The 57671-nt window shown below is 35.4% G+C and carries 57 protein-coding genes, 1 other RNA gene and 1 pseudogene (2 of these 59 cut by a window edge); 56 read left to right on the forward strand and 3 right to left on the reverse strand.

Features of this window, described 5'->3' with window-relative positions:
- The 28 genes from SBH76_RS01535 to SBH76_RS01670 form a co-directional block, all read left to right on the forward strand.
- On the forward strand, positions 1–2457 hold the 3' portion of the coding sequence (locus SBH76_RS01535; protein WP_317976541.1) for a phosphoribosylformylglycinamidine synthase. 1278 nt of this gene lie to the left of the window's left edge; 2457 of the gene's 3735 nt are visible here — the last part of the coding sequence; its start codon lies beyond the left edge, outside the window; its stop codon occupies positions 2455–2457.
- Between the two features lie 27 nt (positions 2458–2484).
- Complete coding sequence (locus SBH76_RS01540) at positions 2485–3804, forward strand: aspartate kinase (RefSeq protein WP_317976542.1); 1320 nt, start codon at positions 2485–2487, stop codon at positions 3802–3804.
- A gap of 1 nt (position 3805) precedes the next feature.
- Positions 3806–5047, forward strand: a complete 1242-nt coding sequence (locus SBH76_RS01545; RefSeq protein ID WP_317976543.1) for a BaiN/RdsA family NAD(P)/FAD-dependent oxidoreductase — start codon at positions 3806–3808, stop codon at positions 5045–5047.
- A complete protein-coding gene (gene cmk, locus SBH76_RS01550; protein WP_007592867.1) occupies positions 5028–5693 on the forward strand; it encodes a (d)CMP kinase in 666 nt (221 codons plus the stop codon). The genes SBH76_RS01545 and cmk overlap by 20 nt, the downstream gene beginning before the upstream one ends.
- Complete coding sequence (ispH, locus tag SBH76_RS01555; RefSeq protein ID WP_317976544.1) at positions 5690–6538, forward strand: 4-hydroxy-3-methylbut-2-enyl diphosphate reductase; 849 nt, start codon at positions 5690–5692, stop codon at positions 6536–6538. The genes cmk and ispH overlap by 4 nt, the downstream gene beginning before the upstream one ends.
- Positions 6519–7625, forward strand: coding sequence for a 30S ribosomal protein S1 (gene rpsA, locus SBH76_RS01560; protein WP_007592865.1), 1107 nt, complete (start codon positions 6519–6521; stop codon positions 7623–7625). The genes ispH and rpsA overlap by 20 nt, the downstream gene beginning before the upstream one ends.
- Before the next feature lie 74 nt (positions 7626–7699).
- Complete coding sequence (locus SBH76_RS01565) at positions 7700–8545, forward strand: CPBP family intramembrane glutamic endopeptidase (RefSeq protein ID WP_317976545.1); 846 nt, start codon at positions 7700–7702, stop codon at positions 8543–8545.
- Positions 8546–8550: 5 nt separating this feature from the next.
- On the forward strand, positions 8551–9552 hold the full coding sequence (gene cbiG / locus SBH76_RS01570; protein ID WP_317976546.1) for a cobalt-precorrin 5A hydrolase: 1002 nt from the start codon (positions 8551–8553) through the stop codon (positions 9550–9552).
- A 1-nt stretch (position 9553) separates the two neighbouring features.
- Entirely contained in the window at positions 9554–9802 is a 249-nt protein-coding gene (locus tag SBH76_RS01575) for a hypothetical protein (RefSeq protein ID WP_317976547.1), read from the forward strand.
- Positions 9803–9945: 143 nt separating this feature from the next.
- On the forward strand, positions 9946–10938 hold the full coding sequence (gene plsX / locus SBH76_RS01580; RefSeq protein WP_007592860.1) for a phosphate acyltransferase PlsX: 993 nt from the start codon (positions 9946–9948) through the stop codon (positions 10936–10938).
- Between the two features lie 13 nt (positions 10939–10951).
- Entirely contained in the window at positions 10952–11185 is a 234-nt protein-coding gene (acpP, locus tag SBH76_RS01585; RefSeq protein WP_007592858.1) for an acyl carrier protein, read from the forward strand.
- A gap of 318 nt (positions 11186–11503) precedes the next feature.
- On the forward strand, positions 11504–12202 hold the full coding sequence (rnc, locus tag SBH76_RS01590) for a ribonuclease III (RefSeq protein WP_007592856.1): 699 nt from the start codon (positions 11504–11506) through the stop codon (positions 12200–12202).
- A complete protein-coding gene (gene smc, locus SBH76_RS01595; RefSeq protein WP_317976548.1) occupies positions 12193–15750 on the forward strand; it encodes a chromosome segregation protein SMC in 3558 nt (1185 codons plus the stop codon). The genes rnc and smc overlap by 10 nt, the downstream gene beginning before the upstream one ends.
- A gap of 9 nt (positions 15751–15759) precedes the next feature.
- Positions 15760–16689 carry a signal recognition particle-docking protein FtsY gene (ftsY, locus tag SBH76_RS01600; protein ID WP_128672955.1) on the forward strand — a complete coding sequence of 310 codons (930 nt, stop codon included), beginning with the start codon at positions 15760–15762 and terminating at the stop codon, positions 16687–16689.
- Positions 16690–16733: 44 nt separating this feature from the next.
- Entirely contained in the window at positions 16734–17963 is a 1230-nt protein-coding gene (ilvA, locus tag SBH76_RS01605; RefSeq protein WP_317976646.1) for a threonine ammonia-lyase, read from the forward strand.
- Entirely contained in the window at positions 17956–19281 is a 1326-nt protein-coding gene (locus tag SBH76_RS01610; RefSeq protein ID WP_290648051.1) for a chloride channel protein, read from the forward strand. The genes ilvA and SBH76_RS01610 overlap by 8 nt, the downstream gene beginning before the upstream one ends.
- A gap of 10 nt (positions 19282–19291) precedes the next feature.
- Positions 19292–20173, forward strand: coding sequence for a 4-hydroxy-tetrahydrodipicolinate synthase (gene dapA / locus SBH76_RS01615; protein ID WP_317976549.1), 882 nt, complete (start codon positions 19292–19294; stop codon positions 20171–20173).
- Positions 20173–20925: a 4-hydroxy-tetrahydrodipicolinate reductase gene (gene dapB / locus SBH76_RS01620; RefSeq protein WP_317976550.1), complete on the forward strand. Its 753-nt coding sequence runs from the start codon at positions 20173–20175 to the stop codon at positions 20923–20925. The genes dapA and dapB overlap by 1 nt, the downstream gene beginning before the upstream one ends.
- Before the next feature lie 2 nt (positions 20926–20927).
- Positions 20928–22184, forward strand: a complete 1257-nt coding sequence (locus SBH76_RS01625) for a tRNA(Met) cytidine acetate ligase (protein ID WP_317976551.1) — start codon at positions 20928–20930, stop codon at positions 22182–22184.
- Positions 22185–22225: 41 nt separating this feature from the next.
- An RNA gene (gene rnpB, locus SBH76_RS01630) (RNase P RNA component class A) lies at positions 22226–22544 on the forward strand.
- Positions 22545–22730: 186 nt separating this feature from the next.
- On the forward strand, positions 22731–23222 hold the full coding sequence (locus SBH76_RS01635) for a Panacea domain-containing protein (protein ID WP_317976552.1): 492 nt from the start codon (positions 22731–22733) through the stop codon (positions 23220–23222).
- Positions 23219–23587 (forward strand): hypothetical protein, encoded by a 369-nt coding sequence (locus tag SBH76_RS01640; RefSeq protein WP_317976553.1) that lies wholly within the window; start codon positions 23219–23221, stop codon positions 23585–23587. The genes SBH76_RS01635 and SBH76_RS01640 overlap by 4 nt, the downstream gene beginning before the upstream one ends.
- 125 nt (positions 23588–23712) lie before the next feature.
- Positions 23713–24657 (forward strand): 4Fe-4S binding protein, encoded by a 945-nt coding sequence (locus SBH76_RS01645; RefSeq protein ID WP_315085593.1) that lies wholly within the window; start codon positions 23713–23715, stop codon positions 24655–24657.
- On the forward strand, positions 24647–25735 hold the full coding sequence (locus SBH76_RS01650) for a sensor histidine kinase (protein ID WP_317976554.1): 1089 nt from the start codon (positions 24647–24649) through the stop codon (positions 25733–25735). The genes SBH76_RS01645 and SBH76_RS01650 overlap by 11 nt, the downstream gene beginning before the upstream one ends.
- Positions 25732–25893 (forward strand): CD1871A family CXXC motif-containing protein, encoded by a 162-nt coding sequence (locus SBH76_RS01655; protein WP_009664104.1) that lies wholly within the window; start codon positions 25732–25734, stop codon positions 25891–25893. The genes SBH76_RS01650 and SBH76_RS01655 overlap by 4 nt, the downstream gene beginning before the upstream one ends.
- Before the next feature lie 41 nt (positions 25894–25934).
- Positions 25935–26189: a hypothetical protein gene (locus SBH76_RS01660; RefSeq protein ID WP_317976555.1), complete on the forward strand. Its 255-nt coding sequence runs from the start codon at positions 25935–25937 to the stop codon at positions 26187–26189.
- A gap of 68 nt (positions 26190–26257) precedes the next feature.
- Positions 26258–26596, forward strand: coding sequence for a hypothetical protein (locus SBH76_RS01665; protein WP_317976556.1), 339 nt, complete (start codon positions 26258–26260; stop codon positions 26594–26596).
- Between the two features lie 74 nt (positions 26597–26670).
- A complete protein-coding gene (locus SBH76_RS01670) occupies positions 26671–27264 on the forward strand; it encodes a TlpA family protein disulfide reductase (RefSeq protein WP_317976557.1) in 594 nt (197 codons plus the stop codon).
- A 43-nt stretch (positions 27265–27307) separates the two neighbouring features.
- Here the strand turns inward: SBH76_RS01670 and SBH76_RS01675 are convergent, their stop codons facing one another.
- Positions 27308–27970 (reverse strand): response regulator transcription factor, encoded by a 663-nt coding sequence (locus SBH76_RS01675; RefSeq protein WP_317976558.1) that lies wholly within the window; start codon positions 27968–27970, stop codon positions 27308–27310.
- A 316-nt stretch (positions 27971–28286) separates the two neighbouring features.
- Between SBH76_RS01675 and SBH76_RS01680 the strand changes: the two genes are divergently transcribed.
- The 22 genes and pseudogenes from SBH76_RS01680 to SBH76_RS01785 all read left to right on the forward strand — a co-directional run bounded on the left by SBH76_RS01680 (position 28287) and on the right by SBH76_RS01785 (position 49095).
- Complete coding sequence (locus tag SBH76_RS01680) at positions 28287–28997, forward strand: CpsB/CapC family capsule biosynthesis tyrosine phosphatase (RefSeq protein ID WP_317976559.1); 711 nt, start codon at positions 28287–28289, stop codon at positions 28995–28997.
- Positions 28998–29023: 26 nt separating this feature from the next.
- Positions 29024–29704: a YveK family protein gene (locus SBH76_RS01685; protein ID WP_331609283.1), complete on the forward strand. Its 681-nt coding sequence runs from the start codon at positions 29024–29026 to the stop codon at positions 29702–29704.
- A 16-nt stretch (positions 29705–29720) separates the two neighbouring features.
- Complete coding sequence (locus SBH76_RS01690; protein WP_317976560.1) at positions 29721–30401, forward strand: CpsD/CapB family tyrosine-protein kinase; 681 nt, start codon at positions 29721–29723, stop codon at positions 30399–30401.
- Positions 30398–31396: an LCP family protein gene (locus SBH76_RS01695; protein WP_317976561.1), complete on the forward strand. Its 999-nt coding sequence runs from the start codon at positions 30398–30400 to the stop codon at positions 31394–31396. The genes SBH76_RS01690 and SBH76_RS01695 overlap by 4 nt, the downstream gene beginning before the upstream one ends.
- 27 nt (positions 31397–31423) lie before the next feature.
- Positions 31424–32143, forward strand: a complete 720-nt coding sequence (locus SBH76_RS01700; RefSeq protein WP_317976562.1) for a preprotein translocase — start codon at positions 31424–31426, stop codon at positions 32141–32143.
- Positions 32144–32173: 30 nt separating this feature from the next.
- On the forward strand, positions 32174–34225 hold the full coding sequence (locus SBH76_RS01705) for a polysaccharide biosynthesis protein (protein ID WP_317976563.1): 2052 nt from the start codon (positions 32174–32176) through the stop codon (positions 34223–34225).
- A 74-nt stretch (positions 34226–34299) separates the two neighbouring features.
- The gene (locus SBH76_RS01710; RefSeq protein WP_317976564.1) at positions 34300–35502 is read left to right on the forward strand and encodes a DegT/DnrJ/EryC1/StrS family aminotransferase; all 1203 of its coding nucleotides are present in this window, start codon (positions 34300–34302) and stop codon (positions 35500–35502) included.
- Between the two features lie 19 nt (positions 35503–35521).
- Positions 35522–36226, forward strand: a complete 705-nt coding sequence (locus SBH76_RS01715; protein ID WP_317976565.1) for a sugar transferase — start codon at positions 35522–35524, stop codon at positions 36224–36226.
- Complete coding sequence (locus SBH76_RS01720) at positions 36216–37001, forward strand: glycosyltransferase family 2 protein (protein ID WP_317976566.1); 786 nt, start codon at positions 36216–36218, stop codon at positions 36999–37001. The genes SBH76_RS01715 and SBH76_RS01720 overlap by 11 nt, the downstream gene beginning before the upstream one ends.
- Positions 37002–37008: 7 nt before the next feature.
- Positions 37009–38046, forward strand: a complete 1038-nt coding sequence (locus tag SBH76_RS01725) for a glycosyltransferase (RefSeq protein ID WP_317976567.1) — start codon at positions 37009–37011, stop codon at positions 38044–38046.
- 25 nt (positions 38047–38071) lie between these two features.
- Complete coding sequence (locus SBH76_RS01730; RefSeq protein ID WP_317976568.1) at positions 38072–39160, forward strand: glycosyltransferase; 1089 nt, start codon at positions 38072–38074, stop codon at positions 39158–39160.
- A 16-nt stretch (positions 39161–39176) separates the two neighbouring features.
- Positions 39177–40400 carry an O-antigen ligase family protein gene (locus SBH76_RS01735; protein WP_317976569.1) on the forward strand — a complete coding sequence of 408 codons (1224 nt, stop codon included), beginning with the start codon at positions 39177–39179 and terminating at the stop codon, positions 40398–40400.
- Entirely contained in the window at positions 40378–41307 is a 930-nt protein-coding gene (locus SBH76_RS01740; protein WP_317976570.1) for an ATP-grasp fold amidoligase family protein, read from the forward strand. Before SBH76_RS01735 ends, SBH76_RS01740 begins: the two co-directional genes overlap by 23 nt.
- A gap of 44 nt (positions 41308–41351) precedes the next feature.
- Positions 41352–42881, forward strand: a complete 1530-nt coding sequence (locus SBH76_RS01745; protein WP_317976571.1) for a lipopolysaccharide biosynthesis protein — start codon at positions 41352–41354, stop codon at positions 42879–42881.
- Positions 42882–42883: 2 nt separating this feature from the next.
- Positions 42884–43402 (forward strand): serine O-acetyltransferase, encoded by a 519-nt coding sequence (locus SBH76_RS01750; protein WP_317976572.1) that lies wholly within the window; start codon positions 42884–42886, stop codon positions 43400–43402.
- Between the two features lie 4 nt (positions 43403–43406).
- The gene (locus SBH76_RS01755; protein WP_317976573.1) at positions 43407–44498 is read left to right on the forward strand and encodes an NAD-dependent epimerase/dehydratase family protein; all 1092 of its coding nucleotides are present in this window, start codon (positions 43407–43409) and stop codon (positions 44496–44498) included.
- A gap of 15 nt (positions 44499–44513) precedes the next feature.
- Complete coding sequence (locus tag SBH76_RS01760) at positions 44514–45752, forward strand: nucleotide sugar dehydrogenase (protein WP_290651170.1); 1239 nt, start codon at positions 44514–44516, stop codon at positions 45750–45752.
- 212 nt (positions 45753–45964) lie between these two features.
- Positions 45965–46402 (forward strand): annotated as a pseudogene (locus SBH76_RS01765) (hypothetical protein); the annotation flags it as partial.
- A 7-nt stretch (positions 46403–46409) separates the two neighbouring features.
- Positions 46410–46544, forward strand: a complete 135-nt coding sequence (locus SBH76_RS01770) for a hypothetical protein (protein ID WP_317976574.1) — start codon at positions 46410–46412, stop codon at positions 46542–46544.
- A gap of 322 nt (positions 46545–46866) precedes the next feature.
- The gene (locus tag SBH76_RS01775) at positions 46867–48015 is read left to right on the forward strand and encodes a Fic family protein (protein WP_317976575.1); all 1149 of its coding nucleotides are present in this window, start codon (positions 46867–46869) and stop codon (positions 48013–48015) included.
- A 96-nt stretch (positions 48016–48111) separates the two neighbouring features.
- The gene (locus tag SBH76_RS01780; protein ID WP_009664143.1) at positions 48112–48282 is read left to right on the forward strand and encodes a transposon-encoded TnpW family protein; all 171 of its coding nucleotides are present in this window, start codon (positions 48112–48114) and stop codon (positions 48280–48282) included.
- A 558-nt stretch (positions 48283–48840) separates the two neighbouring features.
- A complete protein-coding gene (locus tag SBH76_RS01785) occupies positions 48841–49095 on the forward strand; it encodes a type II toxin-antitoxin system RelB/DinJ family antitoxin (RefSeq protein ID WP_317976576.1) in 255 nt (84 codons plus the stop codon).
- 46 nt (positions 49096–49141) lie between these two features.
- Here the strand turns inward: SBH76_RS01785 and SBH76_RS01790 are convergent, their stop codons facing one another.
- Positions 49142–49810, reverse strand: a complete 669-nt coding sequence (locus SBH76_RS01790; RefSeq protein WP_009664089.1) for a phosphatase PAP2 family protein — start codon at positions 49808–49810, stop codon at positions 49142–49144.
- Positions 49811–50010: 200 nt separating this feature from the next.
- Here SBH76_RS01790 and SBH76_RS01795 point away from each other — a divergent pair, with 200 nt between their 5' ends.
- Positions 50011–50619 carry a DUF6088 family protein gene (locus SBH76_RS01795; protein ID WP_314098393.1) on the forward strand — a complete coding sequence of 203 codons (609 nt, stop codon included), beginning with the start codon at positions 50011–50013 and terminating at the stop codon, positions 50617–50619.
- Positions 50612–51610 (forward strand): nucleotidyl transferase AbiEii/AbiGii toxin family protein, encoded by a 999-nt coding sequence (locus tag SBH76_RS01800; protein ID WP_317976577.1) that lies wholly within the window; start codon positions 50612–50614, stop codon positions 51608–51610. The genes SBH76_RS01795 and SBH76_RS01800 overlap by 8 nt, the downstream gene beginning before the upstream one ends.
- A 22-nt stretch (positions 51611–51632) precedes the next feature.
- Here SBH76_RS01800 and SBH76_RS01805 read toward each other — a convergent pair whose 3' ends face one another.
- The gene (locus SBH76_RS01805; protein ID WP_317976578.1) at positions 51633–53078 is read right to left on the reverse strand and encodes a D-alanyl-D-alanine carboxypeptidase family protein; all 1446 of its coding nucleotides are present in this window, start codon (positions 53076–53078) and stop codon (positions 51633–51635) included.
- A 205-nt stretch (positions 53079–53283) separates the two neighbouring features.
- On the opposite strand from SBH76_RS01805, the gene SBH76_RS01810 reads away from it, so the two are divergent.
- The 4 genes from SBH76_RS01810 to SBH76_RS01825 form a co-directional block, all read left to right on the forward strand.
- Entirely contained in the window at positions 53284–54654 is a 1371-nt protein-coding gene (locus SBH76_RS01810) for an NAD(P)/FAD-dependent oxidoreductase (protein WP_317976579.1), read from the forward strand.
- Between the two features lie 190 nt (positions 54655–54844).
- Positions 54845–55324: a C-GCAxxG-C-C family protein gene (locus SBH76_RS01815; protein ID WP_315035444.1), complete on the forward strand. Its 480-nt coding sequence runs from the start codon at positions 54845–54847 to the stop codon at positions 55322–55324.
- A 12-nt stretch (positions 55325–55336) separates the two neighbouring features.
- Entirely contained in the window at positions 55337–56296 is a 960-nt protein-coding gene (locus SBH76_RS01820) for a TDT family transporter (protein WP_317976581.1), read from the forward strand.
- 165 nt (positions 56297–56461) lie between these two features.
- On the forward strand, positions 56462–57671 hold the 5' portion of the coding sequence (locus SBH76_RS01825; RefSeq protein WP_034212077.1) for a glutamine synthetase III family protein. 905 nt of this gene lie beyond the right edge of the window; only the first 1210 of its 2115 coding nucleotides appear in the window; the start codon lies at positions 56462–56464; its stop codon lies beyond the right edge, outside the window.

Consider the following 57671-nt stretch of genomic DNA (forward strand, 5'->3'; position numbering starts at 1 on the left):
ATGGGAGCCGCAAAGAGAGCAAATGTTATCAGAAAAACTTCAGACCCCGGTGATATTATAGTACTTCTGGGAGGCAGAACAGGAAGAGACGGCATAGGAGGTGCTACAGGTTCAAGCAAAGTTCACAAGACCGATTCCATAATTACTGCAGGTGCGGAGGTACAAAAGGGTAATGCACCTACCGAGAGAAAGATACAAAGGCTTTTTAAAAGACCTGAGGTGACAATACTTATAAAGAAATGTAACGACTTCGGTGCAGGTGGAGTGTCTGTGGCAATAGGAGAACTTGCAGACGGACTTATTATCGATCTTGATAAAGTGCCTAAAAAATATGCGGGACTTGACGGCACGGAGCTTGCAATCTCGGAATCACAGGAGAGAATGGCTGTGGTACTCTCACCTGAATCGGTAGAAGAATTTTGCAAATATGCAGAGGAAGAAAATCTTGAGACAAGTATTGTAGCAAAGGTTTTGGAAGAAAAAAGACTTCAAATGACATGGAGAGGCAAAACTATAGTCGATTTATCAAGGGCATTTCTTGATACAAACGGTGCCACCTCCACAACAGATGTTTATGTAAAAGCGCCAAATGAAGCAGAAAATCCTTTTGAATACAACAAAACAGAAAAAAACATAGAAAAAAGATGGCTGAAAACTGTTTCCGACTTGAATGTGGCTTCACAAAAGGGACTTGTGGAGATGTTTGACTCAAGTATAGGAGGAAAAAGTGTACTCATGCCATACGGCGGAAAATATCAGCTTTCAGAGACTCAAAGTATGGTAGCCAAGCTGCCGCTTTTGGATGAAGAAAGTGATGCGGTTACCATTATGAGCTATGGATTTGATCCGTATCTGTCAAGCTGGAGTCCATACCATGGGGCAATGTATGCTATAGTCAGCTCTTTAAGTAAAATTGTAGCCGCGGGCGGAGATTATAAAAAGGTACATTTTACTTTCCAAGAATACTTTAGAAGAATGACTGAGAGCTCGACCTGGGGAGAGCCGCTCTCGGCACTTCTTGGAGCTTATGAAGCACAGATGAGGCTTGGACTTGCATCCATAGGCGGTAAAGATTCGATGTCGGGTTCATTTAATGATATAAATGTACCTCCTACCTTGGTTTCTTTTGCAGTGGCGGTAGGTGATAATAAAAATATTATATCTACAGAGCTGAAAAAAGCCGGGAATAAGCTCTACTTCGTAAAATTAAAGAGAGATGAATATGATCTTCCCGATTTTGAATATTTAAAGAGAATATACAGTGATATTCAAACAGAGATAACAAATAAAAAAATAGTAAGTGCATTTGTTTTGGAGAGAAACGGAATAGCGGAGGCTGTTTCAAAGATGTGCTTTGGAAATATGTTAGGTGTAAGCCTTAAAGCGGATGAGGAGACTTTATTTGCTCCGGAGTTTGGAGGCTTTTTGCTGGAATCCGAGTCGGAACTTGATTTTGAAGGAGCAATTTATCTTGGAGAGGTAATTAAAGAGCCGAAGGTCATAGTAAATGCGGAAGAGATTTCACTTGATAAGATATTAAAAAACTGGAAAAAACCGCTTGAGAGTGTATTCCCGTCAGTGGAAGAGCCTTTAAATAAAGAGGTACTTGAAGATAAAATATATAGGGCTGAAAGCATTTATATTGCAAAAGAAAAAAATGCAAGTCCTAAAGTATTTATTCCTGTTATGCCGGGAACCAACTGCGAGTATGATTCAATAAGAGCATTTAGAAGAGCCGGTGCAAGTGCGGAGGCATTTGTATTTAGAAACAGTTCACCTTTGGCTATAAAGGAATCTGTAGAGCAATATAAAAATGAAATAAGAAATTCACAGATAATAATGTTCCCGGGAGGTTTTTCTGCGGGTGATGAGCCTGACGGTTCTGCAAAGTTTTTTGCTACAGTGTTCAGAAATGAAATTTTGAAAAAAGAGATAGAAGATTTGCTGGGCAGAGACGGTCTGATACTTGGAATATGCAACGGATTCCAGACACTTATAAAGCTTGGACTTTTGCCTGACGGAAAGATAAAAGAACAGGAAGAGCTTTCAGCAACTTTGGCTACAAATACTATCGGCAGACATATTTCCAAAATGGCATATCTTAAGACGGTAAGTAATAAATCACCATGGCTTATGAATGCAAAACTTGGAGATGTGTATGCAAATCCGGTTTCACATGGAGAGGGAAGATTTGTAGCCCCGAAAGAAAAAATTGATGAGTTGTTTAAAAACGGTCAGGTAGCTACAAGATATGTGGATTTAAACGGAAATCCTACCATGTGCGGTGAGTACAATCCGAACGGTTCTTATGCGGCCATAGAGGGAATTACAAGCCCTGACGGAAGGATTTTCGGTAAGATGGCACACTCCGAAAGAAGAGAAAAAGGTGTTGCTATAAATGTTTTTGAAAAACAGGACTTGCAAATCTTTGAATCTGGTGTAAAATATTTCAGATAAATCAGATAAAAAGGTTTGGAGAAGATAATGATAAAAGTAGTAAAATTTGGAGGCAGCTCACTGGCCAGTGCACATCAATTTAAAAAAGTGGGAGATATCATAAAGGCTGATAAATCAAGAAGATTTGTTGTTCCGTCCGCACCGGGAAAAAGAAATTCCAAGGATGAGAAGGTAACAGACCTTTTATATGAGACATATGATGCGGCCGTAGAAGGCGGTTCATATAAGAAAAAGTTTGAAAAGATCAAAGCAAGATACGAGGAAATTATAGACGGACTTTCACTTGATTTAAATCTTGATCATGAGTTCGCAAAAATAGAAGAACAGTTTTTAAATAAAGCCGGAAGAGAGTACGCCGCTTCAAGAGGTGAGTATTTAAACGGTATTATAATGGCAAAATATCTTGGGGTTGAGTTTATAGATCCTGCAGAGATGATTTTCTTCTTTGAAGACGGTACATTTGATGCCGAGGCTACAAACAAGGAAGTTTCAGAGAGACTTGAGAAAGTTCAAAGAGCGGTAATTCCTGGATTTTACGGTAGCGATCATTCGGGAAAAATCAGAACATTTTCAAGAGGCGGTTCAGATATAACAGGTTCTATAATTGCAAGAGGTATAAAGGCCGATTTGTATGAAAACTGGACAGATGTATCAGGCTTTTTGGTGGCAGATCCAAGAATTATATCAAATCCTGAGACAATAGAGTCGATAACATATAAGGAGCTTAGAGAGCTTGCATATATGGGTGCTTCAGTACTTCATGAGGATGCAATCTTCCCTGTAAGAAAAGAGGGTATTCCTATTAATATCAGAAATACCAACAAGCCGGAAGATAAGGGTACAATGATAGTAGAGAGTACTTGCAAGAGTTCAAAGTTTACTATCACAGGTATTGCAGGTAAGAAGGGATTTTGTGCAATAAATGTCGATAAGGCAATGATGAACTCTGAGGTAGGTTTCTGCGCAAGAGTATTGGATGTTTTTGCACAGAACAATATCTCTATAGAGCATATGCCTTCAGGTATTGACACTATGACCGTACTTGTACATCAGTCCGAGTTTGAAGAGCATGAGCAGCAGATAGTTTCAGGTATACACAGAGCCGTAGGCCCTGATACTGTAGAGATGGAGTCGGGACTTGCACTTATAGCTGTGGTTGGCAGAGGAATGAAGGCAAACAGAGGTACTGCAGGAAGAATATTTGCGGCACTTGCACATGCCAGAGTCAATGTAAAGATGATAGATCAGGGTTCATCAGAGCTTAATATCATTGTAGGCGTTAAGGAAAATGACTTTGAAACAACTATAAAGGCTATATATGATATGTTTGTAAAATCGGTATCTTAAAATGGCAAAGGTAATAATAATAGGCGGAGGTGCGGCAGGAATGATAGCAGCATACTCCGCTGCTTTAACATCAAAGCAGGTAATACTGCTGGAGAAAAATGAAAAACTCGGTAAAAAGATATTTATTACAGGCAAGGGCAGATGTAATCTTACAAATGCCTCAGACATGAATACGGTGATGGAAAATGTTGTAAGTAATAAAAGATTTTTATTCAGTGCATTTAAAAACTTCACAAATGAAGATATTATGAATCTTGTGGAGAACAACGGTACAAAGCTTAAGATTGAAAGAGGAAACAGAGTATTTCCGGTAAGCGACCATTCCTCGGATATAATAAAGTCACTTGAAAATGCAATAAGAGATCTGCATGTGGATATAAGACTTAACACCAAGGTGGATGAGCTTATAATAGAAAATGACAGATGTATAGGTGTGGTAATCGGAAAAAATAAAATTATGGCGGATGCCGTAATAGTTGCTACAGGCGGAATGTCATATCAGGCTACAGGTTCCGACGGTGACGGCTACAGATTTGCCAAAGAGGCAGGCTTAAGTGTAAGTAAGCTCTATCCTTCTTTAGTACCTTTTAACATAGAGGGCGAGAGAATAAAGGCATTACAGGGGCTTTCTTTAAAGAATATCCATGCTTATATCTACAATGACAAAAAGCTTGTATATGATGAATTCGGTGAAATGCTTTTCACACATTTCGGAGTGAGCGGACCTGTAATAATATCCGCATCTGCAGTTATCGGAAACAAAAATATAAAAGGCTACAGACTAAGCATTGATTTAAAGCCGGCTCTGGATGATGAAAAGCTTGATGAAAGAATTCTACGAGATTTTGCGGAGCAAAAAAATAAAAGTTTGAAAAACTCTTTAAATAAGCTCTTTCCTGCAAAGCTGATAGATGAGGTTATATATCAAAGTAAGCTCGATCCCGATAAAAAGGTGAACCTACTTACAAAAGAGGAAAGACACAGTCTTGTTCATGCTACAAAAAATCTTGAATATGTGATAAGCTCTACAAGAGGCTTTAATGAAGCTATAATAACAAAGGGTGGAGTTGAAGTTTCACAAATAAATCCGAAGACTATGGAATCAAAGAAAATAAAGGGTTTGTTCTTTGCAGGTGAGGTGCTTGATTTGGATGCATTCACAGGCGGTTATAATCTACAGATAGCATGGTCAACAGGATATGCGGCAGGAGAAGGAGCGGGAAATGAACAGTATAGCGATTGACGGACCTGCGGGAGCGGGTAAATCGAGTATAGCAAAGGCTTTAAGTAAAAGACTCGGATATATTTATATAGACACAGGTGCAATGTACAGAGCTGTGGCACTTTTCTTTTTGGAGAATAATGTGGCGGACGGTACGGACAGCAGAATCGAATCTTTGTTGGACAAGCTTGAGATAAGCATAAAGTACGAAGACGGTGCACAGAAAGTTATCCTAAACGGAGAAGATGTAACAGGTAAGTTAAGACTTGAAGAGATAGGAAAACTGGCAAGTAAATTCAGTGCAATAGGCAGTGTGAGAGAAAAGCTGGTGGCACTTCAAAGAAAACTTGCACAAAAAGAAAATGTGGTGATGGACGGCAGAGATATAGGTACTGTAGTACTTCCTAATGCCGATTTAAAGATTTATTTAAGTGCAAGTTCAAAAGTCAGAGCTAAAAGAAGATATCTGGAACTTTTAGAAAAGGGACAGACGGATTTGGACATAAATGATATAGAGGATGAGATAATAAAAAGGGATGAAGCCGATATGAACAGAGAGATTTCACCTTTAAAGCAGGCTGATGATGCCTATTATCTGGATTCATCCGATATGACACTTGAAGAGGTGGTATCAAAGATACTGTCGATGGTAAAAGAGGAAAGATGAAAGTCGAATTAGCAAAAAGTGCCGGTTTTTGCTTCGGAGTTGAAAAAGCGGTAAACACCGTGTATGAAGAAGCCAAAAAAGGCAATGATATAGTCTATACTCTGGGACCCATAATTCACAATGAGGAAGTTGTGAAGGATATGAAAAAAAGAGGTGTGGAGGCCGTGAAGATAGAAGATTTGGCTTCACTGCCGAAAGGCACTGTAATCATACGCTCACATGGGGTAAGCAGAGAGATATTTAATTTTGTAAAAAACAGCGGACATAGAGTGGTAGATGCCACCTGTCCTTTTGTTAAAAAAATTCATGCCATAGTTTCCGTACAAAGCGGTAAAGGAAAAACTGTGGTAATAATCGGAAATCCCGAGCATCCTGAAGTGATGGGAATAAGAGGCTGGGGAGATGAAAATACCTATGCGGTTGAAAATATCGAACAATTTATAAATTTAGAATTAAAAAAAGATAAAGAAATAATAATTGTAGCTCAAACGACATTTAATCATAAAAAATTTCAAGAAATCATTGATAAAATATCGCTTTTGGGTTATGATGTAAGATGTTTTAATACGATTTGCAATGCAACACAGGAAAGACAAGCTGAGGCAAAAAATATAGCATCAAATGTGGATGCCATGATAGTTATCGGAGACAAAAAAAGCTCCAATACAGGCAAGCTTGTGGAAATATGTCAGGAAGAATGTAAGAATACAGTTTTTATTCAAACTCTTGAAGACCTAGATTATGATGCTTTACTTTCTGTGGATAGTGTAGGTATTACGGCAGGGGCGTCAACCCCAAAACATATCATTGAGGAGGTTCAAAATATTGTCAGATCTAAGTTTTGAACAAATGTTAGATGAGTCATTCAAGACTCTACACACGGGAGAAGTTGTCAACGGTAAGGTAATTGATGTTAAGGAAGATCAGATCATTCTTAATGTCGGATTTAAGTCAGATGGTATCATCACAAGAAGTGAATATAGTAATGACAACGGTTTAGATTTAAGAACAGTTGTAAATGTCGGTGATGACATGGAAGCAAAAGTCTTAAAGATAAACGACGGAGAAGGTCAGGTTCTCCTCTCATACAAGAGATTGGCTCAAGATAGAGGTAATAAGAAGCTTGAGGATGCTTTCAACAACCATGAGGTTCTTACAGGAAAAGTTGTACAGGTAGTTGAGGGTGGTCTCAGTGTAGTGGTAGAGGATGCAAGAGTATTTATACCTGCATCACTTGTATCAGATACATTTGAAAGAGATTTATCTAAATATAAGGATACAGAGATTGAGTTCGTTATCACAGAGTTCAATCCTAAGAGAAGAAGAATCATCGGTGACAGAAAGCAGCTTCTTGTAGCTAAGAAGGAAGAGCAGAAGAAGGCTTTATTTGAGAAGATAACACCGGGTGATGTAATTGAAGGTACAGTAAAGAATGTTACAGATTTCGGAGCATTTGTTGACCTTGGTGGTGCAGACGGTCTTTTACATATCTCAGAGATGAGCTGGGGTAGAGTAGAGAATCCAAAGAAGGTATTTAAGTCAGGTGATACCGTTACAGCCTTCATTAAGGATATCTCAGGTGAGAAGATCGCACTTTCAATGAAGTTCCCTGATCAGAATCCATGGCTTGACGCTGAAGAGAAGTTCGCACGTGGTAATGTTGTTAAGGGTAAAGTTGCAAGAATGACAGATTTCGGAGCATTCGTTGAGATTTCAAACGGTGTTGATGCATTGTTGCATGTATCTCAGATTTCACATGACCATGTTGAAAAACCTTCAGATGTACTTAAGGTAGGAGATGAGGTTGAGGCTGTTATCGTTGAGTTCAATGAGGCAGACAAGAAGATCTCATTAAGTATCAAGGCTTTGACACAGGCAAATGAAGAGCTTGAGAAAGAGAACGCAAGAACTTCAGAGTCTGTTGAAGAATAATAAATACTTTAGTTTATACAAGGTCGTAGGTGTTTTCATCTGCGACCTTTTTAACGGAAAAAATAAGGAGATGTATGAAGAGAAATTATAAAAATGTAGTATTTTGGTGCATTGTAGTTGCACTTTTATATCTTAGCTATGAGTGGCTAAGTGATGTTATATTCAGAGGCTTTAATTATCTGGATGTAAAATATATGATAGTACCTGATGCACTTTTGCCGAGCATAAATGCTTTTGTAGATACATTGATATCGGTGGTACTTATTGTTATCTATCTGATATTGGCTATATTTATAGTTAAGAAGCATGAAAAAGGAATTAAGCTCGGATTTGTAAAAGGGTTTATTTTCTGTATTGTAATGGGATTTGCATTCTATGGTATAGCAGGCCTTTGGTTTGAAATAGTTGACAGATTTTTGGTATCAATACCTTTTATAGCAAAGAATGTGGAGTATTTTTCGGGAGTATATGACGATCTTGAGTCGGGAGCATATATCTGGTCATTGCTTTCAATATCAATTATAGGACCGATAGTTGAAGAGATACTTTTCAGATTGCTCATTTTCAACTCACTTGAGAGAATAACAAAGAGCCCGTGGTTTGCAATAATTGTATCCGGAGTATTATTCGGTATCTGGCATATGATCTTTGTTCAGAGCGTGTATACAGCGATAATGGGCTGTATTATGGGACTTATTTACTACAAGACAAGAAATATTTTTTACACGATTTTTATACATATGGTAAACAATACAATCGGAAATCTGCCTTCAGCTCTTGATACCGATTTGGTAAATACGGCTATAAACCGTATATCATATGCAATGGTTATTCCGGCTGTTATTTTGCTTGTTATTTTTTGCTTAAAGAAACCTGAAAGCAGGGATACCGAATCCGAAACATACACATACGGATTATAAAAGATATGAATATAACTGTTTTTTCATTTACAAAAAATGGTAAAGATATAAATATCAGATTGATGGATATATTGAAGAATAACAATGTTTCATCATATACAATGTCAAAGTATATTTCAGACAGTAGAATGAAAGCCTTTACGGATTTGAAAGAAACCGTAAAGACACATTTTAGTGATGATGCAATTATTTTTGTCGGAGCTACAGGGATTGCGATAAGAAGCATTGCACCATATGTAAAAGATAAATTTAGCGATCCTGCGGTGCTGGTTATAGATGAGCTTGGAAGATATGTGATATCTCTGCTCTCAGGACATGTGGGTGGTGCCAATGAGTTGGCGGAATATATAGGAGGGGCACTTGGTGCCACTCCTATTATTACTACAGCCACTGATATAAACGACACATTTGCGGTGGATGTATTTGCAAAAAAGCATAATTTAATAATCTCATCAAGAAAACTTGCAAAGGATGTGAGTGCCGCATTGCTTGATAAAAAGTCGGTGGATATTGACAGTGATATTGAAAGCATAAATGTGGAAGATATCAAAAAGAAATTGAATCCTTTAAATGCGGACTGTGAGCTAAAGGTAAGGATTACCGACAGAACTTATGATGACAATGTACTGACTCTTATACCCAAGGATATATATCTTGGTGTAGGATGTAAAAAAAATACGGATACACAAAAAATGTGGGATTTTGTAAATGAAGTAATGAAAGAAGAAGGCATTGATATAAGAGCCGTGAAGGCGGTAGGCAGCATTGATATAAAGAAAGATGAAAATGCAATCAAAGAACTTGCCAATAGACTCTCGGTTCCTTTTAATACTTTTTCAAAGGATGAACTGAACGAGGTTGAAGGAGAGTTTAACGAGTCCGATTTTGTAAAACAGACTGTAGGTGTAGGGAATGTATGTGAAAGATCGGTTCTTATACAGTGCAATAATCTGATACTGGGAAAAACGGCAAAAGACGGCATGACTCTTGCTATAGGACGGGAATGATATGGTATATCTTATAGTTGATAAAGAAAATGAAAATTATTCTGAAAAAATAAATTCTTATAAACTTTATTTGCAGAATCTGTATCATGATGATGTGGAATGTATCATAGAAGACAACAGGGTAATTACACCTCTCGGCAAAGAGGGGGAAGCTTTGGAAGAAAAGGGAAGAATTGTCAGAAAGAAACTCTCATGTGCAAATGCGGTATATCTTTGGCGTGATAATGAGTTTACGGCATTAAAGATTTGACGGACAAATTATTAGACTATAAATACAGGTTATGCCAAATATAATAAAAATATTTTCGATATTAATAATTTCATATTGCGAATATTTTTCTATTCATATATGATACAATGGTATCAAAGTAAAACTTACTTTCGAGGTGTGTTATGGTTACAGTTGCATTAGATGCAATGGGTGGAGATTATTCACCCGAAGAAATAATAAAAGGGGCGTTTGATGCCTTAAAGAAAGATAAAGACATTAATGTTATTTTAGTCGGTAAGAAGGAGGTTTTAGAGGGGAAGATAACCGAAGAGTATAAGGACAGATGCAGTGCGGTTTACGCATCTGAGGTAATAACAAATGAGGAAGCACCTGTAGCGGCTATCAGAGCAAAGAAAGATTCATCAATAGTAGTGGGAATGAACCTTGTAAAGGAAGGTAAGGCGGACGGATTTGTAAGCGCCGGAAGCACAGGAGCCGTTCTTGTAGGCGGACAGCTTATAGTAGGCAGGATTAAGGGAATACTCAGACCTGCATTGGCGCCGCTTATTCCTACGGAAAAAGGTGTGTCTTTGCTTATAGACTGCGGTGCAAATGTGGATGCAAGGGCTGAACATCTGGTTCAGTTTGCCAGAATAGGTTCCTTGTATATGGAAAAAGTAATAGGTATAAAAAATCCGAGAGTCGGCATTGTAAATATAGGTGCCGAGGAAGAAAAAGGAAATGCTCTTGTAAAAGAGACCATGCCGCTTTTGAAAGAATGTGACGATATCAACTTCATCGGCAGCGTAGAGTCAAGAGAGATACCTAAGGGCGGTGCCGATATTATAGTTTGTGAGGCATTTGTAGGTAATGTTATACTTAAGCTTTATGAAGGCCTGGGTTCTACACTGCTTGGTAAGATAAAAGATGCTTTGATGAAAAATGTCTTTACAAAGATAGGTGCAATGATGATAAAATCATCATTAAAAGAGACATTAAAGTCTTTTGACGCAAGTGAATACGGCGGAGCGCCTTTACTTGGTTTGAACGGCCTTGTGGTAAAAGCACATGGTAATTCAAAGGCAAATGAAATTTGTAATTCAATTTTACAATGCAAGAGCTTTAAAGAAGAAGCTTTGAGTGATATTATAAGAGAAAAAATGACAAAGAATTAGAATGGAGAAAAAAATGGAGTTTGAGAAATTAAAGAAAATTATCGCTGAGGTTTTAAATATTGATGAGAGTACAATTGAGCTTAATTCAGCTTTTGTAGACGATTTGGGAGCCGATTCACTTGACCTGTTTGAGATTATTACAGGAATTGAAGAAGAATTTGAGCTTGAGATACCTCAGGAAGTTGCAGAGAATATTCATACTGTAAATGATGCGGTAGAAGAAATAAAGAAGGCAACCGGTAACTGACTCCTGTAGATAAGAGATAATGAGGCTATTGTTAATTTGCCTATCGATCTGTATAAATGTATAATCTTTTAATTTTACAATCCTTGTAGCGTTTAACACTTTCGCAAAGCGAGACAGGATTCAGCAGTCGAGGACCTGTTTGAGTGCAGTTCGCTGCTCTTCAAGCGAACAAACGAGTTCCGCAGACTGCGTAAAATCCTGCGAAGCTTTAAGAAAGTGTTGCGATTAGGATTGTAAAATAAAAGCTATTATATTGCAGAACGGTAGCTCCAAGTTAAATAGCCTCTTTTGTAAAATTAGAAATAGTAGAGGGTTTGTATGAATAATAATTTAAATGAATTACAGGAATTATTAGGATATGAGTATAAGAATAAAGAGCTTTTGAGCCAGGCACTCACTCACAGTTCATATGCAAATGAGCATCAGCTCGGTAAAAACGGGTCAAATGAAAGACTTGAGTTTTTGGGAGATGCCGTGTTGGAGCTTGTAAGCAGTGAATTTTTCTATGGAGTCTACCCTGATAAACCTGAGGGTGAGCTTACAAAAATAAGAGCCGGTTTTGTCTGTGAAGCGGCTTTGGCGGACTGTGCCAAAAATATAAAACTCAGTAAGTTTTTAAAGCTTGGAAAAGGCGAGGAACATACAGGCGGAAGGATGAGGCCGAGCATTATAAGTGATGCATTTGAGGCACTCATTGGCAGCATCTATTTAGATGGTGGTTTTGCTAATGCAAAAGAGGTGATTTTAAAATTCATTCTGAATGAATACGAAAATAAAGTCTTCTTTTATGATAGCAAGACTATATTACAGGAAGTGATTCAATCACAGGACTCAAAATCTGTAGAGTATACCCCGATATCTGAAGAGGGGCCCGATCATTTGAAAAAATTCGTAGTTGCGGTAAAAATTGACGGTAAAACAATAGGAATGGGAGAAGGTGTAAGCAAAAAGTCGGCGGAGCAGGCGGCAGCCTATGAAGCACTAAAAAAATTGGGGAAAATTGAAGGATGTATTTAAAACGTATTGAAATTCAAGGATTCAAATCCTTTGCAAATAAAATTGTATTTGATTTTCACAATGGAATAACCGGTATTGTAGGCCCGAACGGCTCAGGAAAAAGTAATGTTTCGGATGCGGTAAGATGGGTACTTGGTGAACAGAGTGCAAAGCAGCTCAGAGGCGGAAATATGCAGGACGTCATATTTGCAGGTACCGAGCTTAGAAAACCGCTTGGATTTGCCTATGTTGCAATTACTTTGGACAACTCCGATCATAAGCTTGATATAGACTTTGAAGAAGTTACGGTTTCAAGAAGGCTTTTCAGATCCGGAGAAAGCGAGTATATGATAAACGGTTCAGCCTGCAGGTTAAAGGATATCAGTGAGCTATTCTTTGATACAGGTATAGGTAAGGACGGATATTCCATTATAGGACAGGGACAGGTCGATAAGATACTCAATGGAAAGCCTGAAGAAAGAAGAGAACTTTTTGACGAGGCGGCAGGTATCACAAAGTTTAAAAGAAGAAAAGGTCTGGCTCTAAAAAAACTGGAGTCTGAGAGAGAAAGCCTTGTGAGAGTAAACGACATTCTTACAGAGCTTGAAAAACAGGTAGGTCCTCTTGAAAGACAGGCAAAGGTTGCCAAAGAGTTTTTAGCTTTGCGTGAAGAACTGAAAACCTTTGACGTAAACAGCTACATAATGGAGTATGACAGCATAACTCAGAATCTGAATGAATATAAGAAGAGAGAAAAACTTCTTTCAGATGATTTAAACGATGCCAAAGCTTCACTTGAAAGATCGAAGCAGGACTATGAAAATATCACTGCAGATTTAAAAAAGATAGATGAAGAGCTGGATGAATTAAGAAATACAAGAAGCGCTACAAGTATTACATTGCAGGAAATCACTTCACATATTGAAATCTTAAAGGAGCAGATAAATTCCGAAAACAGGAATAATGAAAATCTTGCATCCAGAGGCGAAAATATAGACAGTGATATAGAAAAAAAGCAAAAAGAGCTTGATAAACTTGAAGAGGAAAAGAATTCTTTACAAAGGCTTTTAAATGAAGCACATGAAAAAGAAAACAGTGTTTTTGAAGAACTTGAAAATATTGATAAGAATATCAATGAACTCACAAAAAGACTTGAAGATTTAAAAAATGCTTCAGAAGAGTTCAACTCAAAGAATGCCGATCTTAGAGCAAAGAAGGAAAGATATAAAGGTATCCTTGAGCAGGTTAGACTTAGAAAATCTCAAATGACACAGAGACTTTTGGAGAGTAAAACAGGCCAAAATACTTTAGAGATAAAGATTGAAGAAGAGGATAAAAATCTTTCAGAGATAAATGCTTCGATAGATACCGTCAATGCGGCAAAAAAAGATCTTGAAAACAAGAATGAAGCAATTCATACGGAGATAACAAGATTTGCAAAGGTGGCATCGGACTTGCAGATTAAATACCAAAGAGAATCCGCAAGACTTACTTCGATGAAAAATATTGCCGAAAGATATGAAGGCTATGGAAATTCCATAAAAAAGATTATGGAGACCAGAGACAGAATCGGCGGCATTCATGGAGTTGTTGCCGATATTATCAAGGCGTCACAAAAGTATGAGATTGCTATAGAAACGGCTCTCGGAGGAAGAATTCAGAATATAGTTACAGATTCGGAGAACACTGCGAAGATTCTTATTGACTATATTAAGAAAAATAAATACGGAAGAGCCACATTCCTGCCGCTGTCATCAGTGAGAAATTCAACATTTTCAAATAAAGAATTTTTAAAAGAAAAAGGTGTTATAGGAATAGCATCGGAGCTTGTGGAGTTTGACAGTGCCTATGTAAACCTTGTAGGAAGTCTGCTTGGAAAGATTGTTGTTATCGACAATATTGATAATGCAATTGCTTTTGAAAAGAAATTCAGATATGAGTACAGAGTCGTTACACTTGACGGTGAGTCTTTAAGCCCGGGAGGTTCTATAAGCGGTGGTGCTTTTAAAGGTGCAGGAAATCTGCTTGGTAGAAAGCGTGAAATAGACGAACTTGAAGCCGAAATATCGGAGCTTTTAAAAAATTATACAGAGGCAAATGATAAGGTGGAAGCTTTCAAGGCCGAGAGAAATTCTATAAATGCAAAACTTGAAGAAAACAGAGTGCAGAGCCAGGAACTTATTATTGAAAAAAATAATATAGAGCATAGAAGAAACAGTCTTATAGAAAAGCTTGATGAATTAAAGGCTTCATCTGTTTCTGTTCAGACAGATTTTGAAAATATCGATAATGAACTTACGGAAATAGAAAATGAGACTAAGAGACTTGATAATACACTTCTTAATGTAGGCGAGGACTTTGGAAAAGTCGGAAAAGATATTGAAAATATCGAAAAAGAAATTCAAAGTTATAGAAGCAAAAGAGAAACTGTGGTTGAAAGACTTAATTCTTCAAAGCTTGAATACGCAAATATATCGCAGAGACTTGAATTCAGCGATGAAAATGTAAACAGAACAAAAGCGGATATGGATGCTCTTATAGCTGAGAAATCGGGACTTAAGGGTAAAGCTGAAGATATCATAAGAAATATAACCGAGAAACATCAAAGAATTGAAGAAGAGCAAAGGGCAAGAGAGGAACTTGCTCAAAAAATAGAGGAGCTTAAGAAAAAAGAAGAAGAGCTTAGTGAAATAAAGGAAACAAAAAGTAAGTCACAGAATAAGATATTTGAAAACAGAGATATTTACAGTGACAGAGTTTCACTTCTTGACAGAGATATCTATAGACTGCGAGGTCAGATAGAAAAATCCGAAGAAAGAATTTCCGAGCGAACAAATTATATGTGGAATGAATATGAACTCACATATAATTCTTCTCTGGAGCTGAAGACCGATACAGGTATGAGCTTAAATGATATCAGAGCAAAGATACAGGAACTCAGATCAAAAATCAAAGCTCTCGGAAATGTAAATGTAAATGCCATTTCAGATTACAATGAAGTTTCGGGAAGATATGAGCTTATGAAAAAGCAGCATTCGGATATCTTGGAAGCTGAAGAAACTTTGATAAAGATTATTGAAGAGCTTGATATTGCTATGAAAAAGCAGTTCGCTGAAAAGTTTGAAGAAATAGCAAAAGAATTTGATGAAGTATTTAAGGAGCTCTTTGGTGGCGGTAGCGGTAAGTTGGTACTTGAAGAGCAGGATGATATGCTTGAAGCGGGTATTGCAATTATTTCACAGCCGCCGGGAAAGAAACTTCAAAATATGATGCAGCTATCAGGAGGCGAGAAGGCGCTCACAGCTATTGCACTTCTTTTTGCAATACAAAACCTTAAGCCTTCACCATTTGCACTTCTTGACGAGATAGAGGCCGCTTTGGATGATTCAAATGTAGACAGATTTGCAAAGTATTTACATAAGCTGACAGATCATACACAATTCATAGTAATTACACATAGACGTGGTACTATGGTATCTTCAGACAGACTTTACGGAATTACTATGCAGGAAAAAGGAGTTTCAACTCTTGTTTCCGTAAATCTTATAGAGAATGAACTTGATAATTAGGAGTTTTATATGGAAGAAAAGAAAAGAGGATTTTTTTCGAGGCTTGTAGAAGGCCTTACAAAGACAAGAAATGCCGTTGTAAGCGGAATAGAAAATGTCTTTCTTGGATATGATGTAATAGATGAGGACTTTTATGAGGAGCTTGAAGAGACACTTATTATGGGTGATATCGGTATCAGAGCTTCCACAGATATCATAGAAGAACTCAGAAAAAGAGTAAAGGAAGAACATCTGACTTCACCTTCACAGTGTAAAGATGTGCTTATTGAAACTATAAAGCAAAGAATGGATTTGGGTGAGAATGCTTATGAATTTGAAAACAGAAAATCCGTAGTATTTGTTATAGGTGTAAATGGTGTAGGAAAGACCACATCTGTGGGAAAGCTTGCAAGTCAGCTTAAAAAAGATGGAAAAAAAGTACTTGTGGTAGCTGCAGATACTTTCAGAGCCGCGGCAATAGAGCAACTTGAGGAGTGGACAAAGAGAGCCGGTGTGGATATAATCGCCCAAAACGAGGGTTCAGATCCCGGAGCAGTGGTATTTGACGCCTGCAAAGCCGCAATAGCGAGAAATACCGATGTAATGATAGTCGATACGGCAGGAAGACTTCACAATAAGAAAAATCTTATGGAAGAGCTGAAAAAGATAAATAAAATAATTGAAAGAGAATATCCGGATGCCTACAGAGAGACATTGGTGGTACTTGACGGTACTACAGGACAAAATGCACTTGAGCAGGCAAGAGTATTTAATGAAGCCGCGAATATAACAGGAATAATACTGACAAAACTTGACGGAAGCGCAAAGGGTGGTATTGCCGTAGCAATACAGGCTGAGCTTTCAATTCCGGTAAAGTATATCGGTGTGGGGGAGAAAATAGACGATTTACACAAGTTCGATTCACAGGAATTTGTAGATGCACTGTTTAGCAATGAGTAATAAAAAAGCTGTTACAAATTATGCAAAATAGAATCGAGGCAATCATGAAGGAATTTACATTAGAAAAATTTGAAGAAGCCAGCGAGCTGGTACAAAGAGTTACATCGGAAACCAAGCTGGTTTTCAGTGAGTTTTTTTCAGAGCAATCAGGAAATAAAGTATTTTTCAAGCCTGAAAATATGCAGTATACAGGAGCATACAAGGTAAGAGGAGCATACTATAAGATATCGACTTTATCTGAAGAAGAAAAGAAAAAAGGAATTGTAACGGCATCGGCAGGTAACCATGCACAGGGAGTGGCATATGCCGCAAAACTTGCAGGGATAAAGGCTACGGTATTTATGCCTACAACAACACCTCTTATAAAGATAAACAGAACCAAAAACTATGGTGCAAATGTAGAGCTTTACGGGGATGTATTTGATGAGGCTGCAGCAAAGGCTATGGAGTACGCAAAAGAGAGCGGGGCAACCTTTGTGCATCCTTTCAATGACTTGACAGTGGCTACAGGACAGGGTAGCATTGCCATGGAAATAATCAAAGAACTTCCTACTGTAGACTATATACTTGTACCGATAGGCGGAGGCGGCTTATGTGCAGGAGTTGCAACTCTTGCCAAAATGCTGAATCCGAATATACATGTTATAGGTGTAGAGCCTGAAAATGCGGCATGTATGAAGGCGTCTATAAAAGAAGGTCATATAGTGACTTTAGAATCTGCAAATACAATTGCAGACGGTACAGCAGTAAAGACACCGGGGGATAAGTTATTTAACTATGTTAAGGAAAATATAGACGATATCATAACAATAAACGACAATGAACTTATAGTTTCATTCCTTGATATGGTGGAAAACCACAAGATGATAGTTGAAAACTCAGGTTTACTTACCGTTGCCGCACTGAAGCATCTGTATGTAAAGGGTAAAAAGATTGTTGCCATATTAAGTGGCGGAAATATGGATGTTATAACAATGGCATCTTTGATACAACACGGACTTATTGAAAGAGACAGAATATTTACAGTTTCAGTGCTCTTACCTGATAAGCCGGGTGAACTTGCAAAGGTAGCAGACCTTTTGGCAAGTGAGAGAGGAAATGTTATAAAGCTTGAGCACAATCAGTTTATAAGTATAAACAGAAATGCGGCAGTAGAGCTTAGAATTACTATTGAAGCCTACGGAACGGAGCATAAAAAACAGATAGTTGAAAGATTGAATAAAGAGGGGTACAGACCTAAACTTGTAAGGAGTAAGGGAACTTATAATGCTTGATGGAAAAGTAAATGTAGATTTCAGGGGATTTTTAAATAAATTTCATTTTAAAACCAATATAATATATTGCATAAAATGGGGAATAGTTTCAGTTATAATAGGCGTAGTTGTTGGTGTTGCGGGCTCAAGCTTCGGTCATGCCATAGATTTGGCAACAAGAATCTGGAGAAGTCACAGCTATACACTCTACCTTATGCCTATAGCGGGACTTTTGATTGCGGCACTTTATCATTTTATACATGCCGACAATCCAAGAGGGACAAATTATGTAATTGATTCTATATCATCAGGAGAAAGACTGCCTTTAAAGATGGCACCGGCTATTTATATATCGTCATTTCTTACACATTTGACTTCAGGAAGCGCGGGAAGAGAAGGTGCGGCATTGCAGATAGGAGGAAGTATCGGAAGCTTTATCGGAAGAAGATTAAAGCTTGGACAGAGCAGATTTTCAGACAAGGCCGATATAAATATTGCAATAATGTGTGGAATGGCGGCATGCTTTTCGGCACTTTTCGGAACACCGATTACAGCATCAATATTCAGTATGGAAATATTCAGCGTAGGTGTAATGTATCATGCGGCACTTATTCCATGTATACTTTCATCATATGTTGCGGTATATATTGCAGGACTTTTACATACACCTGAAGAGAAATTTATATTGCAAAATGCACCTGAGTGGAGCCTTAAGATGGTATTATTTATGATATTGCTTGCGGCTTTAAGCGCAACGGTGGCCATATTGTTTTCTGTAGTGATGCATGAAAGTGCGGATCTTTATAAAAAATATTTTAAAAATCATTATATTAGGATTGTAGTTGCATCAATTTTATTTATAATATTAACTGTAATCTCGGGAAGCAGAGATTATAACGGAGGCGGATTTTGGCTGATAGAAAGAAGTATGGAAGGAGATGTGAGATATGAAGCATTTCTCATGAAAATACTTTTTACTGCAGTAGCCCTTGGAGGAGGCTTTAAAGGTGGAGAGATTGTTCCGACATTTGTTATAGGAGCAACCTTCGGAGGTGCTTTTGCAAAGGTGTTCGGACTTCCGTATGAGTTATGTACCGCATGTGGAATGATTGCATGCTTTGTGGGAGTAACCAACTGCCCGATAGCATCGATTTTTATGGGAATAGAATTTTGCGGTAGCCTCGGACTTAATTATTATGCTATAGTAGTGGGAGTCAGTTTCGTTTTATCAGGCTATTACGGACTATACAGTTCGCAAAAGTTTGCATATTCAAAAACAGAAGCGAGATATGTAGGCTCAGATGCAATAAGTATCAGAAAGAAAAGACAAAACAGTTAGGAGGTCGTTTATGGCTATATTTGAAGGAGCAGGTGTTGCACTTATTACACCTATGAATGAAGACGGTAGTGTAAATTATAATAAATTGGAGGAAATACTTGAGGAGCAGATAGCAGGCGGTACGGACTGTATTATTGCATGCGGTACAACAGGTGAAGCTTCAACTCTTACAGTAGAAGAACATTTAGACGTTATAAAGAGAACGATTGAAATAGTAAATAAGAGAATACCGGTAATTGCAGGGACAGGTTCAAATTCTACAGAAACTGCTGTGGAGTTTTCAAAAGAAGCACAGGAATACGGTGCTGACGGTGTGCTTGTGGTTTCACCTTATTACAATAAAGCTACACAAAAAGGACTTATACAGCATTTCAGTGCAATAGCAAATGCAATAGATATTCCTGTTGTGCTTTACAATATTCCGGGAAGAACAGGAGTAAATATCGAGCCTGAGACTATTGCATACCTGGTAAATAATGTACCTAATATAGTCGGTGTAAAAGAGGCAAGCGGAAACTTCTCAAATGCAATAAAGACTTTGAGACTCTGCCCTGAGATAGATATGTATTCAGGAAATGACGATCAGGTTGTTCCGCTTATGAGTATCGGAGCAAAAGGAGTTATATCAGTTTTATCAAATGTAGCTCCAAGACAGACACATGATATGTGTCAGGCCGCACTTGACGGTGATTTTGTAAAGGCAAGAAAGATGCAGATAGAGGCTCTTGATGTTGTAGAGAATTTGTTTACAGAGGTAAATCCTATACCTGTAAAGGCTGCAATGAACTTACAGGGAAAGAATGTAGGACCGCTTAGACTTCCTCTTACACAGATGGAAAAGGCACATGAGGATGCTTTGGCTAATGCTATGAAGGAGTACGGTATATTATAATGACTAAAATAATATTAAACGGTGCAAACGGAGCTATGGGCAAGGTGGTCAGCGAGCTTATAGCTTTGGACCCTACTGTTGAAATAGTTGCGGGAGTTGACTTAAATACAGATGTGGACTTAGGATTTCCTGTATTTGATGATATAAGAAAGATAGATATAGAGGCGGATGCCGTAATTGACTTTGCTTCAGTGAAGGCTGTGGATAATCTTCTGGATTTTATTGAAGAAAAAAAGATACCTGCCGTTATTTGTACCACAGGCCTAAGCGAGGAACAAATCGGAAGAATCAATGAACTTTCAAAAAACACGGCGATACTTCGTTCAGCAAATATGTCCTTGGGCATAAATACATTATCAAAAGTTTTGGCACAGATAGCTCCCACACTTAGAGCTGCAGGCTTTGATATAGAGATAGTGGAAGCACATCACAGAAGAAAGCTTGATGCACCGAGCGGTACGGCTATTTTACTTGCGGATGCGGTAAATGAAAATATGGATGAGAAGCTTACTTATACCTATGACAGAAGCAAAAGACATGAGCCTAGAAGAGCTGATGAGATAGGGCTTTCTGCTGTAAGAGGCGGTACAATAGTCGGAGATCATGATGTGATCTTTGCAGGTGAAGATGAGGTCATAACATTCAGTCACAGGGCATATTCCAGAAAGATTTTTGCAAACGGTGCGATATCGGCAGCAAAATTTTTACAGGGTAAGACTGCAGGATTATATGATATGAGTGATGTAATCTAAATATGAAGATATTGGGGATTATTGCGGAATATAATCCTTTTCACAACGGACATGAGTATCAAATAAAGAAAGCAAAAGAAATTTCAGGTGCCGATTATATAATTGCAATTATGAGCGGAAATTATGTACAAAGAGGAGCACCGGCTATATTTGATAAAAGTATAAGAACGAAGATGGCGTTAAATGCCGGAATTGATGCGGTTTTTGAAATTCCGGCTCTGTTTAGCGGTGCAAGTGCAAATGATTTTGCGGGATACGGAATAAGTCTTTTAAAAATACTTGGCGTGGACTTTATATCATTCGGTGCAGAAAATGATAATTATAAACTTCTTGATACTGTAGCAAAAGTTTTAACTGATAAAGAGCAGGAGCTTGCTGTAAAAAAACATATGGCAGAGGGGCTAAACTATGCCAAAGCAAGGCATAATGCGATAATAGAGGCATTGAAAGAACGGGAGAGAGAAGATATTACTGAGATAGAGAATATACTTTCTTCTCCCAATAATATACTTGCAATCGAGTATTTAAAAAGTATAAGACTAATTAATGCTGATATTCATCCTGTTATAATAAGTAGAAGTGGAAGCGGATACCATGAAAAGGAAATAGAGGAAAGCAAGTTTTCATCGGCTACAGCCATCAGGAAGCTTGTCAGTGAATCAAACTCGGATATATTTATGGAAAGCATAAAAACTGCCATACCAGATGTAAATATAGATTTATTTAGAAAAAGTAATCCTGTGTTTGATGATGATTTTTTATTTACTGTACAAAGAAGCATATTGGAAAAGCTAGGTAAGGGTGATGACCTTTCAGAGTATTGCGATGTTTCAAAAGAACTTGCCAATACTATTGAGAAAAATATATTTGAACTTGAAAATAAAAATTACGGTGATTTTATTTTGAAGCTTAAAAGTAAGAACTTCACATACACCCGAATAAGCAGAGCAATTTTTCATCTGCTTTTAAATCATAAAAAGAAATTATTGGAAGAGATAAAGGCGGAAAAAAATATGGCTGCCTATCCGATGCTTTCAGGTTTCAGAAAGGATGCAGGCGATCTGCTTTCGGAACTGAAAAAAAGAAGTGCGCTTCCGATTATCAGTAAGGTAAGTAATGCAGGTGATATATTAAGTCCTGCTAGTCTTAAAATATTTGAAAATAATATCTACGCCGATTTTTTATACAATTCAATTTATTTTGAAAAATACGGTGAAAAGCTTTGTAATCCGTACAGAAGGAATGTGGTTATGGTATAATTTCACCTTGCCAAATCTTTTCCCGGATGTTAAAGTATCTTTTAGTAAAACAGACGGTCGCACAAGTGTGAGGAAAGTCCGGGCTTTATAGGGCAGGATGCCGGATAACATCCGGTGGAGGCGACTCCAAGGAAAGTGCAACAGAAAATAACCGCCGAAAGGTAAGGGTGAAAAGGTAGTGTAAGAGACTACCGCTCGTATGGTAACATATGGGGACAGTGTAAACCCCATCCAAAGCAAGACCGAAGCGAATAGGGCGGCCCGTCCGAAATTCAGGTAGGTTGCTAGAGCCTTGTGGTAACATAAGGACCAGATAGATGACCGTTTAATACATAACCCGGCTTATGTTTTGCTCAGGCTCCCGAAAGGGAGCCTGTTTTTATACTATGAGTGTGTAATATATTTTTTCAAAATTCATTGAAATTTAACATATAAAGGTATATGATTGTATTATCATATATTCATAGAGGAGTCTTTTCTTGTAGGTATTTTTATTGGTGCCGTTTTATATGGCGAATTTTTATAAGAAAAGAATGGAGGGTAACTATGGAAAGAGTGATTGATGTTGCACGATATATTTGTGATGAATATCAAAAAATGTCAGGGGAAGCAATTGATGAGATAAAATTGCATAAACTGCTTTACTTTTCACAGCGAGAAAGCTTTGCAGTAACAGGTAAGCCACTATTTGCTGATGAATTTGAAGGATGGCGTTACGGTCCTGTTTGTGTTGCAGTCAGAAAAAGCTTTTGTCAAGGAGAAATTATCTCTAAGGAAATAGAAAAAATATCTGATGAAGCAGTATATATTGTTTCTAATGTAATAGCACAATACGGAGAACTGGCATCATGGAAACTTAGCAAACTTTCACATGATGAGATTTCATGGAAAAATGCACGCAAAGGCTTGAGTGTTTGTGAGAATGGAGATAATAAATTATCTTTGGAAGATATCGAAGAGGATGCAAAAAAGGTTAGACCATATGACTATATATGGGATATGTATCTGGATGAATTCGAAGATTACGAGGATTTATGATGATAGGAAAAGTCTATAAATCCATTGTTCCTTATTATGATAGAGTTAATCGTAAACAAAGTTTTAAAAGCAGACCATGTTTAATAATAGGTCAGGCGGATGTAGGTGACTATGTAGTTTTGCCTATATCGTCAATTTCTGACAAAAGTAAGGTGAATCCGATTTATGACATAAGTCTTGATTGTTCCGTTTTTACATTTTTACACAAAAATTCTTATTTGAGAACACATAAACAAACTGTAGTAAATATATCATTACTTAAAGATCAGTTAGTAGATTTTAAATCAGTATATGAAGAAACATTTTTAGAAAGTATCATTAAAGTTGAGGAGTTTCAGAAGAAAATGACCTCTGATGCTTTATAAAACAGCTTCATATTAAATGCCGAGGGTAGGTTGATTTTCAACCTGCCTTTTTTTGTATAAAGATTTACTCTATCTTAACCTAATACATGGTAGAATATGGGAAAGCTTAAACGTAGGAGAGTAAGATGAAATATTTCGAGAATAAGTACACGAGATTTCAAGAGAGAAAAAAGAATATAATACAGGCATTGGCGACACTGGCAACAAATGCAAACTTAAAAGGATTTTTTGAAGGCAGAATATACACCGGAAATACCAAAGTTGCATGTGTGCCGGGGCTTAATTGCTATTCATGTCCGGGGGCGGTAGGCTCATGCCCCATAGGTTCATTACAGGCCGTAATAGGCAGTAAGAAATTCAGCATATCATACTATGTATTCGGAATAATGATACTGATAGGAGCATTACTCGGAAGACTGGTATGCGGACTTTTATGTCCTTTCGGATTTGTACAGGATCTTTTATATAAGATACCGACACCTAAGTTTAAAATACCTGAAAAGATAGACAGACCGCTCAGATACTTAAAATATGCAATATTACTTGTATTTGTAATACTTCTGCCGATGTTTTTGACAAATCAATTCGGACTTGGAGCACCTTATTTTTGTAAGCTTATCTGTCCGGCAGGAACATTAGGCGGAGCACTGCCTTTACTTGCAACAAATGAAGGACTTAGAAGTACTATCGGATTTTTATTTTTCTGGAAACTCAGCATTTTAATAGTAATAGTGGCATTATCAATATTTACATACAGACCGTTTTGCAAATATATATGTCCGCTTGGAGCATTCTACTCATTCTTTAACAAAATAGGATTTTATAAGATGGAGTTTGTTCCGGACAAATGTGTAAATTGCGGACTTTGTGAAAAGTCATGTAAGATGGATATAAATGTCAGAGCAAATCCGAACTCATTGGAATGTATCAGATGCGGAGCCTGTACAGCGGCCTGCAGACATGACGCACTTGTAATGACATATGCCGGATTAGGAAAGAAGAAAGAAGACAAGCCTGTAGCGACAAAGGCTTGCAGTGGAAATTGCAGAGGATGTGCCCATGTGGAATAGGCTCTCTATAAGAGTAAAACTGACTCTGGTTACAGGTGCCGTGCTTTGCATAATATCTTTGATATCCTATCTTATAAATATAGGCAATGCCTCCACAATATTCATATTGCCGGATAACGCCAATATAACAGAGGCTACAGGAGAGAACTTCTTTCAGATAGATATGAATGTGGCACAGGAGACATTCAGGATAAACTGCTTTTATATTACGGTATTCTGCTCGGTTGTAGGTACAGCACTTATGTGGTATGTCAGCGGAAAAGTCTTAAAGCCTTTGAATACATTTGCGGATACTATAAAAGATCTTGATATAAATAAAATAAATGAAGAGATAAATGTGGTTAAGACAAAAGACGAAGTAGGAGAATTACAAAACTCCTTCAACTATATGCTTCAAAATATCAAAGAGTCATATATAAGACAAAAAAGTTTTTCACAGAATGCCGCGCATGAACTTAAGACTCCTGTTGCCGCAATAAAGACAAACTTGGAAGTTTTGAGTATGGACGATGAACCGGGAGTTGAGGACTATAAAGACTTTGTAAACGTAGTGGACAGACAGGTGGAAATGATGAGTTCAATAGTACAGGGACTCAGACTTTTAAGCAGCGGTGAAGAGCTTAATCTTGAGAAAGTATGCCTTCAAACAATTGTTGATGAGGTAATATCGGATTTAAGAAATGATTTGGAAAGTAAAATGCAAAAGATAAGTATAGATTTTGATAATAAAAAATTTATCGTATCTGCAGACAGAGTACTTTTAAAACAGGCAATCTTTAATCTTATGCACAATGCAATAAGATATTCAAATAAAGAGGCAAGCATTGAAATCAGGCTTAAAGATAATATATTAAGTATAAAAAATTACGGAGTCGGAATACCTAAAGAAGATTTGGAAAAAATATTTGATGCATTTTATTGTGTAGACAAATCCAGATCGAAAAAATACGGCGGAAGCGGCCTTGGACTTGCAATAACCAAGGAAATAATGAATAAGCACAAGTTCAATATAAGCGCAAACAGTATGAAAAATGATTTTGTAGAACTTTTAATAGATTTCAAAGGAGAAAATAAATGAAAGAACTGATAAAAAAAGCTGAAAAAAGCAGAATACTTCCATTTGCGGCTCTCGGAATAGGAGCAATAATGGTGGTAGCCGGTGTTATAAGAGATGAGCATCTTGTAGTGTTAAAAAAGGCGGTCAATATATGCCTTGAATGTATCGGTATAGGATAATAGCGATATTACATCGTTAAAATAAATTTAAGGAGAAAGATATGAAAAAGAATTTGAAAAAACTTATGATAGCAGCTGCGGCGGTATCGGTTTTGATGGGTTGTGCAAACAATGCAAAAACAAATGAGACTAAAGAAACAGTTGCGGAAAGTGTGGATGCAAAAGAAGCCGGTATGAGTATTGAAGCAAACACGGATATGCCGACAGATATGCCTTATTTGCCAGGAGCAGAAAACGGAAAGATAAACAGGAAGTTCCGGATGAAGTTGACCTTTTACTTGATAATTCGGGAATAAAATTTGTAGATATATCTACAGGACTTGTAAGTGATGCACCGAAGGAAGGCGATACTATTTATGCATGGGTGGCGCCTGAGTATATGATGAGTTTGCCACCACAGGTAAATTCATATGTGGTACTGACCAATGTACCTGATAAATTACATATGCCTATGTATACAGACAGTATCGAAGGATATGAGGAGTCTGACGGTAAAGTAAAGCTTAAAGATACTCTAAACAATGCCAAATGGAGTATTGACAATAAAGTAAAACCTGTACTTTCATCAACAGGAGAAGAAGTTGAGTTTTCAGATATCAAAAAAGGTGATAAAGTCCTCGTGTGGTCTGATAACTTCATGCTTACAGGTGATAGTAAAGAAGCACCTGAGATAAATGTAAGCAGAGTGGTAATATTAAGATAGAATACTGGATTTCTTAACCTTAGCTTTACCTAAGTTATGGTATACTACCACAGTATTATAGATAAGGAGTAATTATGAGGAAGAAAATATTGATTTTAGGTATGGCTCTTATGCTGGCAGCAGGAATAAGTGCTTGTAATGCAAGCAGCAAGACTTCATCAAGTGAGGCTACAACTACAGAGTCAAAGCAGGCTGATGCAAAGGCGGAAGATTCCAAACAGGCAGAGTCCGATAAAGAAGATAAGAAGTTCCCTGAGTTCAGTGCAAAGACTGTTTCAGGAGAGGATATCAGCAGTGATGTATTCAAAGAAAGCAAGCTTACAGTTGTAAATGTATGGGGAAGCTGGTGCGGTCCATGTGTTCAGGAGATTCCTGAGTTGCAAAAACTCTACGAAAGCATGAAAGACAAAGATGTAAATGTAATCGGTCTTGCACAGGATGCCGGAACAGATTTGGATGCTGTTAAGGAAATCATTGATAAGAACAAAGTTACATATCAGAACATAGTACCTGAAGGTGCTACCGAGGACTTTGTAATGAGTATTATGGCTTTTCCTACAACATTCTTTGTAGATTCTGACAGAAATATAGTAGGCGTAATACAGGGTAACAGAAATTTGGAGGCATTTACAGCAGCCGTTGAGGGTGTGTTGGAAAAGCTTAAATAATGTAGGGATTAAATATATAGGAAAAACTTAAGGAATGGGCATACTAGTCATTTATAGTATAGCCCATTCCTCTGTTTGTTTTTATAACATCGCTGCCAAGTTTCTTTCTAATAGCCGCTATATGCACCTTTATAACACCGGAGGCGTCATTTGCATTCATATCTACATTGTGTTCAAGCAGTTCGTCAGTAGAAACTAAAGTATCCTTATGCAGACAAAGATACTCAAAAATAGCGTATTCCTTCGGAGTAAGAGCAATATTCTCACCGTCCTTTTGAACCTGCTTCTTATTTACAAACAGTGTAATACCGTGAGAGTCAAGCTTTATACAGTCATTGTTTGCGCTGTATGAAGTACGAAGCAATGCTCTTATCCTTGCCTCCAGCTCTTTAAAGTGGAAGGGCTTTACCATATAGTCGTTTGCACCGAGGTCAAGTCCCAGAACCTTATCATTTAAAGTATCCCTTGCAGATAAAATAATGACCTTACAGTCAGGATTATCCTCTCTTATAACCTTTAAAACCTCAAGACCGTCAAGCTTAGGCATATTCAAATCAAGAACTATCAAATCGTACTCGGATTCAAAATATAGACTCAGAGCCTCTTCGCCGTCCATAGCCGTATCCACATAATAGTTAAGTTTACGAAGTCCCTTTGCAAGTCCGTTTAAAATATCCTCTTCATCTTCACATATTAAAAGTCGCATATAATCTCCCCGAAATATTGATAAGTATAAAGATACAATGAAATTACACGAATGGCAATATAGAAAAAGTGAATAAATACACAAATTTTATGAATGAAAAGAATCAAAACATTCATTTATAGAATAAAAACACTGCTGTTTATTAATGGAAGAACGTCTATTGAAAAGCAGACTGAAAGTAGAGAACAAAATTTTAACAAAGTTGACAAAATTCTTAATATGTCTTTAAGTAATCTTAATTTTTTCGTTGAATAAATAATATTCGGTTGTATAATAGTATAAAGAAAAAGTTCTTTTTAAAAGAAAATAAACATATATGAAAGGAAATAACCGATTGATTGACATTCATGCCCACATAGTTTTCGGTGTGGATGACGGAGCAAGAAATCCTGACGAGTCTCTTAAACTTATAGATATGGCAGTTAGTCAAGGTATAGAGAAAATAATAGCAACGCCACATAACATGCCGAACCTAAGACCCGAGGAGATAGTTGAAAAAATAAATGTATTAAACACAAAACTGAAAGAAGAAAATATCAAATGTGATATTTATACAGGTGAGGAGATATTCTATTCAAAAGACACTATAGAGTCATTGAAAAAGAAAAAGTATCTGACACTGGCAGACAGCAATTATGTTCTGGTGGAATTTGATCCCGGAGTAAGTTTCAATTACTTGAAGATGGCAACAAGAGATATAATCTTTGGCGGCTTTATTCCGGTATTTGCTCATGTTGAGCGGTATTCATGTTTAAGAAAGAATAAGAGACTTGAAGAAATAAAAACCTTAGGTGCATTGTTTCAAATGAACTACAGCAGTTTGAACGGTGGAATTTTCAATATGAATACACTTTGGTGTAAGAAGAAGATAAAGGAAGGTAATATTTCCTTTATGGCTACAGATATGCATAGAATTGACTTAAGGAAACCTGAAATCACAAAAGCATTATCATGGATTTCAAAGAATGCGGAAAAGTATTTGATAGAAATGACATATGAAAATGCAAACGTAATATTACAGAAATAGAATGGAGTAGATAAATGGGGGACAGAATGATAAACGAAGAGACGGAAATAGATCTTCTTGAACTTATTTTTGTCTTAAAAGAAAAGTGGTGGATGATTTTAGCGGCAGGAGTACTGGGGTTTGTATTGGCGGCAGCTTTCAGCGTATTTTTTATTACTCCGCAGTATCAATCCACATCTCAGATGTATGTTTTATCAAAAGAGACTACGCTGAACTCGTTGGCAGATCTTCAAATAGGAAGTCAGCTGACAAAAGATTATAAGGTGATGATTCAGAGCAGGCCTGTACTTGAGGAAGTTATAGAAAAGCTTGGACTTAATATAAATTACAAGCAACTCAGAAAAAAGCTGAAAGTGGATAATCCTTTGGATACAAGAATCCTTTCACTTACAGTAACAGATCCGGATCCTGAAAATGCAAAAGAAATCGTAAATCAAATAGCGGTTTCTTCTTCAAAATATATAGGTGATTTGATGGAGGTGGTACCGCCAAAGATTATAGAGTTTGGAATAGCACCGGAAGAAAAATCAGGACCAAGTATAAAGAAAAATGCCTTGATGGGGGCAATTTTAGGAATATTCCTTATTTCAGGAATCATCATAGCAATAGAACTTTTAGATGACAGTGTAAAGAGTGAAGAAGATCTTGAAAAAAATCTAAAACTCACTATACTTGCAAGCTTACCGGAATATAAAAAGAATAAATAACTTGAGAGGAGGAGACATGGAAATATTATTCAATTTGGATGGAATGGAAAAAGGCTTTTTGTATGAAGAGTCTATGCGAATGCTAAGAACCAATCTTCAATTCTCAGGTGCAAATATCAAGGTTGTACTTTTTACGAGCTCAATACAGGCGGAAGGAAAGTCTGAGACAAGCTTTCAGCTTGCAATGAGTCTTGCACAGATAGATAAAAAGATTTTGTATATTGATGCGGATATGAGAAAGTCAGTACTTACCACAAGGTATCAGATAAAAGAAAGTGTTGAAGGACTGAGTCAGTTTTTAAGCGGAATGAATACCGAGGACATAATATACACAACAAATATACGAAACCTTGATGTTGTATTTGCAGGGCCGTATGCACCGAATCCCGCAGAACTTTTGTATGAGTCAAGACTTGATGAATTCATAAAAGCACAGAGAGAAGTTTATGACTATATCATAATAGATACGCCGCCACTTACAAATATAGTGGATGCGGCGATTATCGGAAGATGTGTTGACGGTGCGGTGATAGTGGTAAAGAGTTCCACAGTCAGTCAAAGGATGGTAAAGAAAGTAAAAGATCAGCTCGAGAAGGTAAATTGCAGAATACTTGGAGCAGTGTTAAACGGGCTTGAGATGAAAAAGAGCAGCTATCACTATAAATACTACGGAGATTACTATAGTTATAAAAAATGAGAACACATATAAAGAAAAAAATAGTTGGACTTTTTGTGTTGCTGATACTCGCAATATTAATTATAGCTATAAATATTTGGCAAAATAACAAAGATAAGGCGATAGCCACTACATTAATGCATAAGGCGGATGTATATGACACAGGCAATCATTTGAATTGGAAGGGGAAAAATTACAGAAGAAAAAGTTATGTAAAGGCTATACTTGCACTTGGAATAGACTCAAATGTAGACATGTATTATATACAGGATGCCGGCTCGGGTGGACAGGCAGACGGCATAGGTCTTATTGCCTGGGATACAAACAGCAATAAATTAAATATGATAATCATACCGAGAGATACTATGACAGATATACCTGTTACAGATGTGAATGGAGATATTATAGGAAAGACCCTACAACATATCACAATGGCATATGCATTTGGAGACGGGAATGAAATAAGCTCAGAGTTTATGAAAGAATCTGTAAGCAATCTTTTCGGAGGATTATATATAGATCAATACTTTGCTATGAATACAGTTGCAATTGAGACAATCAATGATGCAATAGGAGGAGTGGATGTGGTAATACCTTATGAAGGTATGGAAGCGGCCGATCCTTCTTTTGTAAAAGGAGCAAAGGTTAATCTAAAAGGGGATTTGGCTGAAAAATTTTTGAGATATAGAGATACAAACAAGAATTTTTCAGCAATGAAGAGAACAGAGGCACATAAAGTATATCTGGAAGCATATCAAAATAAACTCAAAAAATTTAAGGGAGATTCACTTATTGAAAATATATTGAGAGATATCGATCCATATTTTTATACAGACATGCAAAAAGATATGATTTTAAAACTTGGTGCCTGCGCCATGACAGATGATGACTTCAATGAAGACAGAATTTATGTACCGGAAGGCGAAAACAAAAAAACGGAGCTTTATGATGAGTTTTATATAGACCATGATAAGGCAATGGATAAAATTATTGAATTGTTTTATACAGAAGAATAAAGCAAAAATAAAGAAAGGGATAGAGATATGAAGAAAAAAGGTATAGCAGTGTTAGCATGCATATTGGCTGTTTCAATGGCAGGAGGTGCATTCGGTGCTTCCAGTATACAAGGTGGAAGCGGTTCAAGCTCAGGTAGCCACAGAAGAGGTGGTGGCGGAGGCGGCGGAGGCGGCGGTAGCCACAGAAGAGGCGGCGGAGGAAGTTCCGGCGGAAGCGGAGGCGGAGGCGGTAGCGTTCGCAGAGGAGTATCAGGTTCGCATTCAAGTGCCGGTACAAGTACTCAAACAAACAATCAGACAAATACTCAAGGTTCAGCAACAAATACACAGGTAGCATCTACTGCAATTCGTTTTGTAGCCGCACTTGAGAACGGTCATGCGACAACTCCTATGGCAGGAAGTGAAACCACAGGACTTCCTGAAAAGACAGTTGCAAGCATCAACAGCTTAAATCAAGGCGGAAATATAAATGATGCAACTACTTTAAAAGATTATGCTGAATATAAAGCAATGGATAAGACTCTGGCAATACTTACCACAGATGCAAGCGGAAAGATTGCAGATGTTCAGACAAAAGTAACTATATATGTACCCAACATAGTGGAGGGTAAGGATATAAAGGTACTTGCCTATGCCAATATTACAGGTACATGGTCACCTGTACAGGTAATAGGAATAAATTATCAGGCAAAGACTATAGATGTTTTGCTGAACGGCTCATCAACAGTTTGCGTGATTTACAAATAAAAAATTTTAAAATTGAGGCAATGGGGAAAAATGCAAGAACATGACGTTAAACTAAAATACTTACATGGTGCGGCTGTAATGCTGGCTATCTATGATATGATTGCGGTAAATTTGTCATATCTCATAGGACTATGGCTACGCTTTGATTTACAATTTTCACATATTGAGGGTAAATATATATTGGCGTGGTCAAAATTTGTTCCGATATATACCCTCATAACCTTGATAACTTTTATTGCTTTGAAGCTATACAGAAGCATTTGGCAGTTTGCAAGCTATACAGAATTAAAACATGTAATGTATGCAAGTATTATAACAGGATTTTTGCATACTTTACTTATTACACTGATGTTTGAAAGAATGCCGATAGCTTATTATCTGTTTGGAATATTGATACAGTTTTTGGCAGTTCTTGGAAGTCGCTTTTCCTATAGATTTGTGCTTTTACTGCGTTCAGACAGAGAAAATGTCAGAAAATCACAAAAAGATATGTCAAGAGTGATGATAGTAGGTGCGGGAAATGCGGGAAGATTGCTTTTAAGAGATATCAAAAGATCGGTTGACTATAATGACAGTGTGATTTGCTTTATAGATGATGACAAGTCAAAATGGGGAAGAACGGTTGACAATATACCGATAGTAGGCGGAAGAAGCCGAATACTTGACAATGTAGTGCATTACAGAATAGATAAAATATACGTGGCAATACCCGGAAGCAGTCCTGAGGAACTCAGTAAGATATTAAATATCTGCAAGGAATCAGGCTGTATACTTAAAAATCTACCCGGAATGTGTCAGCTTGCAAACGGTAAAGTTGCCGTTAAAGATCTAAAGGACGTTAACATTGAAGACTTACTTGGCAGAGCGCCTATAAAAGTGGATCTTGATGAGATATTCAACTATCTAAACGGTAAGACTATCTTGGTAACAGGTGGAGGCGGTTCAATAGGAAGTGAGCTTTGCAGGCAGATTGCGGCACACTCACCAAAGCATCTTATAATATTTGATATCTATGAGAACAATGCCTATGAGATTGAGCAGGAACTGTTGATGAACTATCCGAAGCTGAATCTCGATACAATAATAGGATCTGTGAGAGATTTAAAGAAGCTTGAACAGGTATTTGCAACATTCAAACCTGATGTGGTATACCATGCGGCTGCACACAAGCATGTTCCGCTTATGGAAGACAGCCCTTGTGAGGCTATAAAAAACAATGTAATGGGAACATACAATACTGCACTTGCGGCATTACATTACGGATGTAAAAGATTTGTACTTATCTCAACAGATAAGGCGGTAAATCCCACAAATGTAATGGGAGCCAGCAAAAGAATGTGTGAAATGATTATCCAGACATTTGCAAGGAAAGTAAAGGAAGGAAGAGCAAGCGAGCTTAGACCTATACAGGTGCAAAAGGATAACAGAATCATCGGTATGGAAGAGTACTACAGTGCTGTAGAAAATCCAACTACAGAGTTTGCAGCTGTCAGATTCGGAAATGTGCTTGGAAGCAACGGTTCCGTAATACCTAAGTTTAAAAAGCAGATAGAAGCCGGAGGACCTGTCACAGTCACACATCCCGATATTATCAGATATTTTATGACAATCTCGGAGGCGGTATCTTTGGTACTGCAGGCAGGTAACTATGCAAAGGGTGGTGAGATATTTGTACTTGATATGGGTACACCGATAAAGATAGACACGATGGCAAGAAATCTTATAAGACTCTCAGGACTGCGCCCCGATATAGATATCAAGATAGAATACTCAGGACTTCGCCCGGGTGAGAAACTCTTTGAAGAGAGACTTATGTCAGAGGAAGGACTTGAGACTACACCGAATAAACTGATAAGTATAGGTAAGCCGCTTGACTTTAATGAAGATAAGTTTTTAAGACAGCTTAAGTTATTATCCGTATATATGGGAGAGAATAACGGAAATATCCGTGAACATATAAAGGAGATAGTGACAACATATCATACAGCGCATGTTGACAGTATAAATAGTGAATTATTTGATAATAAAAATGAAATTGCAAACGGATTACATCATGAAGACTTACCACAGGCGGCAAATTGATTTTATCAACTTAAAAAGCTTACAGGAGCAGTCTTGTAGGCTTTTTTGATTGGATATAGAAAAGGAAAATAACTATGAAAATCTCATTCTCACCACCGGATATAACTGATGAAGAGATAAAAGAAGTATCGGAAGCATTAAAATCCGGCTGGATAACGACAGGACCAAAGACAAAGGAATTAGAAAGACAAGTAGCAACATTTTGTGATACAAAGCGTGCTGTATGTTTGAACTCACAGACAGCATGTGCAGAGATGACATTACGTTTGCTTGGAATAGATAAAGATGACGAAGTAATAACAAGTGCGTATACATACACAGCAAGCGCCTCGGTTGTATGCCATGTAGGTGCAAAGTTGGTACTTATCGATACACAAAAAGATTCTTTGGAAATGGATTATTCAGACCTTGAAAATGCTATAAATGAAAATACTAAAGTGATAATACCGGTGGATATTGCAGGTATTCCATGTGACTATGAAAAAATATTTGATATTGTGGAACGAAAAAAACATCTTTTCAGACCGGAAAATGAGATTCAAAAAGCCATAGGAAGAGTAATAGTGATGGCAGATACAGCACATTCATTTGGTGCAACTTATAAAGGAAAGCATACAGGCTGTATTGCCGATTTCTCATGCTTCAGCTTTCACGCTGTAAAGAATTTTACGACTGCAGAAGGTGGCGCGGTAACTTGGAGAGATATAATAGGCATAGATAACGAAGATATTTATAAACAATATCAATTGTTGTCACTACATGGTCAGTCAAAAGATGCACTTGCTAAAACGCAACTCGGAGCATGGGAGTACGATATCATAGGACCATGGCATAAATGCAATATGACAGATGTGGCTGCCGGAATGGGACTGGCACAAATGAAAAGATATGAAGGGCTGTTAGACAGACGAAGAGAGATAATTAAAAAATATGATATTTCATTTAAACAACTTGGTATAAATGTCTTAGAACACTATACAGATGAATACAACTCTTCGGGACATTTGTACATAACAAGAATACCGGGTATAACATTAGAAGAAAGAAATGAAATTATAATAAAAATGGCCGAATCAGGTATAGCTTGCAATGTACATTACAAACCTTTACCAATGATGACCGCTTATAAGGATATAGGATTTTCCATAGAGAATTATCCAAATGCCTATAACCAATTTGCAAATGAAATCACATTGCCGTTACATACAAAGTTGACAGATGAAGAAGTTCAGTATGTGATAGAGCAGTACAGCAGAATTGTAAGAGATTATATATAATATTACTTTGGAGAGATATATGTTGAGAGAATGGGATAAGTTACCTAGATATATGAGGACAAAAGAAGTCCGACCGTATTATGAAAAGCTTAAGAATAAAAAAGCCGGTTTGATTGTGAAAAGAAGCTTTGATATTATCGTATCTGCATTAATGATTTTATTACTTATACCTATTTTTATCATTATATCATTTGCAATATTGAGAGATTCTAAAGGTGGTATATTCTATTGTCAGGAGAGAATAACTCAGTATGGGAAAAAGTTTAAAATTATTAAATTTAGAACTATGGTTAAAGATGCTGATAAGAAAGGTAGTGGTGTAACTGTATCAAATGACAGCAGGGTTACTAAAGTAGGAAGTAAGCTAAGAAAATATCGCTTGGATGAGTTGCCACAGCTTATAAACATACTTTTGGGTGATATGACATTTGTCGGAACAAGACCGGAAAGTACATATTATGTTACAAAGTATTCAAAAGAAATGTTTGCAACACTTTTACTTCCTGCAGGAGTGACATCAGAAGCTTGTATAAAATATAAGGATGAAGCAGAATTACTTGATAAGGCTGATGATGTAGATAGAGTTTATATTGACAAAATACTTCCGGAGAAGATGAAATATAATTTGAGAAGTATTAGAAAATTTTCATGGTTAAGAGATATTTATACAATGTTTAGAACTGCATTTGTTGTTTTTAGAAAGAATAATAATTATGGAAAATAGAAAAATGATAGATGGACTTGTTTCTATTATTATGCCTTCATGGAATACAGAAAAATTTATTGCAGAATCAATTAAGTCTGTTATTGATCAGACTTATAAAAATTGGGAGCTTATTATTGTTGATGATTGCTCTACAGATAATACGGATGAAGTAGTAAACTCATTTAACGATAGCAGAATAAAGTATTTTCACAATAAAAAAAATTCCGGTGCTGCTTTAACACGTAACAAAGCATTAAGAGAAGCAAGAGGAGAATGGATTGCATTTCTTGATTCGGATGATTTATGGATGCCTAAAAAATTGGAACATCAAATTAATTTTATGAAAAAGAATAGATATAATTTATCATATACAGAATATGAAAAAATAGATGAAGATTCTAAGCCGTTAAATATTTATGTTTCAGGTCCGGAAAAAGTAAATAAAAATAAGATGTATAATTATGATTACATCGGACAGCTTACTATGATGTACAGTGCGAAATATTTTGGAATGATTCAGATAAAAGATATTAAAAAGAATAATGATTATGCCATTCGCCTAAAATTATTTAAAAAGAAAAAAACATGTGCTTATCTATTGAAGGAAAACTTGGCAAAATACAGAGTCAGAAAAGTAAGTATAAGCCATGATAAATTTAGAAGGAAATTTAAAAGTCATTATGATCTATTCCATATGTGTGATGATAAGCCGGCGGTAATCGCAATGTGGTATGCATGTTGGAATATGTTTTTTGGGATATTCAAAAAGATAGTTTACGAAAAAAGAAGGTGATATCTTTATGAAAAAAGCATGTGTGATAGGTCACTTTGGATTTGGTGAGAATTTGTTAAATGGACAAACTATCAAGACAAAAAATGTAACACAGGAGTTAGAGAAACATTTTTGCGAAGAATTAATTTTAAAAATTGATACACATGGTGGAGTAAAACAATTACCTAAAATTATTGTTAAGATGGTTAAAGCTTTTAGATCTTGTGAAAATATTATTATTTTTCCGGCTCATAATGGTGTGAGGATATTTGTCCCTTTATGTAATGTTATTAATATATTCTTTAGGAGAAAATTACATTATGTTGTTATAGGTGGCTGGTTACCTTCATTCATAAGAAATAGAGGAATACTAAAATTTGGATTGAAGTTTTTCACCGGTATTTATGTTGAAACAAGTACGATGAAAAAGGAATTAGAAAAGCTTGAATTAAATAATATTGAGATATTGAAAAACTTTAAAAAAATTAAAATTTTATCAAATAGCGAATTGGAAAGCGTATATGATAAGCCATATAAAATATGTACATTTTCAAGAGTAATGAAGGAAAAAGGCATTGAAGATATTGTTGATGCTGTTATATCTATAAATAAAAAAAATCGAGATAAAATTTATGAGCTGGATATATACGGTCAAGTGGATAAAGAGCAAGAGGAGTGGTTTGAAAAGCTGAAAAAAAGCTTTCCTGACTATATATCCTACCGAGGGATAGTTCAGTCTGATGAGAGTGTAGAAGTATTAAAAAAGTATTTTTTATTGGTATTTCCAACAAGATTTTTTACTGAAGGAATACCGGGAACTATTTTAGATGCATATGCAGCAGGAGTGCCTGTAGTTTCATCAAGATGGGAAAGTTTTTTTGATGTAGTTGATGATGGATGCACCGGAATAGGGTATGAATTTGGAAATTTAAAGGAGTTAATAAATACACTTGAACAGATTAGTGATTTTCCGGAAATAATTGTTGAAAAAAAATTTAAGTGTTTAAATAAAGCAAAAGAATATGTACCTGAATTGGTTTTACAATCATTGATTAAAAGATTGTAAAAGTTATGAGGAAGTAAGTGAGTGTATGAAAAAAATAATATGTTATATAGATATTATGGCTAGTACCGGTGGAGCACAAAGAGTGATGAAAAATTTGGTTTCATATCTAATCGAAAAAGACTACTGTGTTATATTGGTTAATGATTTTGATGTTGGAAATGAAAATTCATTTGATATACCTGATAAAGTAAAGAGAATATTTCTTAGAAAAGATAACTCAGGAAATCCTATAAAAAAGAATATTGAAAGGATAATAAGATTAAGAGAATTAGTTAAGAGAGAAAAGCCGGACATGATACTTTCATTTCTGGGAGCTCCTAATATTAGAGCAGTATTGTCAACTATGGGATTAAATATAAAAAAGATTATATCTGTAAGAAACGATCCAAGATATGAGTATGGAAAAGGAGTAATAAATAAGTTTGCTATAAATCTATTATTTAGACAGGTAGATGGGTGTGTATTTCAGACAGATGATGCAAAAAAATATTTTAATTATAAACTGCAAAGTAAATCAAGAGTTATACTTAATCCGGTAGATAAAGTATTTTTCAACACTAAAAGGGCAGATTCTTGCGCCGGTATTGTTACAATAGGAAGGCTGGAAGATCAAAAAAACCATAAACTGCTTATACAAGCATATTCGAATTTATTAAAAAAAGAAAAGGGCATTGATGACTTATACATCTATGGAGATGGAAGCTTAAGAGGGGAACTTAGGGACTTGATTGACAAAAACGGATTGCAAAATAAGGTGCATCTTTTAGGTAAAGTAAGTAATGTTGCAGACATACTATCAAAGTCAAAACTTTTTATACTTTCATCAGATTTTGAGGGACTCCCCAATGTTTTAATGGAGGCTATGGCATGTGGAACTCCTGTTATATCAACAGATTGTCCTTGTGGTGGCCCCAAAATGCTAATAAAGAATATAAAACAAGGTATTTTAGTAAGGTGCAATGATGTGAAGGGATTAGAAGACTCAATAAATAGTGTGATATATGATAATGAGGCCCTAGAAGAAATGTCAATTAAAGTTAGAAAAAGAGCAGAAGATTTTGAATCATCAAAAATATTCAGTGAATGGGAAGAGTATTTGAATTTAATCGGATAAAAGGGTGATAGAATTGATGATAGTAAAAGAAAAAAGCAATAAATTAATTCAAATACTGATGTCTGCTCTTATAGCATCGTTTTATATTTTTGGAGAAAATCCATTTGGATCAATAGTTTTATTTGTTTTAACTACAATGATATTTATAGTAATGTCAGTTGAGTATAATTTTCGTATACCTTTTAAGATTGAAAATTTTCACATAGCTATTTTTATATTCGCATTATATTGTTTTCTTTCTGCAACATGGGCGATAAGGCCGGATTATGCAGTTGAAAAAGGATTAACAATAATAAAAATATTAGTATGTATGTCAATATTATACTCATATTATTCAGTTAGAAATAATGCGCTGGAAGAGCTAATTTCTGTACTATTTTTGGCTAGTTGTATAGTTGTATTCTATTCTTTTATTTTTTATGGAAAAGATTTAATTATAGATGCTATTCTAAGAAGTAAAAGATTAGAAAATACTTTTACTAATGTAAATTCTATAGGAATGGTAGGTGGTGTAATGATTATCATTTCTATTTTTAAATTTATTTATGATAAATCTATTTGGTATATGATTTTTGATATTCCGGCAGTCATTTTAATTTTGGCTACAGCAAGTAGGAAAGCTTTATTAATGGTAGTTATAGGAGTATTTCTATTGTTTGTTTTCAAGAATCTTAGTAGAAATATATTTATAACAGTTTTTTGGACTATATGTATATCATTAATTACCTTTTTATTAATACGCTGGTTAATGTCATTAGAAGCTTTCTCAGTTATAGAAAAAAGAATGGATGGTATGGTAGCGTTGTTTACAGGAAGAGGTATTGTTGACTCATCTACTTGGCTTAGATATGAATATATAAAATTAGGTTTTAAAATCTTTAAAGAAAACCCTATTTTTGGCATTGGAATGGGCAATGCACGTTTGTTTGTTTCAAGTAATTATGGACGTGATGCATATTTACATAATAATTATGTGGAGCTATTGGCTAATGGAGGCATATTTGGATTTTTAATTTATTATTATATTTACTATCTAGTAATAAATGATTTAATAAAATATTTCAAATATAGAGAGAAATATACAGTTGTAGTTATTATTTTAATGTTAATGCAACTTATAATGGATTATGGAAATGTAAGTTATTATTACAAAACTACTATTTTTTACTTTCTTATTTTCTATATAAGCATAAGAAAAATGAAGGAGAAAAAGAGAAGTGAGACTATTTCATTTAATTAAATGCGGTATAAGATTTTTTTTAGATCCACAATATAGATTTATCTATTTATCAGGCAAAGGAACATATAACAAGGTTACAGATGATGAATATTTAAGAAGAAAATTTTATGCAAAATTAGGATATAATCTAGACCTATCAAAGCCTAAGACGTTTAATGAGAAATTACAGTGGTTAAAACTATATGATAGAAATCCGGAATATATAAAAATGGTCGATAAATATGAAGTAAAAAAATATGTGGCATCAGTCATTGGAGAAAAATATATAATTCCTACAATTGCCAGTTGGGATAATGTGTATGATATAGAATGGGATAAGCTTCCAAATCAGTTTGTTCTTAAGGTTACACATGATTCTGGAGGAGTTATAATATGTAAAGATAAGAATAATTTTGATATAAGTAAGACAATTCGTATATTGAAAAAAAGTATTAAACGTGATTACTATTTGTTACATCGTGAATGGCCATATAAGGATGTAGTAAGAAGAGTAATCGCAGAAGAGTATATGTCTGATGATGGTGAAGAACTGACAGACTATAAGTTTATGTGCTTTAATGGAGTTTGCAAATGTATTTTTACATGTAATGATAGGCATTCTAAGGATGGTTTAAAAGTAACATTCTATGACACTAAATGGAATATAATGCCATTTAAAAGGCATTATAAGTCTCTTAGAACGCCTGAGAAAAAACCGGATAGATTAGATGAGATGATTAGACTAGCGGAGATACTATCTCAAGGGATTACATTTGTTAGGATTGATTTCTATGTTATAAAAAAAGAAATTTTTTTTGGTGAAATGACTTTCTATCCTGGAAGTGGGTTTGAAGAATTTACACCATTTAAATGGGATAAAATATTGGGAAGTTGGATAGACTTATCAAATATAAAGGGTGTTCAATAAGAAATCAATATAGTTTATGTATTATAGGATAACAGGAATATATAATGATTGGAATAAAACAGGATGGATATTTGAGAAAGAAAAAGCTGGCTAAAAATACAGTTTCTTCATTAGTATTTAGAATAACTACAATTATATGTGGGTTTATTGTACCTAGACTAATATTAAATAGTTATGGATCAGAAATCAATGGACTGATTAATTCTATTATGCAATTTTTAGGTATTATTGCATTCTTAGAATTAGGAGTTGGAGCAGTTGTTCAATCATCTTTGTATAAACCGCTTTCAGTTAATGATAATGATGGTGTAAGTAGTATTGTCGTTTCCGGACAGAAATTTTTTTCTAAAATTGCCGGTATATTGCTTGTGTATGTAATTTTGTTGATACTTTTCTATAATATCATTGCTAAACAGAGTTTTGGATTTATATTTACAGGAACACTCATATTAGTTATTAGTATAAGTTCATTTGCACAATACTATTTTGGGATAATTAGTAGTTTATTACTTATTGCAGACCAAAGAGGATATGTGTCTTACAATATACAAACCCTTACGTTAGTATTAAATACACTATTCTGTTATATATTGATAAGACTTGGAGCTTCTATTCATATTGTAAAGTTGATTACATCTATAATATATGCTATTAGACCGGCATTTCTTGCAATTTATATTAAGAAAAATTATAAGATAAATTGGAAGATTAAATATTATGAAGAACCGATTAAACAAAAATGGAACGGAGTTTCACAGCATATTGCGTCTGTAGTCTTAGACAGTACAGACAGCATTGTTTTAACAATATTTGATGGGTTAAAAGCAGTATCTGTATATTCAATTTATAATATTATAGTATCAGGTATAAAGCAGTTAATTCTTGCAACGACAAGCGGAATACAGTCGGTAGTGGGAGAGTTATGGGCTAAACAAGAACTGGATGAATTAAGGGGATTTTTTGGTTGGATAGAGTGGATTATTCATACAGGTACAATATTTATATTTAGTATTACAGCAATTGTTATTCTACCATTTATTAAATTATATACATATGGCGTTAGAGATATTAATTATATTCAACCAATATTTGCGGTATTAATAATAATGGCAAATGCGGGACACTGTTTACGTCTGCCATATAATATCATGATATTAGCAGGTGGACACTATAAGCAGACGCAAAAGTGTTATATAACAGCTGCAATTATAAATGTTACTATTTCAATTGTCACAGTAAAAATTTTTGGGCTTATAGGTGTTGCAATAGGAACTTTAGTTGCAATGTTATACCAAACAATCTGGATGGCAATATATGATTCTAAAAATTTAATCTGCTGGCCAATAAAATACTTTATTAAACAAGTTGCTGTAGACATAATTATTATTGTGTGTTCGTTTGTATTTGCTTCTTATGTTAAAATTAAGGTCAATGGTTGGTTTGAATGGGTTGTATACGCAATAATAATAACAACTATAGAAGTACCAATAGTTATAGCAATAAATACAATGTTTTATAATAAATATATAAAATATCTAATGAGTAAAATAATAGATTTATTTATAAAGAGGTGAATATGGTTAATGAAAGTAGGTTTCAATCGGATCGTGTAAGATATAATTCATTAAGAGAAATGCCTAAATTTCAAAAGTGGATGAGGAAATATCAAGACACAAATAATGTGATTTTTAAAATGATATATAAAGTACTATTTGTATATTATAGGAATAAAAATTGTGTAGATATCTCAGCAGATACAAATATTGGTGGAGGGTTATATATTGGTCATCCATATTGTATAGTAATTAATCCCAAAGCTATAATTGGTAAAAATTGTAATATACATAAGAATGTCACAATAGGGCAAGAAAATAGAGGGAAAAGAAAGGGCATTCCGATAATAGGTAATAACGTTTGGATAGGAGTAAATGCGACTATCGTTGGTAAAATTGTTATAGGTGATGATGTTTTAATTGCGCCAAATTCCTATGTTAATTTTGATATTCCATCACATTCAATTGTTATGGGGAATCCCGGAATTATAATTCCAAAAGAAGATGCAACAAGTTGTTATATTAACAATACTATGGGGTAATTTAATGAAATTAAATAACGTTATTTTAAATAATAAGACTATTCTGGTCACAGGCTCATCAGGTTTTATAGGTAGTAACTTAGTTATTGAACTGTTAAGAACCCAACCTTCAATTCATATCATAGGAATTGACAATATGAATGACTATTATGATATTTCTATAAAAGAATGGCGATTACAGCAGATTGAAAAAGTATCTTTAGAACATACAGATTCAAAATGGACATTTATAAAGGGGAATATAGCTGATAAAGAACTTATTAATAGAGTATTTGCTGAATATAAGCCTTCGGTAGTTGTAAATCTGGCTGCACAAGCAGGAGTTCGATATTCTATTACAAATCCGGATGCATATATAGAGAGTAATATTATAGGCTTTTATAATATTTTAGAGGCATGTCGTCATTCATATGACAATGACGAAAGAGGAGTGGAACACTTAGTTTATGCCTCTTCATCATCAGTATACGGATCAAATAAAAAAGTTCCTTATTCCACAGATGATAAAGTAGATAATCCTGTTTCACTTTATGCTGCTACAAAGAAGTCAAATGAATTATTGGCTCATTCATACAGCAAACTCTACAATATACCGTCAACAGGACTTAGATTCTTTACTGTATACGGACCGGCAGGAAGACCTGATATGGCATACTTTGGATTTACTGATAAATTGCTTGCAGGTAAGACAATAGAGATATTTAATTTTGGTAACTGCAAAAGAGATTTTACATATGTAGATGACATAGTAGAAGGTGTAAAGAGGGTTATGCAGGCTGCACCTGAAAGGAAAAATGGAGAAGACGGTTTACCTATACCTCCTTATTCAGTTTACAATATTGGAAATAATCAACCGGAAAATCTACTTGATTTTGTAGATATATTACAGCAAGAGTTGGTTAGCGCAGGAGTATTACCGGTTGATTATGATTTTGAAAGTCATAAAAAGCTTGTGGAGATGCAACCGGGTGATGTACCGATTACATTTGCGGATACAAGTGCTTTAGAGAAAGACTTTGGATTTAAGCCACATACAAGTTTAAGAAATGGACTTAGAAAGTTTGCACATTGGTATAAGGATTTTTATGAAATATAATCTTAGGAGGGGCATATGAAAATAGCAATAGCAGGTACAGGATATGTGGGGTTGTCAATCGCCACTTTATTGGCACAGAATAATGAAGTGGTGGCGGTGGATATTATTCCTGAAAAGGTAGAGAAGATAAACAAAAGAATAAGTCCAATTCAGGATGAGTATATTGAGAAGTATTTTAAAGAAAAAGAACTTAATTTGCTTGCTACTTTGGACACGAAGCTTGCTTACAGTGATGCCGATTTTGTTGTGGTGGCGGCACCGACAAACTACGATACACAGAAGAATTTTTTTGACACATCGGCAATAGAGGATGTGGTTACAGAGGTTATAAAGTATAACCCTGATGCTGTTATAATCATTAAATCGACGATTCCTGTAGGTTATACGGAAAGTATCAGAAGTAAATTTCACTGTGACAATATTATTTTTTCTCCGGAGTTTTTGAGAGAGTCAAAGGCACTTTATGACAATCTTTATCCTTCAAGAATTATTGTGGGGACAGATACTATGAATGCAAGGCTTATGAAAGCTGCATCTAAATTTGCAAATCTTTTAAAAGAAGGTGCACTCAAAGATGATATAGAAATATTGATTATGGGTGTTGCAGAGGCGGAGGCTGTGAAGCTTTTTGCAAATACATATCTTGCACTTAGAGTATCTTATTTTAATGAGCTTGATACTTATGCAGAGATGAAAGGACTTAATACCAAGGAAATTATAAGAGGTGTTTGTCTGGATCCTAGAGTCGGAGAGCATTATAATAATCCGTCTTTTGGATATGGTGGTTATTGTCTGCCAAAGGACACCAAGCAGCTATTGGCAAATTATGAAGACGTGCCACAAAATATGATTTCCGCTATAGTAGAATCCAATAAGACAAGAAAGGACTTTATCGCTGATAAGGTATTACAGAAGGCAGGGTATTATAACTATGGTGAAGGAAGTGCCTATGATCCGACTATGGAAAAAGAGGTTGTTATAGGTGTATACAGACTTACAATGAAATCAAATTCTGATAATTTCAGACAGTCTTCTATTCAGGGTGTTATAAAGAGAATCAAAGCAAAGGGAGCAAAGGTTGTAATATATGAGCCTACTCTTGATGATAATACTACATTCTTTGGAAGCAGAGTTATAAATAATATTGATATTTTTAAAGAAAACAGCGATGCAATAATTGCAAATAGATATGATGATTGCCTGGAAGACGTGAAAGAAAAGGTATATACAAGGGATCTGTTTGGAAGGGATTAGTATTTAAAATATTGAATAAAGAAAAGGACATCTGGTTTGAAAAAAAGCAATGAATACCCAAAAGTAGTTTTATTTTTATGAAATATCAATGATACTGGAAAAGAAAAATTTGGACGGAATAACTATAATGAGCTTGAGGAAGATTATGAAAGAGAGGGTGATGTAGAAGGCTTGGGAGAAACACCGGAAGAACATTTATATTTATCATGAATTGCAAGGATAATAAGCAAATCTTTGAAGAATGGAACAGCAAATCATTATTCAAAGACAGCTTCTATAATTCACATAAAGAACAGATAGACAAGTATAAAAGGGCAAGGGTAATTCTTGAAAAAATAACAGTCTCATCAGCTATTAAATCTAAAAATTGGCAAAGGGATATACAAAGTCTTGAAATTGAAATTACTAAGCTAAATAAACAAGCTCAATCTATTAAGGAAGAATACGAAAATATCAATCATATCAAATATGCAGCTAAGACTGTAAATGATGATTATGGTATCGACTTATCTATTGAGATTGACAAGGCGATTAAGAGAGGAGAAAAGCCAAGTGTAATTGAACAGATTAAGAAGTATCAAGAGCAGCAGGAAAAATATGAGCAGAGGAAAGGAAAAACAAAAGATTATTATAGGAGTGAGGAAAGGTAGTGATTTTTTGAAGAAATCGGGTATAATATCAATGACAACAGAATATCGTTTAGGAAATTGCAGATTTGATATTTCTAAAAATATTGGCTATGCTTTGGTCGATAAAGAGGGTGTCCCGCTACCGTTAAAGGTGGAGCATTAAAGCAAGCAGAGAGGATAAAACCTCTCTGTTTTTTAGGAGAAAGAAATATTATCTATATTGGATATTAAGAAAGGTGTTTTTAGAGTGTTAAAGCTCAGATATATGCCTAAGATAAAAGACAAGCCTTAAAACACATTTCACCACTTAATAAAACAAAAACAGTCAATGCGATTAGAAAGTAAAAATCTAATCGTTTTTTTAGTGAAATAGGGTTTACTTAGAGAACTTTCAAAGAATATAAGTAAAATATGCACTTGAAAATTTTACTTAAAACGGTTATGCTTATTCTAAGTAAAATAGATTTGACTTAGGGGGTGATATTTTGAGATTAGAAAATAATAGAGCCGGAGAATTAAAGAAAATGCAAAGCGATTACGAATGCTTTGTTCCGCATAATTTAAAAGATATAAAATTAAATCTTGATAGTGAAATAAATGCTTTAATCAATAAAGCATATTTATTACTGGGAAGATTAGATGGCATGGCAATAACTTTACCGGATATTGATCTTTTTGTATCTATGTATGTTCAAAAAGAGGCTGTTATAAGTTCTCAAATAGAGGGGACACAAGCCTCTCTTGTTGATGTACTGCAAAAAGATAAGGGAAATGAAAAGATAAAAGATACTGAAGAAATTGTAAACTATATCAAAGCGACTCATTACGCATTTAAAAGACTAAATGAATTACCCTTATGTATGAGATTGATTAAAGAAACCCACTCGGTTCTCTTGTCTAATGTTAGAGGAGAAGAAAAAATGCCGGGTGAATTTAGAAAATCACAAAACTGGATTGGACACGCAGGTTCGACTTTAAAAAATGCAAGTTTCATTCCGCCTGCACCTGATGAGATGGATATTTGCTTGAGTGATTTAGAAAAATATATACATGAAGATAGTGATATTTCAAACTTAATAAAGATAGCTCTAATCCACTATCAATTTGAAACGATACATCCATTTTTAGATGGTAACGGAAGAATGGGTAGACTACTCATAATATTATACTTAAGAGAGCAAGGCTTGATTGAATACCCTGTTCTTTATTTGAGCTATTTTTTCAAGAAAAATAGGAATAAATATTATGAACTTCTCAATAACATTCGTATTAAGGGGGAATTTGAAGAATGGATTAAATTTTTTATAGATGGAATTTGTGAAATATCTGAGGATGCAATCACTTCCATCCAAAAGATTGTTGAGCTTAAGAAGAATGATATAGAGAAAATTCGACAGTTTTCAAGTGGTAATATTTCAAATCTTCTTTTAGTATATGAATATCTATTGAAACACCCTTTTGTAGAATCGGAGGATATTAAAAATTTAGCGAGCGTTAGTAAGCCTACTGTCAATAAACTTTTGGAGAATTTAATGGATATGGAAATATTAGAGCTTGTAGAGGATAAAAAAAGGTACAGACAATATGTATATAAAAAATATGTAGACATTCTTTCAGAGGGAACAATATTGTAAAAATAAGAATTTAATAGCAGAAATAAAAATATTTGAGGCGATTGGAAAAGTAAAAAATCTAATCGCTTTTTTTATTGCAATGAAAGGAGAGTACAGATGACAGATGAGAAAAACAAAGTTGAAAACACATTCAGTAAAAAAATAGGAAAAACAAACTATAAAGTTACAGTACATTTCAGTGAAACCAGTGATGAAACAATTACAGATAAAATAAATAGACTTATTCAGAAAGAATGTGAAGATATGAGTTACCAAAAAGATAAATAAATTTCTTAACTACCCTTGACAAAAGCTATCAGAGGATACTCTCCTTAAGGCTATAGAGATTGCAGGTAATGATGCACTGCAAAAGGGAATTGAGGTTGAGCGAAGGGGACTTGGAACACCGGCAACAAGAGCATGTATTATAGAAAATTTGATTTCCAAGGATTTTATAGAGTTTGCATGGTTTATATGGGAAGTAGGTTATGCAGGAATTACGCAACTAAAATGGAACTTATAAAAATAGTATAAAAACAAAAGAACAGAATTTAAGGAGTTATAGTAAGGCATACAGATAGTTTCATTGGAGTGAGTGTCAGCGTTGAAAAAATGTTTACTGCTTATGAGATTGGAACACTAATTCTTAAGATAGCTGAGTATTTTGATATTTCAACTTTCGGTTATAATGTAATGAAGTTGTAAAAGTAAAAAAATGGTGGCGGTAATTGTAGAGGATAAGGTAAGGTTATATAAAGGATGCAGTGGAAAAGAATTATAAAAATGATATATATTGTGTTGTATAATGTAGTAGAATTATTAGAGACTAAGTATGGAGGATGTGTTATGGTACAGGTTAAAATATTAGTAGATGATAATATTAAAAGGGAGGCGGAAAAGATATTTGATGATATCGGCATCAGTATGTCTACAGCAATTAATATTTATTTAAAAGCCGTAGTACGTGAAAATCGTATACCTTTTGAACTATCAGCCGATCCTTTTTATTCAGATGCAAATATGTCAAGAATTAGAGAGTCTATCAGACAGGTAAGAGATGGTGAAAAGGAATTGACTGAGCATGAAATTGAAAATAAATAAAAGAAACAAGGACATCATACTAGAAAACGGTACGATGTCCTTTTTGTTAAACTCTTATATTCTCTCTGTTATCATGGCTGATTGGCCAAGGTATCTTAGCGTAGATAAGCTGATATATAACATATGAGAGTATTGTTGCTCCGACAACATCCAGGAATGAATGCTGCTTTAGGAACAATGTCGAAAGGCATATTGAAATCATAATAATGAATGAAATCGCTTTTACTTTCATATTGTTATAAAAGAATCTTGATCTCAATATGGCCACATGTGTAGCGATTGAGTTGAAAACATGAATACTTGGGAACACATTTGTATTGGTATCTGTTTTATATATAAAGGCTACCAGATGTGTAAAAATATTCTTGTTCGGATCAAGGTTGACAGGTCTTAAGTCTGTTCCGTTTGGGAATATCTGGCAAATAAAGAGCGATATACTCATTCCGAGTGCGAGATACAGCCCGAATCTGTAAAACTCATCTACATCTTTAAAGAAGAAGAAAATCAGTACAGATGCTACGTAGATGAACCATATAAAGTACGGTATAATAAAATATTCATTGAATGGAATAATATCGTCCACCCATGTATGTAAGACATGATACTCATGTGTTATAGTTCTTTCCAGATACATATACCATGGTAGATATATGAATGTATATAAGAAAACCCATGCATGTCTGTATTTCTTTAATATTTCATGTATTCTTTTCATAATGTCTCCTAAAATTAAATTGCGTTATGTTTAAGATTCGTCTATAGATTGTATAGCTATATGAAAAATAATTCAAGCGAATTGGAAAAACAGATATTACAATTTATTGAAGAAACTTAAATTATAAATGTAATATAATTATATATATGCATTCTGCACCGAATATTATATAATAATAGGTGCAAAGGAGGGCTGATATTATGAATGCTAAGCAGAAAATTATAGATAGAATAGATATGATGGAATCGAAGGACGTTTTTATAGCAAATGATTTTTTTGATATTGCCGGATATGAGACTATAAAAAGCGTATTAAATCGTCTGGTACTGTCTAAAGAAATAAAACGTATTATTAACGGAATTTATTATAAGCCTAAATATATCGAGTATATTGGTGAGTATGAGGCACCATCAGTTAATGAAGTGGCTAAAGCTATAGCACGAAAATATAATTGGACTATTGCACCGTCAGGAAATACAGCTCTTAATTTATTGGGTTTATCTACGCAAGTTCCTGCTAAATGGACATATATTTCCGATGGAAGATATGTAAATTTTAGTTTTGACAATGTAACTATAGAATTTAAACATAGAAATAATGGTGAAATTTCAAATATGTCCACACTTACAGCAATGGTTATACAGGCAATTAAAGCCTTAGGAAAAGGAAATATAACGTCAGAACAGGTACAATATTTAAGTGAAAAACTGTCAAAAGAAGAAAAAGAGGAACTTTTAAAAGATGCCAGATATACCAGTGTATGGATATATGATATTATCAGAAAGATAAGTGAGGTGAAAAATGTTTGAGTATAATTATATTCCGCAAAAAGATCTGGAACAAATAATAAGAAATGCTGCACAGAAAAGTGGAGTAAATGAAGCTATTATAGAAAAAGACTATTGGGTATGCTTTGTACTTAACTATCTTTTTTCAATAAGTAAGTGGAAAGATGTACTGACTTTCAAAGGAGGAACAAGTCTTTCAAAATGCTTTAATGTAATACAAAGATTTTCTGAGGATATAGATTTAATATTGGATTGGAGAGCAATAGGGTATGGAATTAATGAGCCGTGGGAAGAACGTTCAAATACAAAACAAGATAAGTTTAATAAAGAATCAAATCAAAAGACTGAAGAATTTTTAAAAGGATGTTTATTACCACAAATGGAAGAAGATTTTAAAGAGATAATTGGAATCGATTTTAAACTCAGCATATATGAAAAAGACCCCCAAACTATATTTTTTGAATATCCAAAAAGCTATCAATCATCGTATTTGATACAGTCTATAAGACTTGAAATTGGCGCTCTTGCAGCATGGTCACCTTCAGAAGTTATTGGTATAGTACCGGATCTGTATAAGTCATATCCGGTACTGTTTAAAGGTAGCTTTATAGAAGTTAGAACCGTACGTCCGGAAAGGACATTTTGGGAAAAAGCCACCATCTTACATCATGAGGCAAATAGACCACGAGAACTTGCTATACCAAAAAGGTATGCAAGGCATTATTATGACTTGTTCTGTATGTCAAACTCAATTTATAAAGATAAAGCTTTTCAGAACAAAGATCTTTTGGATAAAGTTGTAAAGTTTAAACAGAAATTTTATCCTAGAAAATGGGCTAAATATGAAGACGCAAGTTTTGACGCCATAAAGTTGGTACCGGAAGAGTACAGATTAAAAGAAATAGAGCTTGATTATAAAAACATGGAAGAAATGTTTTTCGCAGAACCGCCGAGTTTTGATAAAGTAATGCAAGGCATATTATCGCTTGAGAAAGAAATACATAATTTATAGCATAAACAAAAAAGCACTGTTATCAGTGCTTTTCTATTATATATTTCGCTTCTTCTTCACTTATGCCACAGTCTTTGGCACTCCATCCGCTTTTTAAAAGATTATATATTCGAAGTTCTCTGTCACTCAAATCACTTTTCCTGCTTGATAACTTTTTTTTTATTAAAATGATAATCAGCAGGAGAAGTAAAAAGCCTCCTACACAGGCTCCGACAATAATATAGTTTATCTTCGGAATATTAAGTATTATATTTGTAAAGTTTTTGGTGGTGTTTTGTAAGCTGTTTTTATTATTGTTTGCAGCAACACTTTCTTCTGTATTGTTATCATTGGCAACATAGTTTTCATTTTTCTTTGCCACTATATCCACAGATCCTATAGGATAGTCGTTATAAGTATAATCTACCTTGCAAAGTGCGGACGAACCTGAATTTTCTTCAAAGTTTACCGTTGACTTGATATCGTTTATATCGGCATCATTCGGCAATGATATTGATGCATTATCGTCAGGCTCTATAGTATACTCGTTAAAATCAGGTATCAGTGAGATATTACTTGAAAAATTTGTGTTAATATCTGTAGAATTCAGCTTTATATTTTTAAAGTTGGCAAAGCCGAAGTTCAATAATTCCTGAGTATCCGTATAATGTGTTTTATTTCCGTTAAGTACTACAGTAATAAGTCCTATACTGTCATTTCTTGCATATGTCACCAGTGTATTTCCTGCCAGTGAAGTATAACCGGTTTTACCGCAGATTGCGTTCTGATAGAAATTACCGGAGGTTTTTCTGAGCATGGAGTGATGATTGTACAAGGTTTGTCCGGTAGGGACTCTGCTTGTAGGCGGTAAATTGTAGTATGTAGCGGAATCTATTTCCGTAACCGTAGGATTTTTAAAAGCCGCACGGCTTATTAAAGCATAATCATATGCGCTGGTATAGTGCTCAGGATCGTTTAATCCGCTTGGATTTGCGAAATGTGAGTCTGTACAGCCAAGACTTGCCGCTTTTTCATTCATCATATTTGCAAATGCTTCAATGCTTCCTGCCGTATGTTCCGCCAAGGCATTTGCGGCTTCATTTGCCGATTGTAAAAGCATTGCATAGAGGCAGTCTCTTACAGTAAGTGTATCTCCCACATCTATACCTGCACTTGATGAGCCGGGTTCGACATTAAATACTGCATTTTTTGAAAATGTAACCATATCGTCAAGATTACAATTTTCCACTACTAAAAGGGCAGTCAAAATCTTGGTTATACTTGCCGGATAGTAATGTTCATGAATGTTCTTACCATAAAGTACAGCTCCCGAGTCGGCATCCATAAGAATGGCACCTTCAGATAAAACATTTGTATCTACCGGCCAGTCAACATATGCAAACGACTGCATAGGGAGAGAGAGTATGGTTATAATTGTTAAAATAATTGTTAGAGTAATTTTTTTAAAGTTTTTAATTTTTGCGTTCATTACTATATTATGCATCTATTGTTTAAAATAGTAAAGTAAAGAATTATGAATATTTTAAAATGATAATATGATATAATTTAATACAATTGTGTATTGCTAGTATTCAAAAGACATATTATAATGGGAATGTTGCATGCGATGTTTCAAATGAGATATCGCCATTTTTATGTAAGTAATGGTTATTGCTTTTGTGAAAGGGAAAAATATGAAATATGATGTAATGATAATCGGGGCAGGTCCCGGAGGTATTTTCTCGGCTTATGAACTCATAAATCAGGACAGCTCACTGAAAATTGCGGTTTTTGAGTACGGTAATCCGCTTGAGAAAAGACATTGTCCAATAGATGGAGACAAGATTAAGTCTTGCATCAATTGTAAGAGCTGCGGAATCATGAACGGTTTTGGTGGTGCAGGAGCATTTTCTGACGGAAAGTACAATATTACCAATGAGTTTGGTGGTACTTTGCATGAATATATCGGAAAGAAAAAAGCCATTGAACTTATGAACTATGTAGACGGAATCAATGTAAAGTACGGCGGCGGAAAGACCAAGCTTTATTCTACAGCAAATTCAGATATTAAGAGACTTTGTTTACAAAACAATTTGCATTTATTGGATGCAAGTGTTCGTCATTTGGGAACTGATATCAACTATGAAGTTCTTCAAAATATGTATACAGATTTAAAGGATAAGGTGGAGTTTTTCTTTAACACACCTATTGTCAAAATAGAAAAGCTGGATGCAGGATATAAGTTATATACAAAGCAGGGTGAAGAATTCACCGGTGATAAATGTATAGTATCCGTAGGTAGAAGCGGAAGTAAATGGATGGAGCAGACCTGTAAGGAGTTAAAAATACCTACAAAGTCAAATCGTGTGGATATCGGTGTAAGAGTTGAGCTTCCTGCCGAGATTTTCAGACATCTTACAGATGAGCTTTATGAGAGTAAGATTGTTTACAGAACGGAGAAGTACCAGGATTTGGTAAGAACTTTCTGTATGAATCCTAAAGGTGCCGTAGTTAATGAGAATACAAACGGTATTGTTACAGTAAACGGACACAGCTATGAGGATCCGGCGCTTCAAACAGAGAATACAAACTTTGCATTGCTTGTATCAAAGCATTTTACAGAGCCGTTCAAAGACAGTAACGGATATGGTGAGAGTATCGCCAGACTTTCAAACATGCTTGGTGGCGGTGTAATGGTTCAAAGATTCGGAGACCTTATCAGAGGTCAAAGAAGTAGTGCAGGTAGACTTAACAAGTCATTTATGACACCTACACTCAGTGCTACACCGGGAGATTTGTCTTTGGTTATTCCTAAGAGAATTTTGGACGATATCATTGAGATGATTTATGCTCTTGATAAGATTGCACCGGGAACTGCAGGTGATGAAACTTTACTTTATGGTGTAGAGGTTAAGTTCTACAACATGGAAGTGGAGCTTGATAAAAATCTTGAGACTCTTCACAAGGATCTTTATGTAATCGGTGACGGCAGCGGTGTTACTCACTCACTTTCACATGCTTCGGCAAGCGGTGTGTTTGTAGCAAGGCATATATTGGGAAGATAAATATATAGCAAAGATATATTTAAAAATTCCATAACATTATCGATAAAACAAATAAATCAAAATAATTAATATAAAAAAGCTATAAAAAATCGGATTTTTTTGGTATAGGTACACAAAACCTATACCTTTTTTAGTATACAAAAATATTTTTTAGTGATAGAATTATATAAAAATGTTTCAGGAGGAAATTATGAATATCAAAAGTGAAATCAGTGTGGACAAGGTTAGACAGGATGCGGAGGACAATTACAGAAACGGATACTTCTGTTGCGAAGCGCTCATGGCGGCAGTTGTAGACAATTTTGAACTTGATGTTCCGAGAGAAGTTATCGCAATGTCATCAGGTATGGCTGTCGGAGCAGGTAAGAGCGGATGTATGTGCGGTGCTCTAAACGGAGGTATTATGGCTCTCGGTATGATTTTTGGTAGAACCGAGCAGAACGGTCCGAAAGATCCAAAGGTAGTAAAGTGTATGGAGCTCACCCATGAATTACATGACTACTTCAGAGATGCAAACGGCAAGCATTCAAACTGCTGTAGAGTTCTTACAAGAGAATTTGATATGGGTGCCGGAGAGCACAAGGAGCAGTGTATCAGATTTACAGGAATTGCCGCAAAGAAGGTGGCTGAGATTATTGTTAGAGAAAAGGGATTGAAGAATATAGATTAATAAGGGGTAGTTATGAGTTTTTTAAAAAGGGTGCCTTTACCTTTATGCGGAGTGGCATTGGGGCTTGCGGCACTTGGGAATCTTCTTGCGGCTTACAGTCCTTATTTGAAGATACTTTGCGGAGTTTTGGCATTTGTAGGAATATTGTTTGTAACATGTAAGTATTTAACCATGTCTGATGCTTTTGTAACGGATATGAAAAATCCGGTGACTGCAAGTGTATCGGGAACATATACCATGGCTTTGATGCTTCTTGCAGGTTATATTAAGCCTATATTACCTGTATTTGCAATGATTCTCTGGTATGTGGCTATTATCTTACATTTTGTACTGATAGTTTATTTTACTTTGAATTTTATTTTAAAGATTAAAATACCTGATGATTTGATGAAGGTAGTTGCAAGCTATTTTATCGTATATGTTGGAATAGTGGTTGCTTCAGTTACTGCACCGGCTTTTAATAATATAGCACTTGGACAGATTTGCTTTTGGATAGGATTCATTCTTTACATTCCTCTTTTCTTCTATGTATCTTTCAGATATATAAAGCTTGGAAATAAGAAGATTGAAGCAAAGGCACTTGCATGTATCTATGCCGCACCTGCAAGTCTTTGTGTTGCCGGATATATCAGTTCTTTTGAGCAAAAGAATGCAGAGTTTTTGTCAATATTGTATGACTTTTCATTTGTGTCGTATTTGATTGCTGTACTTGTAATACTTGATGTTTTTAAAAATTATACAGCTGATAAGAAAAAACACAGATTTTATCCAAGCTATGCAGGATTTACATTTCCATTTGTTATCAGTGCAATAGCAGGAAAACAATTTTACATGGTAAGTAAAAGTATAGAACATATTAGATGGGGGATTTATCCGGGTATATTATTTGTGAATGTACAAATTATAATTGCAATTATCTTAATGTTGTTTACAGCAATAAAGTTTGCAATTCATGTTTTCTCAAAAGAATAAAGAGATTTTAAAAGATTGTTTGCATCGACAAGCAGTCTTTTTTATATTCAAAGATGCAAAAATATATTTTATATGCTATAATTTTTGCGAAAACTTAAGGGGAGAGAAATTACCGTAAAAGTTTATTTTATGTATTAGGCTTTGCTTAGATTTTGAAAGGTGTATATGGAAAAAAGAGATACAATCACAGAGATTTTTGGGGTTAATGTATTCAATGATGAGGCTATGCAGGTATACTTGCCGAAGGCGGTATTTAAAAAGTTAAAAAAGACTATCGAAGACGGTCTGGAACTGGATAATGATATTGCGGATTCAGTAGCTCATGGAATGAAGGAGTGGGCAATTGACAGAGGGGCTACTCACTATACCCACTGGTTTCAGCCTTTGACAGGTGTAACCGCCGAAAAACATGATTCTTTTATTTCCGCACCGAAAAACGGCAAGGTCATAATGGAATTTTCCGCAAAGGAGCTTACAAAGGGAGAGTCGGATGCATCAAGTTTTCCTTCAGGCGGACTTAGAGCAACATTTGAGGCCAGAGGATATACCGCGTGGGATTGCACATCTCCTGCATTTATAAAAAAGGATTCTTTGGGTGTTACATTATATATTCCTACAGCATTTTGCTCTTACAGGGGTGAAGCACTTGATAAAAAGACACCTCTGCTTCGTTCAATGCAGGCTATAAACACTCAGGCCCTTAGAATACTCAGACTCTTCGGAAATACCACGACAAAGAGAGTAATACCTTCAGTGGGTGCGGAGCAGGAGTATTTTATTGTAGACAGGGAAAAGTATCTGCAGAGAAAGGATTTGATTTATACAGGAAGAACATTGTTTGGAGCAATGCCTCCAAAGGGACAGGAGCTTGAGGATCACTACTTCGGTTCTATCAGAGAGAGAATAGCTTCCTATATGAATGATATAAATCATGAACTTTGGATGCTTGGAGTTCCTGCAAAGACACAGCATAATGAGGTTGCTCCGGCACAGCATGAGCTGGCACCTGTTTACGAGCAGGTTAATGTGGCTGTGGATCACAATCAGGTGACTATGGAGACCATGAAAAAGGTGGCTGGCAGACATGGACTTACATGTCTTTTGAATGAGAAACCTTTTGCAGGTGTAAACGGTTCGGGAAAACATAACAACTGGTCTTTGACTTCAGATGACGGAATAAATATGTTAAATCCGGGAGATACACCGCATGAGAATATACAGTTCTTACTTGTACTTGCATGTATTTTAAAGGCGGTTGACAAGCATGCCGATTTGCTTAGAGAATCTGCCGCCTGTGTAGGTAATGATCATCGTCTTGGTGCACATGAGGCACCGCCTGCTATTATTTCCGTGTTCCTCGGTGATCAGCTTCAGG

The sequence above is a fragment of the Lachnoanaerobaculum sanguinis genome (genome assembly GCF_033242365.1).
GTDB lineage: Bacteria > Bacillota > Clostridia > Lachnospirales > Lachnospiraceae > Lachnoanaerobaculum > Lachnoanaerobaculum sanguinis.

Coding starts and splice junctions, on each gene's coding strand:
- SBH76_RS01540 (WP_317976542.1), top strand. CDS start 2,485: ATGATAAAAGTAGTAAAATTTGGAGGCAGCTCACTGGCCAGTGCACAT.
- SBH76_RS01545 (WP_317976543.1), top strand. CDS start 3,806: ATGGCAAAGGTAATAATAATAGGCGGAGGTGCGGCAGGAATGATAGCA.
- cmk (WP_007592867.1), top strand. CDS start 5,028: ATGAACAGTATAGCGATTGACGGACCTGCGGGAGCGGGTAAATCGAGT.
- ispH (WP_317976544.1), top strand. CDS start 5,690: ATGAAAGTCGAATTAGCAAAAAGTGCCGGTTTTTGCTTCGGAGTTGAA.
- SBH76_RS01565 (WP_317976545.1), top strand. CDS start 7,700: ATGAAGAGAAATTATAAAAATGTAGTATTTTGGTGCATTGTAGTTGCA.
- cbiG (WP_317976546.1), top strand. CDS start 8,551: ATGAATATAACTGTTTTTTCATTTACAAAAAATGGTAAAGATATAAAT.
- SBH76_RS01575 (WP_317976547.1), top strand. CDS start 9,554: ATGGTATATCTTATAGTTGATAAAGAAAATGAAAATTATTCTGAAAAA.
- plsX (WP_007592860.1), top strand. CDS start 9,946: ATGGTTACAGTTGCATTAGATGCAATGGGTGGAGATTATTCACCCGAA.
- acpP (WP_007592858.1), top strand. CDS start 10,952: ATGGAGTTTGAGAAATTAAAGAAAATTATCGCTGAGGTTTTAAATATT.
- rnc (WP_007592856.1), top strand. CDS start 11,504: ATGAATAATAATTTAAATGAATTACAGGAATTATTAGGATATGAGTAT.
- smc (WP_317976548.1), top strand. CDS start 12,193: ATGTATTTAAAACGTATTGAAATTCAAGGATTCAAATCCTTTGCAAAT.
- ftsY (WP_128672955.1), top strand. CDS start 15,760: ATGGAAGAAAAGAAAAGAGGATTTTTTTCGAGGCTTGTAGAAGGCCTT.
- ilvA (WP_317976646.1), top strand. CDS start 16,734: ATGAAGGAATTTACATTAGAAAAATTTGAAGAAGCCAGCGAGCTGGTA.
- SBH76_RS01610 (WP_290648051.1), top strand. CDS start 17,956: ATGCTTGATGGAAAAGTAAATGTAGATTTCAGGGGATTTTTAAATAAA.
- dapA (WP_317976549.1), top strand. CDS start 19,292: ATGGCTATATTTGAAGGAGCAGGTGTTGCACTTATTACACCTATGAAT.
- dapB (WP_317976550.1), top strand. CDS start 20,173: ATGACTAAAATAATATTAAACGGTGCAAACGGAGCTATGGGCAAGGTG.
- SBH76_RS01625 (WP_317976551.1), top strand. CDS start 20,928: ATGAAGATATTGGGGATTATTGCGGAATATAATCCTTTTCACAACGGA.
- SBH76_RS01635 (WP_317976552.1), top strand. CDS start 22,731: ATGGAAAGAGTGATTGATGTTGCACGATATATTTGTGATGAATATCAA.
- SBH76_RS01640 (WP_317976553.1), top strand. CDS start 23,219: ATGATGATAGGAAAAGTCTATAAATCCATTGTTCCTTATTATGATAGA.
- SBH76_RS01645 (WP_315085593.1), top strand. CDS start 23,713: ATGAAATATTTCGAGAATAAGTACACGAGATTTCAAGAGAGAAAAAAG.
- SBH76_RS01650 (WP_317976554.1), top strand. CDS start 24,647: ATGTGGAATAGGCTCTCTATAAGAGTAAAACTGACTCTGGTTACAGGT.
- SBH76_RS01655 (WP_009664104.1), top strand. CDS start 25,732: ATGAAAGAACTGATAAAAAAAGCTGAAAAAAGCAGAATACTTCCATTT.
- SBH76_RS01660 (WP_317976555.1), top strand. CDS start 25,935: ATGAAAAAGAATTTGAAAAAACTTATGATAGCAGCTGCGGCGGTATCG.
- SBH76_RS01670 (WP_317976557.1), top strand. CDS start 26,671: ATGAGGAAGAAAATATTGATTTTAGGTATGGCTCTTATGCTGGCAGCA.
- SBH76_RS01675 (WP_317976558.1), bottom strand. CDS start 27,970: ATGCGACTTTTAATATGTGAAGATGAAGAGGATATTTTAAACGGACTT.
- SBH76_RS01680 (WP_317976559.1), top strand. CDS start 28,287: ATGAAAGGAAATAACCGATTGATTGACATTCATGCCCACATAGTTTTC.
- SBH76_RS01685 (WP_331609283.1), top strand. CDS start 29,024: ATGATAAACGAAGAGACGGAAATAGATCTTCTTGAACTTATTTTTGTC.
- SBH76_RS01690 (WP_317976560.1), top strand. CDS start 29,721: ATGGAAATATTATTCAATTTGGATGGAATGGAAAAAGGCTTTTTGTAT.
- SBH76_RS01695 (WP_317976561.1), top strand. CDS start 30,398: ATGAGAACACATATAAAGAAAAAAATAGTTGGACTTTTTGTGTTGCTG.
- SBH76_RS01700 (WP_317976562.1), top strand. CDS start 31,424: ATGAAGAAAAAAGGTATAGCAGTGTTAGCATGCATATTGGCTGTTTCA.
- SBH76_RS01705 (WP_317976563.1), top strand. CDS start 32,174: ATGCAAGAACATGACGTTAAACTAAAATACTTACATGGTGCGGCTGTA.
- SBH76_RS01710 (WP_317976564.1), top strand. CDS start 34,300: ATGAAAATCTCATTCTCACCACCGGATATAACTGATGAAGAGATAAAA.
- SBH76_RS01715 (WP_317976565.1), top strand. CDS start 35,522: ATGTTGAGAGAATGGGATAAGTTACCTAGATATATGAGGACAAAAGAA.
- SBH76_RS01720 (WP_317976566.1), top strand. CDS start 36,216: ATGGAAAATAGAAAAATGATAGATGGACTTGTTTCTATTATTATGCCT.
- SBH76_RS01725 (WP_317976567.1), top strand. CDS start 37,009: ATGAAAAAAGCATGTGTGATAGGTCACTTTGGATTTGGTGAGAATTTG.
- SBH76_RS01730 (WP_317976568.1), top strand. CDS start 38,072: ATGAAAAAAATAATATGTTATATAGATATTATGGCTAGTACCGGTGGA.
- SBH76_RS01735 (WP_317976569.1), top strand. CDS start 39,177: ATGATAGTAAAAGAAAAAAGCAATAAATTAATTCAAATACTGATGTCT.
- SBH76_RS01745 (WP_317976571.1), top strand. CDS start 41,352: ATGATTGGAATAAAACAGGATGGATATTTGAGAAAGAAAAAGCTGGCT.
- SBH76_RS01750 (WP_317976572.1), top strand. CDS start 42,884: ATGGTTAATGAAAGTAGGTTTCAATCGGATCGTGTAAGATATAATTCA.
- SBH76_RS01755 (WP_317976573.1), top strand. CDS start 43,407: ATGAAATTAAATAACGTTATTTTAAATAATAAGACTATTCTGGTCACA.
- SBH76_RS01760 (WP_290651170.1), top strand. CDS start 44,514: ATGAAAATAGCAATAGCAGGTACAGGATATGTGGGGTTGTCAATCGCC.
- SBH76_RS01780 (WP_009664143.1), top strand. CDS start 48,112: ATGACAGATGAGAAAAACAAAGTTGAAAACACATTCAGTAAAAAAATA.
- SBH76_RS01785 (WP_317976576.1), top strand. CDS start 48,841: ATGGTACAGGTTAAAATATTAGTAGATGATAATATTAAAAGGGAGGCG.
- SBH76_RS01790 (WP_009664089.1), bottom strand. CDS start 49,810: ATGAAAAGAATACATGAAATATTAAAGAAATACAGACATGCATGGGTT.
- SBH76_RS01795 (WP_314098393.1), top strand. CDS start 50,011: ATGAATGCTAAGCAGAAAATTATAGATAGAATAGATATGATGGAATCG.
- SBH76_RS01800 (WP_317976577.1), top strand. CDS start 50,612: ATGTTTGAGTATAATTATATTCCGCAAAAAGATCTGGAACAAATAATA.
- SBH76_RS01805 (WP_317976578.1), bottom strand. CDS start 53,078: ATGAACGCAAAAATTAAAAACTTTAAAAAAATTACTCTAACAATTATT.
- SBH76_RS01810 (WP_317976579.1), top strand. CDS start 53,284: ATGAAATATGATGTAATGATAATCGGGGCAGGTCCCGGAGGTATTTTC.
- SBH76_RS01815 (WP_315035444.1), top strand. CDS start 54,845: ATGAATATCAAAAGTGAAATCAGTGTGGACAAGGTTAGACAGGATGCG.
- SBH76_RS01820 (WP_317976581.1), top strand. CDS start 55,337: ATGAGTTTTTTAAAAAGGGTGCCTTTACCTTTATGCGGAGTGGCATTG.